Here is a 56030-nt window from a genome sequence, read left to right as displayed (position 1 = left end):
TTCCTGTGTCAGGACTCGCGGCGCGGCGAGGGGGTTGCGCCCGGCGTCCGGCGCTGCCGATCTTGCGGCCGTGGAGCACCCCGGCCGTATGAGGCACACTGGACGTTTGGCCGTCATGGAAAGGGTGTGCCGCGCGTGAATGGTCCGCTGATCGTCCAGTCCGACAAGACCCTGCTCCTGGAAGTCGACCACGAGCGGGCCGACGACTGCCGGCGGGCCATCGCGCCCTTCGCCGAGCTGGAGCGGGCACCCGAGCACATCCACACCTACCGGGTCACCCCGCTCGGGCTGTGGAACGCGCGCGCCGCCGGGCACGACGCCGAGCAGGTCGTGGACGCCCTGGTGCAGTACAGCCGCTACCCCGTGCCGCACGCGCTGCTCGTGGACATCGCCGAGACGATGGACCGCTACGGCCGCCTCACCCTGACCAAGCACCCCGCGCACGGGCTCGTCCTCACCACCACCGACCGGCCGGTGCTGGAGGAGGTGCTGAAGTCCAAGCGGATCGCCCCGCTGGTCGGCACCCGGATCGACCCGGACACCGTGGCGGTGCACCCCTCCGAGCGCGGGCAGATCAAGCAGACGCTGCTGAAGCTGGGCTGGCCGGCCGAGGACCTCGCCGGGTACGTCGACGGTGAGGCGCACCCGATCGAGCTGCTGGAGGACGGCTGGGCGCTCAGGCCGTACCAGAAGCAGGCCGTGGAGAACTTCTGGCACGGCGGCAGCGGCGTCGTCGTGCTGCCCTGCGGCGCCGGGAAGACGCTGGTCGGGGCCGGGTCCATGGCCCAGGCGAAGTCGACCACGCTGATCCTCGTCACCAACACCGTTTCCGCCCGGCAGTGGAAGCACGAGCTGGTGAAGCGGACCTCGCTGACCGAGGACGAGATCGGCGAGTACAGCGGGACCAGGAAGGAGATCCGGCCCGTCACCATCGCGACCTACCAGGTGCTGACGACCAAGCGGAAGGGCGTCTACCCGCACCTGGAGCTGTTCGACTCCCGGGACTGGGGCCTGATCGTCTACGACGAGGTGCACCTGCTGCCCGCGCCCGTCTTCAAGTTCACCGCCGATCTCCAGGCGCGGCGGCGGCTCGGGCTCACGGCCACCCTCGTGCGCGAGGACGGCCGCGAGTCGGACGTGTTCTCCCTCATCGGGCCCAAGCGGTTCGACGCGCCCTGGAAGGAGATCGAGGCGCAGGGCTACATCGCGCCCGCCGACTGCGTCGAGGTCCGGGTCAACCTGACCGACTCCGAGCGGCTCGCGTACGCGACGGCCGAGACGGAGGAGAAGTACCGGTTCTGCGCCACGACGGAGACCAAACGGAAGGTCACCGAGGCGATCGTCCGCCGGTTCGCCGGGCAGCAGATCCTCGTCATCGGGCAGTACATCGACCAGCTCGACGAGCTGGGCGAGCACCTGAACGCCCCCGTGATCAAGGGCGAGACCTCCAACGCGCAGCGCGAGAAGCTCTTCGACGCGTTCCGCGAGGGCGAGATCAGCGTGCTGGTGGTGTCGAAGGTCGCCAACTTCTCCATCGACCTGCCCGAGGCCACGGTCGCCATCCAGGTGTCCGGCACCTTCGGCTCCCGGCAGGAGGAGGCCCAGAGGCTCGGCCGGGTGCTGCGCCCCAAGGCCGACGGCCACCAGGCCCACTTCTACTCGGTCGTCGCCCGCGACACCATCGACCAGGACTTCGCCGCCCACCGGCAGCGCTTCCTGGCCGAGCAGGGGTACGCCTACCGGATCGTGGACGCGGACGAGATCCTGGCCGAGAGCTGATCCGTCAGGCCGTGTGGACCTCCAGGGCGGCGCGCACCGCTGATTCCAGCGCGCCCTCGATCCACGCCGGCTTGACGGAGGTGTGGTCGCCCGCGAAGTGCAGGGGACCCTCGGGCGCCGGGATGGACGGGAGCAGTTCCGTGTGCTGGCCGGGCAGGAGCACGGACGCCTCGCCGTAGGCGTAGGGGTCGCGCAGCCAGCTCTGGGTGCGGCCGGCGCCGGTGTAGAAGACCTCGATCCGCCGGCCGTAGACCTCCTGGAGGCCGCACAGGGCGTGCGGGTAGCGGGCGTCGTCGTCGAGGGAGTCCCAGCGCAGGGCGTCGTCCGCCCAACTGTAGGAGGCCAGGACCACCCCGCCCTTGCTGCCGGGGACCGGGTGGGACGGGTGGTACATGAAGCGGTTGGCGTTGTCCGACACCGAGCCGCCGCCGATGACGTGGGCCGCCTCCGGCTGGTCGCGGGTGGCGGCCCGGTTGGCGGCGTAGTGCACGCGCTGGCCGGGGGTGATGTGTCCGCGCGGCACGGAGGGGTGCGCGCCGAGCAGGCGGCCGTCGCCGGGAGTCCGTCCGGTGCGGTAGGCGTCGTAGAGGCCGGGGTCGATGCGGTTCAGCTCCCGCTTCCAGTCGGCCTCGTCGAACTCCCACCAGCGGCGGCTGAACTCCAGCAGCACCTTGGTCGCGCAGTCGTAGTGCAGTTCGGTGATCGCGCGGCGCTTGGTGTACGACATCAGCGGGCTGATCTGCACGTGCCGCAGGCCGGAGAAGGGCACGGTCACCACGGCCGCGTCCGCGGTGAACTGCTCCCGCACGACGCGGCCCCCGCGCCCCTCGGAGACGGTGTCCACCCACACGTGGGGGCCCTTGTCGTGGACGTGCGGCGCCGTGTCGCCGCCGGCGCGGCCGGGGTCGTAGTACTCGATCCGGGTGACCCGCCGGTCGAACCGCACGGTGTCGCGGACCTTGGCCAGCAGGGCGTCCGGCAGGACGGCCGTGCCGCCCTCCAGCTCCCAGAACGCCGTGTCCGGGCTGATCAGGGAGGAGCCGATGAAGCTGTGGACGAAGGACAGGGGCAGCCGTGAGGTGAGGTTCTCGACGGTGCCGATGAGGTCGACCGTCCGCTCGTCCAGGCCCGCGTGCTCGGTCAGGAAGCGGAACATCGACCAGTCGCCGAAGCGCTGGATCACCCTGGCCCAGCCCCGTACCCGTTCGGGCAGCGGCTTGTCGACGCGCTTGCCGTCCGGGCCGACCGTGCTGAACTCGTCGCGCACCGGGTCGAGGACCGAGCGCAGGATGGCGGCGGCCGGTGTGTCCCAGTGGGCGCGCGGGACACCGAAGGAGCGGTTGACGCGCCGGGGTGCGCGGGCGTAGTCGGCGCGCCGCACCCGGATGCCGTTGACGTGGATCCAGGTGTGGGAGGCGGGGCGTCCGTCCGCGTCGACGTCGACGTAGTAGAAGGGCCGCTTCTTCAGGCCCAGTTGGCCGATGAGGTCCATCACCAGCGGGTGGCTGCCGGGCAGCCGCATCGCGCCGGCCTCGGCGTACTGGCGGGGGTCGGCGAAGGGCTGTGCCGCCCGCTCGTGGCCGCCGCGGCGGAAGGTCTTGATGCGTCCGCCCGCCCGGTTGCCGTTGGCCTCCAGGACGGTCACGCGGTGTCCGGCCCGCTTCAGCAGCCAGGCCGTTACGAGGCCGGCCGGGCCCGCTCCGATGACGAGGACGCTCTTGGGCCCGCCCGCCCGCTGTCGGGGGAGGCCGTCCTTGAGGACCCGCTGGTAGCCGGGGACGAGGGGCCGGTCGCCGGAGTCCACGACGAGCAGGGCCCGTGCGGCGGCGAGGCAGCGGTCGAAGTCCGGGCCGCGCGCGTCGGCGGGGGCCGCCGGGGCGGCGGCCCGAGGGGGCGCCGGGGCGGGCAGGGCCGCCGCGGCGCCCGCGCCGCCCGCGCCGAGGACGGTGGCCGCGGCGGTCGCGCCGGCCGCGGTGGTGAGCGTACGCCTGGTCAGGCCGCCGTTGCCGGCGTCCACCTGCTGATCTTCGGTCATGGCGAACTTCTACTGGTCCGCCGGACCGGCGCGCCCCGGGTCGCGGTGAATTGCCACGGACGAGGGAAAGCCGCCGTTCAAACCGGGGGGACCGGGGTGCGCGGAGGCACGCCGAGGGGTCCCGCCGCACCCGATTACGGCGAAGGGATGAATCACGCCCCGTGCCGCGCGTCGCGGGGTGCCGGGTCAGGACACTGCCCCCTACAGGCCCTGTGGCGGAAGGGGAACAAGGTGGAACAGCGGCGTCCCGGGGTGGGTGCCCGAGCGCGGTACTGGTTCGACACGACCCTGGCGCGCGGGACCTCGGCCCTGGTCGGCTGGCTGGTGGTGGTCTGCCTGGCCCTCGTCGTCCCCGCGAGCGCGGTGCTGGTGTGGACGGCACCGCACGCCCCCGCCGGCCTGTCCGGGAAACTGGCGCAGGTCTGGCGCCTGACCGGGGAGACGCTGCGGCTGGGCGGCACCACCGGCGCCCCGTTACGGGTGCTGCTGTCGGTGCTGCTGGCCCTCGTCGCCCTGGTGTACGTCTCGACCCTCGTCGGGCTCATCACGACCGGGCTGACCGAACGGCTCATCGCCCTGCGGCGCGGGCGCTCCACGCTGGTGGAGCACGGCCATGTGGTGGTCCTGGGCTGGTCCGAGCAGGTGTTCACGGTGGTGGGCGAACTGGTCGCGGCGGGCGCCAACCAGCGGGGTTCGGCCGTGGCCGTCCTGGCCGACCGGGACAAGACGGCCATGGAGGAGGCCCTGTACAGCAAGGTGGGTCCCACCGGCCGGACCCGGCTGATCTGCCGCAGCGGCCCGCCGGCCGATCCGGCCGTGCTGGCCCTGACCAGCCCGGCCACGGCCGACTCGGTGCTCGTGCTGCCGCCCGACGACGCGCGCGGCGACGCGGAGGTGGTCAAGACCCTGCTGGCCCTGCGGGCGACGGCGTCCGGGGGCGACGCCACCGCGCCCGTCGTGGCCGCGGTCCGGGACAGCGGCTACCTGCTGGCGGCCCGGCTGGCCGCCGGCGAGCGCGGCATCGTCGTGGAGAGCGACACCGTCACCGCCCGGCTCATCGCCCAGGCCGCGCGCCGCCCGGGGCTGTCCCTCGTCCACCGCGAGCTCCTGGACTTCGCCGGGGACGAGTTCTACCCGGCCTCCCACCCGTCGCTGGTCGGCCGGGACTTCGGGGACGTGCTGCTCTCCTACGGCAACGCGTGCGCGGTCGGGCTGATCCGCGACGGTGTGCCGTGGCTGAACCCTCCGGCGCGGACGGTGATCACGCCGGAGGACCGGATCATCGTCATCGCCGCCGACGACGACACCGCCGAACTCGCCGACTGCGCGCGGTTCGTCGAGGAGCGGCTCATGGCGGACCCCCGGCCGCGGGACACACGGCCGGAGCGGGTACTGGTGCTGGGCTGGAACCGCCGGGCGCCGCTCATCCTCCGGGAGTGGGGCCGCAACGCGCCGCCCGGCTCCGTCGCCGACGTGGTGGCGGACGAGGACGGGGCGACCGTGCGGACGGCGTGCGACACCGGCGACGCCGACTGGAGGTGTGTGCACCGCAGGGGCGACACCACCCGGCCGGAGACGCTGTACGGCCTGGACATCGCCTCCTACGACAGCGTCATCGTGCTCGGCCGGGACGCGCGGCCCGGCGAGCCCCCGGAGGAGCCGGACAACCGCACGCTCGTCACCCTGCTCGTGCTGCGCCACCTCGAACAGCGCATCGGCCGGGAACTGCCGGTGGTCACCGAACTGGCCGACGACGGCAACCGGCCGCTCGCACCGCTCGGCCCCGGAGCGGATGTGATCATCAGCGGCAAGCTCGTCGGACTGCTGATGGCGCAGATCTCCCAGAACCGCCACCTGGCGGCGGTGTTCGACGAGTTGTTCTCGGCCGGTGGTACCCAGATCCATCTGCGGCCCGCCGCCGACTACGTACTGCCGGGCCAGGAGGCGGCCTTCGCCACGGTCGTCGCGGCGGCGCGCGACCGGGGCGAGTGCGCCATCGGTTACCGCGGCCACGCCGACGCCGGCCGCGCCCCCGGCTACGGGCTGCGCGTCAACCCGCCCAAGGCCGAACGCCGGCAGTGGACCACCGGTGACGAGGTCGTCGTCATCGCCGGCGACGACGACGGCGACGGCGACGGCGACGGCGACGGTCACGCGAGCGGGCGCGGGCACGGGCGTGTTCCGCGGAGCCGCGACGCGCGGGACGAACGGCACGGCGGTGACGGCGCCGGCCGCTTCGGAGGGGACGCCCGCGCCGGGGAGAGCGCGGACCCGCCGACGGGGTGACACCGGCCGGTGTCCGGCCTCCTCACCGGGGACTTGAGGCCGGGGCCGGTGCACAGCGGCGGCCGGTCGCGCTGTCGTACGCGATGAGCAGCCCCAGGGCCAGAAGGGGGTACGCGGCCGCCAACGGCTGCTGCCACCAGGCCAGTTCCAGGTCGCGGGTGCCCTCGTGGGGCACCAGCCACATCGTGCGGGCGGTGAAGACCAGGGCCACCGGTACGGCCGTGCGGGTGCGGCCCTCCGCCAGCAGCACGACGAGCAGCGGTACGCACCACACCCAGTGGTGGGTCCAGCTGATCGGGCAGACCAGCAGGACCGTGCACGCGGCCAGCAGGACGCCGTGGCTCTCCCGGCGGGCCCGTGCGGCCAGCCCCAGGCCCGCCACGGCGACCACCGCCGCCGGGAGCGCCCAGGCCAGGCCCGGCGCGGGGTCGCCCAGCGCCCGGGCGACCAGCCCGCGCAGGGACTGGTTGTCCACGATCCACGCCTTGCCCACCCGCCCGGTCTCGTACAGCCGCCGGGTCCAGAAGTCCGCGCTCGCCGCGGGCAGCAGGGCGGCACCGAGCGCGACCGTCCCCGCGAAGGCCGTCCCCGCCGTCGCGGCCTCCCGCACCCGGCCGCGCAGGAGCAGGTACGCCATGAACACGGCCGGGGTGAGCTTGACACCGGCCGCCATCCCGAGGGCCAGGCCCTTGGCACGGGCGCCGGCCGGGCGGGTCAGGTCCCACAGGACGAGGCAGGCGAGGGCCAGGTTGATCTGCCCGAACAGGAGCGTCTGGAAGACCGGTTCCAGCCACAGGGCGAGGGCCGTGGCCGTGCAGAGCGGGGTCGGGGGCAGGGGCCGGGAGGCCAGGCGGGCGGAGAGGGCGACCAGGGTGGCGAGCAGGAGCGCGTTGCCCGCGAGGAAGAGCGCCTTCAGGACCGGGACCGGGAGCCAGACCGCGGGGACGAACAGGATCGCCGCGAAGGGGGGATAGGTCGCCGGGAGGTGCCACTCGGTGACCGTGAAGCCGTACAGGTCGGTGCCGTGGACCACGGCCGCGCCCTCGGCCCGGTAGACGAGGAGATCGGCCATGGGTGCGCCGCGCAGGACGCACAGCGTGAGGAAGGCGGCGAGGGAGAGGGCGAGGAGGAGCAGGGCAGGGCAGGAGGGCGTCAACGTCCGTTTCCGCACGGACGCGACCCTATGCCGTCACTTGTGGTGTATGCCCGCTTCCTCGCCGTACTCGCCGAGGATGACGACGCTGAAGGCCGCCTCCAGGAACACCTTCACGGCCCGCAGGGCGTTGCCGAGCAGGTGGTGGTGGGGGCCGTCGACTGCCGTGGCTCCGGACGGGGGGCGGACGGGGGCCGGTGTGATGCTTGCTGCGCTCATGTCTCCATGGTGGAACTCGGGACCCCTCACCCGCATCGGTCCGCGGGTCCAATTCGGGACGCCCCCGCGTAGACCCCCGGGTGGACACCGCCCCTGGACCTGAGTCCCCCTGCCCCCTAGGGGACGGGGCCCGCAGGGGACGCACCACCGACGAGCTCCGGCGGAACCGGGCCGGAAAATCCATTGGCCCCCGCCCCGCCCCCTCCCCTAAAATCTCCGCTCTTGCCCGCCTCCCCACGGAGTGCCGTCGCCCGGCCGGAAACCGGGCGGCATCGTCGTAGCCCACGCAGCAGGCCCACCGGAGGCACCCCCTTGTCCACGCCCGCCCACGACCCGCTCGACGACCCCCTCGCCCGAGAGCGCTCCCACCTCGCCGCGTCCCGTGCCGCCCTGCGCGCCATGCGGGAGGACGTGGAGGCACTCGACATCAGCGACGTCACCGCCAACTGGGTCAACGCCGCGGTGCTCTCCCGCCAGATCGACGAGCGCATCAAGGCACTGGCCGACCTCAGCGACACCCCGCTGTTCTTCGGCCGGCTCGACTACCTGCACGCACCTGGCGCGGAGCGGGCCGAGGGCGCCGAGGGAGAGCGGTTCTACATCGGGCGGCGGCACGTCCACGACGCCGACGGCGACCCGATGGTCATCGACTGGCGCGCGCCGGTCTCGCAGCCGTTCTACCGGGCGTCCAAGAAGGACCCCATGGACATCGGGCTGCGCCGCCGCTTCGGGTACACCGGCGGCGACCTGACCGCCTACGAGGACGAGCACCTCTCCGACCCGGCAGAGACCGCCACGACCAGCAAGCTGCTCCAGCAGGAGATCGAGCGGCCCCGCGTCGGCCCGATGCGGGACATCGTCGCCACCATCCAGCCGGAGCAGGACGAGATCGTCCGCAGCGGGCTCGGCGGCACGGTCTGCGTGCAGGGGGGTCCGGGCACCGGGAAGACCGCCGTCGGCCTGCACCGGGTCGCGTACCTGCTCTACGCCCACCGGGAGCGGCTGGCCCGCACCGGCACGCTGGTCATCGGGCCGAACCGGTCCTTCCTGCACTACATCGAGCAGGTCCTGCCGGCGCTGGGAGAGCTGAGCGTGCGGCAGGCGACCGTGGACGACCTGGTCGCGCAGGTGGAGGTGCGCGGCACGGACGACGCCGCCGCCGCGATCGTCAAGGGCGACGCCCGGATGGCCGAGGTCCTCAGGCGCGCCCTGTACTCCCACGTGACCATGCCCACCGAGCCGGTCGTGGTCGTGCGCGGCTCGCGGCGCTGGCGGGTGCCGGCGTACGAACTGGAGGAGATCGTCCGGGAGTTGCTGGACCGGGACATCCGCTACGGTGCCGCCCGCGAGGCCCTGCCGCAGCGCGTCGCGCACGCGGTACTGGTGCAGATGGAGCGGGCCGGGGAGGCCCCGGACGACCGGGTGCAGGACGCGGTCGCCCGCAACAGCGCGGTGAAGGCGGCCGTGAAGGCCCTCTGGCCGGCCGTCGACCCGGCCAAGCTGGTGCTGCGGCTGCTCACGGACGCCGAGTTCCTCGCCGAGCACGCGGCCGGGCTCCTGGACGAGGACGAACAGAAGACGATCCTGTGGGCCAGGCCGGTGCGCAGCGTGAAGTCGGCCAAGTGGTCGCCGGCGGACGCCGTGCTGATCGACGAGGCGACCGACCTCATCCAGCGCACGCACTCGCTCGGCCATGTCGTCCTGGACGAGGCGCAGGACCTCTCCCCCATGCAGTACCGGGCCGTCGGCCGCCGCTGCACCACCGGCAGCGCGACCGTGCTGGGCGACCTCGCGCAGGGGACGACCCCGTGGGCGACCCGGAACTGGGCGGAGGCACTGGCCCATCTCGGCAAGCCGGAAGGGGCCGTCGAGGAGCTGACGGCCGGTTTCCGCGTGCCGACGGACGTCATCGCGTACGCCTCCCGGCTGCTGCCGCACATCGCGCCCGGCCTCACCCCGGTCGCCTCCGTCCGGGAGAACCCCGGGTTCTTCGAGGTCCGTACGGCCACGGGGACGGCGGACGTCGTCGCCGCGTGCGCGGAGCTGCTGCGCAACGAGGGCTCGACCGGCCTGATCGCCGCCGACGCCCGTGTTCCGGCGCTGGCCGAGGCCCTGACGGCGGCCGGCGTCTCGTACCTGGCCCCCGGTGAGGAGACCACCCGCGAGACGCGGCTGACCCTGGTCCCGGCCTCGCTCGCCAAGGGTCTGGAGTACGACTACGTGGTCCTGGACGAGCCGCAGGCCGTGGTGGACGGCGAGCCGGACGAACGCACGGGCCTGCGGCGCCTGTACGTGGCGCTGACCCGTGCGGTGTCGGGCCTGATCGTGACGCACACGGCACCACTGCCGCCGCAGCTCGCCGGGTAGGGCGCCGCACCCGCTCCGGGCGCACCCCGTACGGGCCTAGGCGGCGTCGCCGTCCAGGGCCGTGCGCCACTGGGCGACCGCGTCCGCCGAGACCTGGCCCCGCCAGCCGTCGGGGCGGGCCGCGCCGCCGATGTGGAACGCCTCGATCCCGCCCGCGCGCAGCCGCGCGACATGGTCGAGGCGCAGTCCGCCGCCGACCATGATCTGCTGCTCGTACCCGGGCTCGCCGTCGTGCGCCGCCTCGGCGAGCAGCGTGGGCATGCCGTCGTCCACGCCCGTGGCGGAGCCGGCGGTGAGGTAGGTGTCCAGACCCGGCAGGTCGGCGAGCTGCTTGCGCAGGGCGTCCCGGTCGGCGGCCCGGTCGATGGCCCGGTGGAAGGTCCAGCGGCAGCCGCCGAGCGCGTCGACGACCCGCTCCACCGCGCCCAGGTCGACACCGCCGTCCGAGGCGAGGAACCCGAGCACGAACTGGTCGGCGCCGGCCTGCCGCAGCGCGTCGGCCACGCCGATCAGCCGGTCCAGGTCACCGGCCGCGAAGCCGTCCGCGAGACGGAGCATCACGCGCAGATCGATGTCGACGGCGGCGCGGATCGCGGCGACGGTGGCGGGCGCGGGGGTGAGCCCGTCGGCCGCCATCTCGGTGACCAGCTCCAGCCGGTCCGCGCCTCCGGCCTGGGCGGCGACCGCGTCCTCGACATCGAGAGCGATCACCTCCAGGACTGCACGCTTGCTCATGGCACCCCATTCATCGGCGCTACAGGTCTAGTCCAATCCAAGACTACGCCTGCCCGGGGACGCCACTCATCCGAAGATGTTCAGCTCCCCCTCCCGGGCCCCGGCCAGCTCGTAGGACGCCCCGTTCAGCGGCCGCCCGGCGTACAGCCGTACGAGCGTGGCCGCGTCGCCGATGTACCGGGCGGGCGGGCCGCCCGCGGCCATCGCACCGAGCCGCAGCGGCTCGTCCAGGTCGTCGAGGTCGGCGTGGAGCGGCACGTGCTCCTTCTCGCGGGTGATCCGCGCCAGCAGCGTCAGCGCGTCGGGCAGCCCCGCTCCGGCGTACGCCCCCGGTGCCCCCAGTACCTCCCGCACGTCGCCGGCGTGCACCCACTCACCCAGCGCGATCATGTCCAGTGAGCCGTCCGTCCCGGCGATCACCGGTCCGGCCTCCGTCATCCCGCGCTCCAGCTCGTCCACGACGCGCGCGTTCGTCCAGCCGGCCCGCTCGGCGATGTCCCGCTCGTTCGACTCCGGTGAGAACACGCCCTTCTCGAACCGGTTCTCCACCACCCGCATCAGCGCGGCGGAACAGTGCGCCAGCACGTCCCGCACCGTCCAGCCCGGGCACCCGGCCGACGGCAGCGCGAAGTCGGCGTCGGGCCGGGACCGCAGCAGCGGGACGAGGGCGTCACGCTCGACGGCCAGCAGCCGCCCGGGGAGCTCGGGATCGCGTACTTCCTGCGTCTCGGTCATGGGGGTCACGCTAGGGGCGCCGACGGACGGCCGTCACGCGGGAAACGGATGGGCAGCCGGGCCGGGGCGCCCCCACGGGACGACTCGGGCCGCCCCGGCGGCAAGGGCCGCCAGGAAGACGGCACCGGACAGCACGGGCCACCACGAAGACGGCCACCAGGAAGACGGCACCGGAGAGCACGGGCAGCCACGGACACGGCACCGGAGAGCACGGGCCGACACCCGGTCGGCACGGGGCCGGCACCCGGTCGGCACGGGGCCGGCACCCGACACAATGGGGGACATGGCCGACCTCGACGCCCTGCGCCTCCGTTTCGCCCGCGCCCTGGAAGCAGTCCGCGCCCCCGGCGGCGGCCCCGACCCCGTCCCCTACGCCGACAACCTGCTCGCCCGCTGGCAGGAACCGCAGCGCCGCTACCACACGGTGGCCCACCTCACCGCCGTGCTCGACCACGTCGACGTGCTGGAGGAGTACGCGGCCGACCCGGACGTGGTCCGCCTCGCCGCCTGGTTCCACGACGCCGTCTACCTCCCCGAACGGTCCGAGAACGAGGAGCGGTCCGCACGGCTGGCCGAGCGCGCCCTGCCCGAGGCCGGTGTGCCGGAGGCGAAGACGGCCGAGGTGGCCCGGCTGGTCCGGCTCACCGTCACCCACGACCCGGCGGGCGACGACCGCGACGGGCAGGTGCTGTGCGACGCCGACCTCGCGATCCTGGCCGCACCCCCCTCGGCGTACGCCGTCTACACCGCCGAGGTCCGCGAGGAGTACCACTTCGTACCGGGCGACGCCTTCCGGGAGGGCCGTTCGGCGATCCTGCGCCAACTCCTCGCCCTCCCGCGGCTGTACCGCACCCCGTACGGGCAGGAGCACTGGGAGGCCACCGCCCGCTACAACCTCACGTCCGAGCTGGAAATGCTGTCGACCTGAGGACGCCCCCGCCGTACTGTGCGCGCATGCGGACGATGAGCGGGGATCAGGTGGAGGCGGCCGTCGCGAGCTGCGCGGCGGCACTGCGCGAGGCGCTGGACCGGGACTGGGACGCGGTGAACGCGGCCGGCCTGGAATGGAGTTGCCGCACCACGGCCTTCCACATCGCCGAGGACTTCGCCGCGTACGCGAGCCGCCTCGCCGGCCGCGCCCAGGACCGCCTCCCGCTGCGGATCACCCTCCCCGAGGGCACCGACAACGCCGGCCTGCTCCAGGTGATCGAGGCCACCGGCGCCCTGTTGGCCGCCGCCGTACGCACCACCCCGCCCGGCGTCCGCGCCTTCCACCCCGTCCACTTCGGCAGCGCCGACCGGGAGGGCTTCGCCGCGATGGGCGTCGCCGAGGCCCTGTTGCACACCCACGACATCGCCCGGGGCCTGGGCCTGCCCTACGAACCGCCCGCCGAGCTCGCCGAATCCGTCCTGGCCTGGCTCTTCCCGCACGTCCAGCCCGGCCCCGCGCCCTGGCCGACGCTGCTGTGGGCGACCGGCCGCGGCGAGCTGCCCGGCCGCGCCCCGGTCACCGACTGGACCTGGTACAACAACCTCGTCCTGCCGGCCGGACGCGTCACCCTCACCGGCATCCGCCCGGCCGCCGCCCGCGATCTGGCCCTCGGCGGCGACGGCGGCTTCCAGTGGCTGGACGACGGCCCGTACGAGGGCACCCGGGAGGCCTGCTCCCACCTGCTGAAGGCGTACGAAGCCGGCGTGCACCGTCCGGAGTTCGGGGTCTTCGCCCTCGTGCGCGCCGAGGACGGCCGGGCGGTGGGCGGCATGGGCTTCCACGGCGCCCCGGACGACGAGCGCCGGGTGGAGATCGGCTACGACCTGGTCGAGAGCGCCCGCGGCCACGGCTACGCCACCGAGGCGCTGCGCGCGCTGACCGAGTGGGCGCTGGCCCGGGACGACGTCGACACGGTCGTCGCCACGATCGAACCGGCCAACCTGCCCTCCCAACGGGTGGTGGCCCGGGCGGGGTTCACCCGCGCGACCGTGGAGGAGGAGCGCACCGCCCACGACGAGGACGCCATGGAGACGGGACTGCGGCTCTACGTCCGCCGGGCCTGACGCCCCTTGCGCCTGCGCAGACCGGCGCAGTGCAGCAGGCGGACCACTTCACGGCTGCTGACCTGCACCGCGCCCGCCGCCACCGCGTCCGCGTAGCGGTGGGAGGGGACGTCGTAGTGGTCGCTGTCGAAGGCCCGGCGGGGCATGCCCAGGCCCTCGGCGAACAGGTGCAGTTCGTCGTACGACACATCGCTGACCAGGTGCGACCACATGCGCCCGTGGCCGGGCCAGGTCGGCGGGTCGATGTAGAGGGTCACCGGCGCCTCATGAGGACGTCGTCCCGCGCAGGGCCGGCCCCAGCGAGCCCACCGACGCGACCTTCACGCCGGCCTTGTGGCACACCCAGTGCGGATCGGGACCCAGTTCCGGCTCCACGTCCAGCGCGTGCGGGTCGCCGGAGCCGCAGGCCGGGCACAGCGGCCAGCGGCCGTACCGCTCCAGCAGCGCGTCCTGCACGTCCTGGGCGACCAGCCCGGCCACGAAGGCCGCGCCGTCCGGCCACTGCTCGACCCACCAGCGCCGCTGGGCGATGGAGTCCTCCACCAGCGAGACGACGTCGGCCTCCGCGACCTCTCCCGCGACGAGATCCGCGAGCACGCGGGCGCGGGCCGCGTGCAATGACTGCTCCAGGGGGCTGATGGGGTCCATGCACCCCATTGTGCGCACTCTTGACCGCGACACCGAACCGAAAATATCTTTCACATGTGACCCAGGACGTGAAGGAAATTTTCGGCAGCCCGGGCGGATCGCTCGCCGCCAAGGTGCGCACGCTCGCCCCGTCCATGACCCGGTCCATGCAGCGCGTCGCCGAGGCCGTCGCCGGTGACCCGGCCGGCTGCGCCGCCCTCACGGTCACGGGCCTCGCCGAACTCACCGGCACCAGCGAGGCGACGGTCGTCCGCACCGCCCGGCTGCTCGGCTATCCGGGCTACCGCGACCTGCGGCTCGCCCTCGCCGGGCTCGCCGCCCAGCAGCAGTCCGGGCGCGCACCCGCGATCACGACGGACATCGCGGTGGACGATCCCATCGCCGACGTCGTCACCAAGCTCGCCTACGAGGAGCAGCAGACCCTCGCCGACACCGCCGCCGGACTCGACACCGGCCAGCTCGGCGCGGCCGTCACCGCGCTGGCCGCCGCCCGCCGCACCGACGTGTACGGCATAGGGGCGTCCGGGCTCGTCGCCCAGGACCTCACCCAGAAGCTGCTGCGGATAGGGCTCATAGCCCACGCGCACAGCGACCCGCATCTCGCGGTGACCAACGCGGTGCAGCTCCGTTCGGGTGACGTGGCCCTGGCGATCACGCACTCCGGGTCGACCGGGGACGTCATCGAACCGCTCCGGACGGCCTTCGAACGCGGGGCGACGACGGTGGCCATCACCGGGCGGCCGAACTCGCCGGTCACGCAGTACGCCGACCTCGTGCTGACGACGTCGACGTCACGGGAGACGGAGCTGCGGCCCGCCGCGATGTCCTCCCGGACGAGTCAGCTGCTGGTCGTGGACTGTCTGTTCGTGGGAGTGGCGCAGCGGACGTACGAGACGGCGGCACCCGCGCTGGCCGCCTCCTACGAGGCGTTGGCGCACCGGCACCGGAGCGGTTCGCGATAGAGGGTAGGAAGGAGCCGCAGGAAGGTTCACCACCCCCGTCACACGTCACCGGAGAGAGCCACCCCCCTATGACCTCTCACGACCTGCGCGACCAGCTGGCCTCGTTGACCACCGAGGCCTTCCGTCCGGAACTCGCCGAGATCGACCGGTTGCCCACCCTCGACATCGCCCGGCTGATGAACGGCGAGGACGCGGGCGTGCCCGCCGCCGTGGCGACGCAGCTGCCGCGGATCGCCGCCGCCGTCGACGCGGTCGCCGCGCGCATGAGCCGGGGCGGACGGCTCGTCTACGCCGGCGCCGGGACCGCCGGCCGGCTGGGCGTGCTGGACGCCTCCGAGTGCCCGCCCACCTTCAACACCGACCCCGAGCAGGTCGTCGGCCTGATCGCGGGCGGTCCCGCGGCCATGGTCACCTCGGTCGAAGGCGCGGAGGACTCCGAGGAGTTGGCCCGCCGGGACCTGGACGCGCTGAAGCTCACCCCGGACGACACCGTGGTCGGCGTCTCCGCCTCCGGCCGCACCCCGTACGCGGTCGGCGCCGTCGAGCACGCCCGGGCGCTCGGCGCGCTGACCGTCGGCCTCGCCTGCAACGAGGGCAGCGCGCTGGCCGCCGCCGCCGAGCACGGCATCGAGGTCGTCGTCGGCCCGGAGCTGATCACCGGCTCCACCCGGCTGAAGGCGGGCACGGCCCAGAAGCTGGTGCTGAACATGCTCTCGACGATCACGATGATCCGGCTCGGCAAGACGTACGGGAACCTGATGGTCGACGTGCGCGCCTCCAACGACAAGCTCCGGGCCCGCTCCCACCGGATCGTCTCCCTGGCCACGGGCGCGAGCGACGCCGACATCGCCAGGGCTCTCACGGAGACCGGCGGCGAGGTGAAGCACGCGATCCTGGCCCTCCTCGCCGGCGTCGACGGCCCGACGGCGGCCCGCCTCCTGGAGGAGTCCGGCGGTCATCTGCGCACGGCGCTGGGCCACGCGGCAGGCTGACGGACCGTGCGGTCAGGGCACCATGGAGGGGAGGAGGCACCCACCGACATGAATCACGCCCAGCTCACCGCCCTAGGACGGGCTCTCCGGCTGCTCGGGGAGCACGGGGAGGCCCTGACCGCCGACACGCCGGACGCCCGGCTGCACGAGATCAAGGACGACCTGCGGCGCGCCCTCGACCTGCTGGACGACACCGTGACCACCGCCGCGCCCACCACCCGCTGCCCCGAGCACCCGCAGGGACCGGTGGACGAGAGCGCGCCCGACCTGTGCCTGCTGTGCGAGACCCGGCGCCGGGCCGCCCGCCGGTCGGAGTTCCAGGGCGGCCGGCCCCGGCCGGGCGAGCCGGCCCCCTCCGCCCCCTCCCGGTACGGCGTCCGCGGTGACCGGCCGCAGGCGCAGCAGCGGTGGCTGCCGGAGCTGTGGAACGGCCAGGAGTGGCAGCTGTGCGGGACGCCGCGGCGGGACCGGCGCGAGGCGGAGGCGTATCTCGCCGCCCAGCGGCGCGGCTCCCGGCCCGCCATGGCGTACCGGCTGGTGCACGAGTTCACCGACTACGAGGTGCTGCGGGTGTGGGGGACGCCGGTACGGGTCGACATCGAGCCGATGGGCAACCTCTAGCGGCCGGCGGCCCCCGGGGGTGACGCCGGTCAGCTCAGGGTCTTCGCGGCCGCCGCGTCGTACGGCTTGAGCTCGTCGAAGCGGCCGGAGAGCACCTTGGCCGCCCACTCGGGGTCCTGGAGCAGCGCGCGGCCGATGGCCACCAGGTCGAACTCGTCGGCCTCCAGGCGGTCCAGCAGGTTGTCGATGCCCTTGACCGGGGAGCCCTCGCCCTGGAAGGCGTTGATGAAGTCGCCGTCGAGGCCGACCGAGCCGACGGTGATGACGGGCCTGCCGGTGAGCTTCTTCGTCCAGCCGGCCAGGTTCAGCTCGGAGCCGTCGAACTCGGGCAGCCAGTAGCGGCGGGTGGAGGCGTGGAAGACGTCGACACCGGCCGCCGCGAGCGGGGTGAGGATGGCCTCCAGCTCCTCGGGGGTCTCGGCGAGCCGGGCGGTGTAGTCCTGCTGCTTCCACTGCGAGTAGCGGAAGATGACCGGGAAGTCCGGTGACACCGCCGCACGCACCGCGGCGACGATCTCCGCGGAGAACCTGGTGCGGGCCACCGGGTCGCCGCCGTACGCGTCGGTACGGCGGTTGGTGCCCGCCCACAGGAACTGGTCTAGGAGGTAGCCGTGGGCGCCGTGGAGCTCCACGCCGTCGAAGCCGATGCGCTCGGCGGCGGCAGCGGCCTCGGCGAACGCGGCGATGACGTCGTCCACGTCCGTCTGCGTCATCGCCTTGCCGGTGGGCTCGGCGCCGGCGGTCTCCAGGCCGGAGGGGCCGACGGCGGGCGCGTCCGGGAAGGGGGCGTCGCCCTGCTTGCGGACCATGCCGATGTGCCAGAGCTGCGGGACGATGGTGCCGCCGGCCGCGTGCACGTCCTCGGCGACCTTCGCCCAGCCCGCGAGCTGCTCCTCGCCGTGGAAGCGCGGGACGCGGTCGCTCTGGCCGGCCGACGGGTGGCCCACGTAGGTGCCCTCGGTGACGATGAGGCCGACCCCGGCGGCCGCCCGGCGGGCGTAGTACGAGCGCACGTCCTCGCCCGGGACGCCGCCCGGCGAGAACATGCGGGTCATGGGCGCCATCACGATCCGGTTCGGAACGGTGAGGCCGTTCAGCGTGAGCGGGCGGGACAGGACGCGGGCCGCGCGGGAGGCGGGGGGCGTGGTGACGGTCACGTGGGGGGCTCCTCGTGAGTGGACGGGATGAACCGGCTGGTATGTGCGCACGCATTGTTGCAGCGTCTTAAGTAAACACCGCGCACCGGCCCGCGTTCCGGTCCGGTCCGGAGCCCCTCACGTGATTCCGGACACCCTCGTCCCACCCCGGGAACGCCCGAGGGCGGCACCCCCAGCCGGAAGCTGGGGGTGCCGCCCTCGGTCCGTAGGACAGGCGATCAACCGTCAGGTCGATCAGAAGTCCATGTCACCGCCCGGCATGCCGCCGCCGGCCGGGGCCGCGGCCTTCTCCGGCTTGTCGGCGATGACGGCCTCGGTGGTGAGGAACAGCGCGGCGATGGAGGCGGCGTTCTGCAGCGCGGAACGGGTCACCTTCGCCGGGTCGATGATGCCCTCGGCGACCAGGTCGACGTACTCGCCGGTCGCGGCGTTCAGGCCGTGACCCGGGGTCAGGTTGCGCACCTTCTCCACCACGACGCCGCCCTCAAGGCCGGCGTTGACGGCGATCTGCTTCAGCGGGGCCTCCAGGGCGATGCGCACGGCGTTGGCGCCGGTCGCCTCGTCACCCTCCAGCTCCAGCTTCTCGAAGACCTGGGAGGCCTGGAGCAGGGCCACGCCACCACCGGCGACGATGCCCTCCTCGACGGCCGCCTTCGCGTTGCGGACGGCGTCCTCGATGCGGTGCTTGCGCTCCTTGAGCTCCACCTCGGTGGCGGCACCGGCCTTGATGACCGCGACACCGCCGGCGAGCTTCGCCAGGCGCTCCTGCAGCTTCTCGCGGTCGTAGTCCGAGTCGCTGTTCTCGATCTCGGCGCGGATCTGGTTCACACGGCCGTTGACCTGCTCGGAGGAGCCGGCACCGTCGACGATGGTGGTCTCGTCCTTGGTGATGACGACCTTGCGGGCGCGGCCCAGGAGGTCCAGGGTCGCGTTCTCCAGCTTGAGGCCGACCTCCTCGGAGATGACCTCGCCGCCCGTGAGGATGGCGATGTCGCCGAGCATGGCCTTGCGGCGGTCACCGAAGCCCGGGGCCTTGACGGCGACGGACTTGAAGGTGCCGCGGATCTTGTTGACGACCAGGGTCGACAGGGCCTCGCCCTCGACGTCCTCGGCGATGATCAGCAGCGGCTTGCCCGACTGCATGACCTTCTCCAGCAGCGGGAGCAGGTCCTTGACCGAGGAGATCTTGGAGTTGGCGATGAGGATGTACGGGTCCTCCAGCACCGCCTCCATGCGCTCCATGTCGGTCGCGAAGTAGGCGGAGATGTAGCCCTTGTCGAAGCGCATGCCCTCGGTGAGCTCGAGCTCAAGACCGAAGGTGTTGGACTCCTCGACGGTGATGACGCCTTCCTTGCCGACCTTGTCCATCGCCTCGGCGATCAGCTCGCCGATCTGGGTGTCGGCGGCGGAGATGGACGCGGTGGAGGCGATCTGCTCCTTGGTCTCGACGTCCTTCGCCTGCTCCAGCAGGGCGGCGGAGACGGCCTCGACGGCCTTCTCGATACCGCGCTTCAGAGCCATCGGGTTGGCACCGGCGGCGACGTTGCGCAGGCCCTCCTTGACCAGGGCCTGGGCGAGCACGGTCGCGGTGGTCGTACCGTCACCGGCGACGTCGTCCGTCTTCTTGGCGACTTCCTTGACCAGCTCGGCGCCGATCTTCTCGTACGGGTCCTCGAGCTCGATCTCCTTGGCGATGGAGACACCATCGTTGGTGATCGTGGGGGCGCCCCACTTCTTCTCGAGGACGACGTTGCGGCCCTTGGGGCCCAGCGTCACCTTCACGGCGTCCGCGAGCTGGTTCATGCCGCGCTCGAGGCCGCGCCGCGCCTCCTCGTCGAACGCGATGATCTTGGCCATGTGAAGTGGTCCCTCCAGGACTGGGGGTGATTCCTTCGGACCGCGCCCGCGCCCGCGACGGACGGCTCGCGCGCCTCGTGGTTCCTTGCCCCACCCGGCCCGCGGGCCTCACCGACCCGGTCCTTCGCTGTCACTCTCACCTTCAGAGTGCTAACGCCAATGATTAGCACTCGGCATGGTCGAGTGCAAGCGCCTGGTCGGGTGGGAGGCCCCCGTCAGCCGCACGCGAACAGCGGAACCGGGGCACGGCGAAGGGCCCGCACCCTCTGCGAGGTGCGGGCCCTTCGGACAAGAAACGTTCAGGCGGTGACGCGAACCATGTCGGCCTGCGGACCCTTCTGGCCCTGCGAGATCTCGAACTCGACCCGCTGGCCCTCTTCCAGGGTGCGGTAGCCGTCCATCTGAATCGCGCTGTAGTGGACGAAGACGTCCGCACCACCGTCGACCGCGATGAAGCCGTACCCCTTCTCCGCGTTGAACCACTTGACGGTGCCCTGAGCCATGCCTAACTCCCCTATTACTGGCCCTTGCACAGATCCACACTTCGCGGACCCGGGTCAGACCTCACCCCCCAACTGGTCGGGGGCGTGCGCCGGAACGCGTCGACCGCGGCTGAATGTATCTGTCCAACTGCCGTCTGCAACAGGTCAATCGGACGAGAATTCTGGACGCGAACGGTCCGGAATCTGGCGAGAATTCATACGAATTCAGGGCAAGTCGGGCCCCACAAAGGCCACAAAAGCCGCAGACAACCCACACACTTTGGCTACTTCTTGTCGGGCGGGCGGCAGGAAATCCAGGGCCCCCGACCCGGAGGCCGGGGCCGTGTTCCCCAACTCTACCGCGCTCAATCACACAGAATTGCCCCCTCCGTTTCTCTCACGGAGGGGGCAATCGGACGAACAGTCGGTAACCGCGGTTACCGAAGGTAATGAGCGCGCCGGTCCGCGGCTCAGCCGCCGGCGACCGCCGGGATGATCGAGACGCCGGCCCCGTCGGGGGTCGCGGTGTCCAGGCCCTGCTCGAAACGGACGTCGTCGTCGTTGACGTACACGTTGACGAACCGGCGCAGCTTGCCCTGGTCGTCCAGCACGCGCGCGGCGATGCCCGTGTGGTTCTTCTCCAGGTCGGCGATGACCTCGCCGAGCGTCGTGCCCTCGGCGGCGACCTCGGCCTGCCCGCCGGTGTAGGTGCGCAGGATGGTGGGGATGCGAACGGTCACGCTCATGCGGTGAGACCTCCGGTCGGGTTCTCGGGTACGGCGGGGCGGCGCCCCAGGGACGCGGGGCCGTGGTGCGGGTGCGGCAGCCGCCGCGTGGGCGCGATCGGCCGCCACCGGCCCGCGGATCGCGTTCGGCGTCCCGGCGGCACGCCTGTCATGCCAGGCCGGCCTCTCGGAAGGAGTCCAGGGTCGGGCGGATGGTGGCGGTGAGGCCGGTCCCGGCCACCGCGTCCAGGGTCTTCAAACCGTCGCCGGTGTTGAGGACGACCGTGGTCTTCGCCGGGTCCAGCACGCCCGCCTCCAGCAGCTTGCGGGTGACGCCGACGGTCACACCGCCTGCGGTCTCCGCGAAGATGCCCTCGGTCCGCGCGAGCAGCTTGATCGCGTCCACGACCTCCTCGTCCGTCACGTCCTCCACGGCACCGCCGGTGCGGCGCGCGATGTCCAGGACGTACGGCCCGTCGGCCGGGTTGCCGATGGCCAGGGACTTGGCGATGGTGTTCGGCTTCTGGGGCCGTACGACGTCGTGGCCGGCCTTGAAGGCGGTGGAGACCGGGGAGCAGCCCTCGGCCTGCGCGCCGAAGATCTTGTACGGCCTGTCCTCGACCAGACCGAGCTTGATCAGCTCCTGGAGCCCCTTGTCGATCTTCGTGAGCTGGGAGCCGGAGGCGATCGGGACCACGATCTGGTCCGGCAGCCGCCAGCCGAGCTGCTCGCAGATCTCGTACGCCAGGGTCTTGGACCCCTCCGCGTAGTACGGCCGCAGGTTGACGTTGACGAAGCCCCAGCCCTCGCCGGCCGGGTCGCCGATCAACTCGGAGCAGAAGCGGTTCACGTCGTCGTAGTTGCCCTCGATGCCGACGAGTTCACCGCCGTAGACCGCCGCCATGACGATCTTGCCCTGCTCCAGGTCGTGCGGGATGAACACGCAGGAGCGGAAGCCGGCGCGGGCGGCGGCGGCGCCGACGGCGCCGGCCAGGTTGCCGGTGGAGGAGCAGGACAGGGTGGTGAAGCCGAAGGCGCGGGCGGCCTCCAGGGCCTGGGCGACGACCCGGTCCTTGAAGGAGTGGGTCGGGTTGCCGGAGTCGTCCTTCACGTACAGACCGCCGGTCACGCCCAGCTCGCGGGCCAGGTTGTCGGCCTTGACGAGCTTGGTCCAGCCGGGGTTGATGTTCGGCTTGTCGGCGACGTCCGCCGGCACCGGCAGCAGGGGCGCGTAGCGCCAGATGTTCGCGGGACCCGCCTCGATGCGGCGGCGCAGTTCCTCGGTGTCGTAGGCGGAGAAGTCGTAGGCGATCTCCAGCGGGCCGAAGCACTCCTCGCAGGCGAAGACCGGGCCGAGCGGCACCCGGTGACCGCACTCGCGACAGCTCAGGGCCGCGGCGGGGCCGAGGTCGACGGTGGATTCGCTGGTGGTGGCAACTGTCTGCACAGCCATGGAGGCGAGGCCCTTTCTCCTCATCTTCCTCACGACGCATCTCGCCGTGAGACGGAATTGGCACCTTCCCTGGCCGTGAGCCTCGCGCGAACGAGTCCGGTCAGGGGGGTTGCCGGGGCTTCACCGGGCCGTGTCCCTCTGCCCCTCTGGATGAGCGGTATGCGGTTGTGGAACGCACCCGACCCCCGACATGCGATGGTCATCGGCGTTGTTCAAGACTGTAACCGACGGCCGGGACAGTTGAGATAGTCGTCCGAACCGCGAGACACGAGTGAGGAGCCACAGACTGTGCTGGAAGAAGTCGAGCGCTGGCTGACCACCCGGTCCTGGTCCGTGGCCGACCGACAGCTGCACCAGATCCTCGCCGCCAAGCAGCGCACGGGCCAGACCATCAGCGTCGTCCTGCCCGCGCTCAACGAGGAGGAGACCGTCGGCGACATCGTCGCGGTCATCCGGCACGACCTCGTGGAACAGGTGCCGCTCGTCGACGAGATCGTGGTCGTCGACTCCGGCTCCACCGACCGCACCTCCCAGGTCGCCGCGCGCGCCGGCGCCCGGGTCGTCCACCGCGACGCCATCCTGCCGCGCATCCCGGCCGTCCCCGGCAAGGGCGAGGTGCTGTGGCGGTCGCTGCTGGTCACCGGCGGGGACATCGTCTGCTTCATCGACGCGGACCTCAAGGAGTTCTCCTCCGACTTCGTCTCCGGGATCGTCGGCCCGCTGCTCACCGACCCGGACATCGACCTGGTCAAGGCGATGTACGACCGCCCGCTCGGCGGCAGTGCCGGGCAGGGCGGCCGGGTCACCGAACTCATGGCCCGCCCGCTGCTGAACATGCACTGGCCGCAGCTCGCCGGGTTCGTGCAGCCGCTGGGCGGCGAGTACGCGGCCCGCCGCACGCTGCTGGAACAGCTGCCGTTCCCGGTCGGCTACGGCGTGGAACTGGGCATGCTGGTGGACGCGCTGCACCTGGTGGGCCTGGACGCGCTGGCCCAGGTCGACGTGGGCGTGCGCAGGCACCGGCACCAGGACGGGCAGGCGCTCGGCCGGATGGCCGCCGCGATCTACCGCACCGCCCAGCTCCGGCTGGCCCGCGGCCATCTGATCCGGCCCGCGCTGACCCAGTTCGAGCGGGGGGAGGAAGGGTTCGAGCCGCGCACCTACTCGGTGGACACCGAGGAGCGGCCGCCCATGGTGGAGATCGCGGAGTACGCCGAACGGAAGGTGGCCTGAACGGGCCGTATACGGTCGGCGCGCCGGGCGGGCCGTACGTTTGAGCGGTTCGGGGCCGGGCTAGGTTGAGGCGTATGGCTTCCACGCTCGATGCTGCGCAAAAGGCTCAGGTGCTGGTCGCGTCGAACCGCGGCCCGGTCTCCTACCAGGTGGGCGAGGACGGCTCGCTGCACGCCCGACGGGGCGGCGGCGGGCTGGTCTCGGGACTGTCCGCCATCGGATCCGACGCGGACTCGGTGTGGGTGTGCGCGGCGCTCGACGACGGCGACCGGGCGGCCGTCCGGCGCGCGGACGGCGGGCTGCTGCCGGCCGAGGAGACCGGCGGGCAGCGGGTGCGGATGCTCGACATCGACGCGACCGTGCACGCCGAGGCGTACAACGGCATCGCCAACTCGGTGCTCTGGTTCGTCCACCACATGCTGTACCAGACGCCGCTGGAGCCGGTCTTCGACGCCGGCTTCCGACGGCAGTGGGCGTCGTACGAGGCCTACAACCGAGCGTTCGCCGAGGCGCTGGCCGAGGAGGCGGCCGAGGGCGCGGCCGTGCTGATCCAGGACTACCACCTGGCCCTGGCCCCGCGGATGCTCCGGCAGCTCCGGCCCGACCTGCGCATCGGCCACTTCTCGCACACCCCGTGGGCGCCGCCGGACTACTTCCGGCTCCTTCCCGACGACATCGCGGCCGAGCTGCTCAGCGGCATCCTGGGCGCGGACCGGGCGGCGTTCCTCACCCGGCGGTGGGCGGACGCGTTCACGGACTGCTGCCACGCGGTGCTCGGGCCCGGCATCCCCTCCGGCACCCGGATCGGGGTGCACGGGCTGGGCGCGGACGCGGACTTCCTGCGCGAGCGGGCGCACGAGCCGGACGTGGACGAGCGGATGGCGGCGCTGCGGGCGGAGATCGGAGCGGGCCGGAAGACGATCGTCCGGGTGGACCGGACGGAGCTCTCCAAGAACATCGTGCGCGGGCTGCTGGCGTACGAGCAGCTCCTGGAGGACCACCCGGAGTGGCGGGAGAAGGTCGTCCACGTGGCCTTCGCCTACCCGTCCCGGCAGGACCTCGCCGTGTACCGCGAGTACACCGCCGAGGTGCGGCGGGTCGCGGACGAGATCAACGAGCGGTACGGCACACCGGGCTGGACCCCGGTCGTGCTGCACGTGAAGGACGACTTCGCCCGCTCCCTGGCCGCGTACCGGCTGGCCGACGTGGCCCTGGTGAACCCCATCCGGGACGGCATGAACCTGGTCGCCAAGGAGGTCCCCGTCGTCTCCGACGAGGGCTGCGCGCTGGTGCTGTCGCGGGAGGCGGGGGCGTACGAGGAGCTGGGCGAGGACGCCTTCGTGGTGAACCCGTACGACATCGCGGGGACGGCACGGGCCCTGCACGAGGCGCTGAACCTGCCGGCGGACGCGCGGGCGGAGCGCTCGAAGCGACTGGCCGCCGCCGCGACCGCGCTGCCGCCGGCCCGGTGGTTCCTCGATCAGCTCGCGGCGCTGGACCCCCGGCCGAGCTGAGCGGCCAGCGCCCGGAGCAGGCCCACGACCCCCTCCGGGCCGTCGACCACCAGGTCGGCCCGGTCCGCCAGTTCCGTGACCTCCGTGCTGCCGCTGCACACCAGCAGGCCGGGGACGCCGTTGGTGCGGAGCTTCTCGACCGCGGCGAAGGCGGGGAGGTCGCCCAGGTCGTCACCGGCGTAGACGACGCAGCCGGCCTTGACGGCGCGGGCGTGGTCGAGGAGGGCCACGCCCTTGTCCATGCCCGGTGGGCGCAGCTCCAGGACCATGCGGCCGGGCTCGACGATCAGTCCGTGCCGGGTGGCGAGGTCGGCGAGGGGGGCGCGCAGGGCCTCGAAGGCGGCCTGCGGATCGGGGGCGCGGCGGGTGTGCACCGCCAGCGCCCGGCCCTTCTCCTCGATCCACGTGCCCTCCCCCGCTCCGGCGCGCTCCAGCAGGCCCGGCAGTTCGGCGCGGACGGCGGCCACGCCGGGGTGCGGGGGCGGGGCCGTGAGCTCGCCGGTGGCCGCCTCCCAGCGCTCGGCGCCGTAGTGGCCGAGGACGGTGAGGTGCGCCAGGCCGGGGACGTCGGCGAAGCCGCCGTAGCGGACCGCGACCTCGGGCGGCCGGCCGGTGATCACGGCGACGGAGGCGATCTCGGGGGCGAGGGCGGCGAGGGCGGGTACGGCCCCGGGGTGGGCGCGGGCCTGCTCGGGGTCGGCGACGATCGGGGCCAGCGTGCCGTCGAAGTCCAGACCGATCAGGGCGGTGCGGGGCTGCGCGAGCAGGGCGGCGAGGCCGTCCTGTCCGGCTTGGGTGCGCGGGGTCGGCAGAGCGTCCATGGCGTCCATACCGCGACACTATCCAGCCCGGGGGGTCTCACGCCTGGGGTTCGGCCGCCGCACGCCCGGGGCTCCGCCCCTGGACCCCGGCCCCGCCCACCCATCCGGGGCTCAGCGTTCCGCGCGTCTCGTTTCCCGGACGCGGCGCAGGCGGTTGACCGTCACCGGGTCGTGGGCCAGGGCCCGCGCGTCGTCCAGGAGGGCGTTGAGAAGCTGGTAGTAGCGGACGGGGGACAGGTCCAGCTCCTCCCGTATCGCGCGTTCCTTCGCGCCGGGGCCGGGGAAGGCCCGGCGCTCCAGCGCGAGGATCGCCTTCTCGCGGGTGCCCAGTTCCATGCCTGCCACGGTAGCGCGGGCACTGACAGCGGGCTCAGTTGACGCTGCTGCTGTCGGCCGCCATGGCCGTCGACTGCAGGCGGGTCAGGACGCCGGCGGGGCTGCCGCCGGGGGCGACCGCCTGGCCGATGTTCTGCTTCACGGCCGCGCTGACCGCCGCCCAGGAGGTCTTGCCGACGGGGTACAGCTCCGAGGTCGGCAGCTGCTCCAGGAAGGGGCGCAGGGCCTTGTCGGCGGAGGCGTCCGACGCCGCCATGGTGTTGGACGCGGAGCCGGTGACCGGCAGCAGCCCGTACTTCCGGGAGAAGTCGAGGACGTTCTTCTCGCTGTAGGCGAAGTCGAGGAAGTCGCCGATCTGCTGGGCGTGCCCGTTCTGCTTGAAGCCCATCATCCAGTCGGCGACGCCCATGGAGGCCCTGGCCCTGCCGGTGCGGCCCGGCATCGGCACCATGCCGAACTTCACGCCCTTCTTGGCCGCCTGCTGGATGAGCGTGGGATGCCCGTTGACCATGCCGACCTGGCCGTCGGCGAACGCGGCGAACGCGTCGGCGCGGTTCAGCTTGCCGGGGGCGACCGGGCCGGTCAGGCCCTTGCCGACCAGCTCGTCCTTGAGCCAGGTGAAGGTCTCGACGTTCGTGGCGGAGTCGATGGTGTAGGTGCCGACGTCGTCGGTGTAGCCGCTGCCGCCGTTGCCGCCGCTGAGCAGCCACTGCATGGTCTCGGCCTGGGCCTCCTCGGGACCGAGGGGCAGCGCGTACGGGTACTTCACGCCCTCCGCCTTGAGCGCCTTCGCGTCGGCGGCCAGCTCGTCCCAGGTGGTGGGTGCCGTGAGGTTCGCCTTGGTGAAGAGGTCCTTGTTGTAGAAGAGCACGCGCGTGGAGGCGGCGAACGGGATGCCGTACTGCGTGTGCTTCCACTGGCCGGCGTCGGAGAGCTGGGAGAGGAGGTCCGCCTGGGTGCGTATGGAGAGCAGGTCGGAGACCGGGTAGAGCTTGCCGGCGGCGGCGTAGTCGGCGTAGGCGCCGATCTGGGCCATGTCCGGGGCGTGGCCGGCGTCGACCATCTCCTTGACCTTGCGGTCGACGTCGTTCCAGGAGTAGACGCTGACCTCGACCTTCACGCCGGAGTGCTGCTTCTCGTACTCCTTGACCAGGGCGTCCCAGTACTTCTTGGAGCTGTTGGCGGCGGAGTCGCCGTAGTCGGCGGCGACGAGTCTGAGGGTCACGTCGGAGGAGCCCGTACTCCCGCAGCCGCCGAGGACCGCCGTCATGCCCAGTGCGGACACCACCGCGATCGTTCCTGCCGTACGCCGACGCACGCTCAAATCCCCAACCCTGCTGTCTGACGGTTCAATATGTGGACACATAAGGTCTACACCACGTGAGTGGACTAGACCTCTCCCGGGTGGGAGGGTCACACTAGGCCCGTGGTGAGACATGTCATCGCCCTCGACGTGGGCGGTACCGGGATGAAGGCCGCCCTGGTCGGTGACGACGGCGCGCTGCTCCACCGCGCCCGCCGCGCCACCGGCCGCGAGCGCGGCCCCGAGGCGGTGCTCGCGGGCATCCTCGACTTCGCCGCCGAGCTGCGCGCGTACGGCGTCGAGCACTACGGCGAACCCGCCGGCGCGGCCGGCATCGCCGTCCCCGGCATCGTCGACGAGACGACCGGCACCGCCGTCTACGCCGCCAACCTGGGCTGGCGGGACGTACCCCTGCGGGCCCTGCTCACCGACCGGCTCGGGGTGCCCGTCGCCCTCGGCCACGACGTCCGCACCGGCGGCCTCGCGGAGGGCCGGATCGGCGCGGGCCGGGGCGCCGACCGGTTCCTGTTCGTGCCGCTGGGCACCGGTATCGCCGGCGCCATCGGCATCGACGGCCGGGTGGAGGCCGGCGCGCACGGCTTCGCGGGCGAGATCGGCCACATCGTCGTACGCCCCTCGGGCACGGTCTGCCCCTGCGGGCAGCGCGGCTGCCTGGAGCGGTACGCCTCCGCGTCCGCCGTCAGCGCGGCCTGGGCGGCGGCCTGCGGCGACCCCCGGGCGGACGCGTCGGACTGCGCGAAGGCCGTCGCGTCCGGCGACCCGAACGCCGTCCGGGTCTGGCAGGAGGCGGTGGACGCGCTCGCCGACGGGCTGGTCACCGCCCTCACCCTGCTGGACCCCCGCACGCTGATCATCGGTGGCGGGCTGGCCGAGGCGGGGGAAGTGTTGTTCCAGCCCCTGCGGGACGCCGTCCGGCACCGGGTCACCTTCCAGAAACTGCCGACGATCGTCCCGGCCGCGCTGGGCGACACGGCCGGCTGCCTGGGCGCGGGGCTGCTCGCGCAGGACCTGCTGACAGCCACATCCACGACTCCGGAGGTAAGCACCTGATGGCAACCGAGCGGGAAACTCCGGGCACGTACGGCGCCCCGTCAGGGGCGCGGGACGGAGCCGATCTGCGGCTTCGCCGCGGGGCGCGATCAGCCCCCACCGGCCCGCAGGTGCTCACCGGCGCGAACGTGGTGCTCCCCACCGGCACGGTGAAGGGCGGGCGGCTGGCCGTAGCGGGCAAGCGCATCACCAGCACCCCTCCGGCCGACGCCCAGCTGATCGACGTCACCGGCCACTGGCTGGTCCCCGGCTTCGTGGACATCCACAACCACGGCGGAGGCGGAGCCTCCTTCTCCGGCACCGCCGAGCAGATCCTCACCGCCGTCCACACGCACCGCCTCCACGGCACCACCACCCTCGTCGCCTCCACCGTCACCGACGAGATGGACCTGCTGGTGCGTCAGGCCGGCCTGCTGAGCGAGCTGGCCGAGCAGGGCGACATCGCGGGCATCCACTTCGAGGGGCCGTTCATCTCGCCGTGCCGCAAGGGCGCGCACTCCGAGAAGCTGCTGCGCGACCCGGACCCGGCCGAGGTCCGCAAGCTGATCGACGCGGCGCGCGGCAAGGCGAAGATGGTCACCCTCGCGACCGAGCTGCCGGGCGGCATCGACTCCGTACGGCTGCTCGCCGACCACGGCGTGATCGCGGCGATCGGGCACACCGACGCCGGCTACGAGCAGACGGTCGAGGCGATCGACGCGGGCGCCACCGTCGCCACCCACCTCTTCAACGCCATGCCCGCCCTGAACCACCGCGCGCCCGGCCCGATCGCCGCCCTGCTGGAGGACGAGCGGGTCACGGTCGAGCTGATCAACGACGGCGTCCATCTGCACCCCGCCGCGCTGGAGCTGGCGTTCCATCACGCGGGCGCGCACCGGGTGGCGTTCATCACCGACGCGATGGACGCGGCCGGCACCGGCGACGGGCGCTACATGCTCGGCCCGCTGGAGGTCGAGGTCAGCGAGGGCGTGGCACGGCTGGTGGAGGGCGGTTCGATCGCGGGCTCCACGCTGACGCTGGACCGCGCGTTCCAGCGGGCGGTGACCGTCGACAAGCTGTCGGTGGAGGACGCCGTGACCGCTCTGTCGGCCAACCCGGCCCGGCTGCTCGGCCTCTTCGACCGCGTCGGCTCGCTGGAGCCCGGCAAGGACGCCGACCTGGTCCTGCTGGATGCGGACTTCGAGCTGAAGGGCGTGATGCGGCAGGGCGAATGGGTGGTAGCGCCCCAACTGCCCTGATCCGTACCGGCGTCGAGGAGACGGCGGCCGACCCGCGCACTGGGCCGGCCGCCGTCTCTTTGACATGATCGAGGCCCCGGAAAACCGAGACAGCCGCACGGACTTCGAGGGAGGTCGGCCCGGGTGATCCTCACGGTCACGCTGAACACCGCTCTCGACATCACCTACCGCGTACGGTCGTTGCGGCCGCACGCCTCGCACCGCGTCTCCGAGGTGGTGGAGCGGCCCGGCGGGAAGGGCGTGAACGTGGCCCGGGTGCTGGCCGCGCTCGGCCACGAGGTGACGGTCACCGGCTTCGCGGGCGGCGGGACCGGCCGGGCGATACGCGACCGGCTGACCGGCACGCCCGGCCTGACGGACGCGCTGGTGCCGGTCGCCGGGGCGACCCGGCGCACGATAGCCGTGGTCGACGAACTGTCGGGGGACACGACCCAGCTGAACGAGCCCGGCCCGCAGATCGAGCCGGCCGAGTGGGGGGCCTTCCTCGACCGTTACGAGGAACTGCTGGGCGGCGCCTCGGCGGTGGCCCTGTGCGGGAGCCTGCCCCCGGGGGTCCCGGTCGGCGCGTACGCGAACCTGGTCCGGCTGGCCCGTGCGCAGGGTGTCCCCGTCCTGCTGGACACCAGCGGTGAGCCCCTGCGCCGCGGGGTGGCGGCCCGCCCGGACATCATCAAGCCCAACGCCGACGAACTGGCCGAACTCACCGGCTCCCACGACCCGCTGCGCGCCACCCAGGACGCCCGACGCCGCGGCGCCCACGCGGTGGTCGCCTCCCTCGGCACGGACGGCCTCCTCGCCGTCACCCCGGAGGGCCGCTGGCGCGCCGCCCCGCCGGCCCGCATCCCGGGCAACCCGACCGGCGCGGGCGACTCGGCGGTGGCGGGCCTGCTGTCCGGCCTGGTGGAACACGTCCCCTGGCCGGACCGCCTCACCCGCGCGGTCGCCTTGTCGACGGCGACGGTACGGTCCCCCGTGGCGGGCGAGTTCGACCGGGCGGCGTACGAGGAGCTGCGGGGGCAGGTGACGGTGACCGGGGTGGTCAGCGCGGCCTAGCTGTCCTTCTTGACCCGCCCCGGCTTCAGCTTGACGTTGCTGATCAGGACGTTGCACTTGTCGCCGGAGCCGCAGGAGATGGAGATCGTGTTGGAGCCCTGCTTCAGGATCGGCCACACGTAGGAGCGAGTCCAGCCGTTGGCGAAGTCGCCGTCCTTGGCGTGCCGCCAGTTGTCCAGGCCGAGCTTGCCGCCGAACGGGGTGCCGTTGACGGTGACCGACATCTCCTGGTCGTCACCGGTCGCGCTGTAGTACACGAACAGGGTGTACGGGCCGTCCGACGGGGCGTTGACGTTCCAGGTGACCGAGGCGCCGGGCTGGTTCAGCCCCGTCACATAGCTGCCGTCGGAGGAGGTCGCTCCCTTGACGTCCGAAGCCGTCGACGCGCCGCCGGCCGGCGTGAGCGCCGAGGCGTCGGACTGCATCGAGTCGCTCGCCGCCGAACTGCTCCCCGAAGGGCTCGGGCTGCTGGTCTGCGACTGGGTCGGGGTGGAGCCGGCCTCGTTGCCGGACTTGTCGTCGTCCGTGTTGCCGTTGATCATCGCGACGCCGATGCCGATGACGACCGCGGCGACCACCGCGATGGCGCCGATCAGCAGGCCCTTGGTGTTGGGGCCGCGGCGGCCGGACGCGGGGGGCGCGGGGCGGTGGGAGGCCGGGGCGCCGCCGGGGAGCGTCTCCGGGGCCTGGTAGTGGGCGTTCGGCTGGCCGTAGGCGCCCTGCTGGGGAACGCCCTGGCCGTAGGTCGCCTGCGGCGGCTGACCGTGCGGGGCCTGCTGCGCGCCGTAGCTGCGCTCGCCGACCGTGCGCACCCTGCTGACCGAGTTCGGGTAGCCGTAACCGCCGGACGGCGGCTGGGCTCCCCGGGCCTGGCCGTCTGCGTACAGGTAGCCGAACGGGTCGTCGTCCTCGGGCGTGCTCGCGCCGTTGTCGCCGGGCGTCATCCCTTGGTACTCCTCAACAGGTGCGGGCGGATGCGGTACGGGTGTGGAATGGCGAGCCTACCCGCTCTCGCTGGCCCAAACGGGTGACTCGGACCGCATCAACTCGCTGACCTGCGCATCATCCAGCGCGGCGGTGCTGTTTGGGACGAGATCGTTTCTCTACGTACATCCGCTCGTCGGCGGACTTCAGCACCTCGTCCGCCGTCATGCCGCAGTGGGCCCAGCCGATGCCGAAACTCGCGCCCACCCGGACGGCCCGGCCCTCGGCGCGGATCGGCTGGATGATCTCGTTGCGCAGCCGTACGGCGAGATCCTGGGCGTCGGCCCGGCCGAGGCCGTCGGCGAGGATCACGAACTCGTCGCCGCCGAGCCGGGCGACCGTGTCGCCGTCCCGGACGCCGTTGCTCAGCCGCCGGGCGACCTCGATGAGCACCGCGTCGCCCGCGTTGTGCCCGAACCGGTCGTTGATCGACTTGAAGCCGTCGAGGTCGCAGAAGAGGACCGCGAGGCCCTTGGTGCCGTCGTCGCGGCCGTCCTCGGGGGCGACGGTGTGCACATGGTGGTCGTAGGCGTCGAAGCCCTCCGTGCCCGGCGTGAAGTCGAAGCCGTGGCCCGCGGGGGCGTCGAAGGCGGGGTGGCCGTAGGCAGCGTCCAGGGACTCCACGGCGCCGGCGTGGGCGGGGCGCCGGCAGAGCCGGGCGGACAGGCGCGAGCGCAGTTCGGCGGAGTTGGGCAGGCCGGTCAGCGAGTCGTGGGAGGCGCGGTGGGCGAGCTGGAGCTCGCGCCGCTTGCGCTCCTCTATGTCCTCGACGTGGGTGAGGAGGAAGCGGGGGCCGTCGGCGGCGTCGGCGACGACGCTGTTGCGCAGGGACACCCAGACGTAGGTGCCGTCGCGGCGGCCCAGGCGCAGTTCCGCACGGCCGCCTTCCGCGGAGGTCCGCAGCAGGGTGCCGACGTCCTCGGGGTGGACCAGGTCGGCGAAGGAGTAGCGGCGCATCGCGGAGGCGGGCCGGCCGAGCAGCCGGCACAGGGCGTCGTTGGTGCGCAGGATGCGGCCGTGCTGGTCGCCGCCCATCTCGGCGATGGCCATGCCGGAGGGGGCGTACTCGAAGGCCTGCCGGAAGGATTCCTCGCTGGCGCGCAGGGCCTGCTGCTCGCGTTCCAGGCGGACCAGGGCGCGCTGCATGTTGGCGCGCAGGCGCGCGTTGCTGATCGCGATGGCGGCCTGGAAGGCGTACATCTGGAGGGCCTCACGGCCCCAGGCGCCGGGGCGGCGGCCGTTGCGCGGCCGGTCGACGGATATGACGCCGAGCAGTTCGCCGCAGGTGCCGCCCTGCACGCCGGGGGTGTACATGGGCGCGAAGAGCCGGTCGGAGGGGTGCCACTCGTCCTCGAAGCGCGGCGCGGGCCCGTCGGTGTACCACTGGGGGACGTCGTCGTCGTCGAGGACCCAGCCCTCGGTGTGCGGTATGAAGACGAGGTCGCCCCAGCGTTCGCCCATGCTCAGCCGCCGGTCCCAGGACTCGCGTGAGCCGGCCCGGCCGGTGATCAGGGCCTCGGCGGCGGAGTTGCCGGAGAAGGCGGCGACCACGAGATCGCCGTCCTGACGGACCAGGTTGACGGCCGCCATCTCGTAGCCGAGGGCGGACACGGCGCCGTCGGCGACGGTCTGCAGTGTGTCCGCCAGGCTGCGCGCCGTGTTCATGTCGGCCATGACCTGGTGCAGCTGTCGCAGGGACGCAAGACGGACATACGGCTCCGACTCGGTCTCCATGCTCACCCTCCCCCCGAGACCTCGCAGCGAATCAAGGGTTGTGTCTGAACCTCTTCGTGGCTTCCCCGCCACTGAATCACAGCGCGAAGCCCACTCGGTACACAGGGTCAACAATTCCCGTCTCTTGTGACTCAAGTCACAGGAGAACGTGAACAATTGAGTGGAGTTTATGCGTTTGCCCTGTGCGTTTCCTGAACGCACAGCGTGCGCCCGTGCTCACATGATGCACGTATCTGGCCGTTCGCCGCCTGTGTGCGCCGCTGGTCCTAGGACCCGGTTCGGACGGAGGGCCGATGCGGGTCGCGCGGGGCGGGGGCTAGCGTTTCCGGCGTGCTGAAGACTCCCTCCCCCACGACCCCCCTGCCTTCCGGGCATGCTGAGGGGGTGAGCAACGACGAGTTCCGGGCCGCGATGTCCCGGCTGGCCGCGGGCGTGGTCCTGGTGACCGCGCAGGAACCGCCGCTGGACCCGGACGACCCCGAGGCGCCGGGCGTGGAGGACGTCGGCATGACCGCCACCGCCTTCATGTCCGTCTCCCTCGACCCGCCACTGGTCCTGGTCAGCCTGCGCACGGGCGCCCGCATGGACGACCTGCTCGACGAGCAGCCGCTGTGGGCGGTGTCGGTCCTCACCGAGAGCCAGCGGCACATCGCCGGCCGCTTCGCCATGAAGGGCCGCATCAGCGACCGGCTGCTCTTCGAGGACATCCCCTACGTCCGGGGCGAGGTCACCGGCGCCCCGCTGGTCGGCGGCGCGCTGGCCACCCTGGAGTGCCGGACCGAGCAGCGGGTGACCGCCGGGGACCACACCCTGGTCATCGGCCGTGTCCTCACCGCCCGGGTGCCGAGCGCCGAGGGGGGCCCGCTGCTGTACTTCCGGGGCCGGTACCGGCAGTTGGGCTGAGCGGCGGGAATCACGTGGCGGACGGAGGGGCCGCGTGCCTACCGTGCGCGGATGACACCGCGTCTGGAAGAGGTCACCCCGGCCACCTTCGACACCGCCGTCGCCGTCCGAGTCCGCCCCGACCAGGAACACGCCGTCTCGCCGGTCGTGCAGTCCCTGGCCGAGGCCTACGTCCATCCCCCCGGTGTCGCCTGGCCCCGCCTGATCGTCGACCAGGACCACGTGGTCGGCTTCCTGATGGCCTTCCTCGACATCGACTGGCACGGCGACGGCAGCGTGCACCGCTCCGGATTGTGGCGGCTGAACATCGCCGCGGGCGAACAGGGCCTGGGCTACGGCCGTTTCGCCGTGGACGCCGTGGCCGGTGAGATCCGCCGCCGGGGCGGCACGGAGCTGTACGTCAGCTGGCACCCCGGCCCGGACGGCCCCGAGGAGTTCTACCTCCGCCTGGGCTTCCGGAAGAACGGGGAGACGAGCGGAGGCCAGACGGTGGGGGTGCTGGACCTGTCCTGAGCGGCCCGTTCCGGGCTAGACCTCCTCGACGGTGAGGTCCGCCAGCCGGGCGGGCTCGGTGATGATGTCGATCACCGCGATGCGGTCGGCGGCGAAGGTGAAGGCCAGGACCCGCTCCGGGCGGCCGTCGGCGAACACGGCCAGGCCGGTGGTGGTGCCGCCGACCAGCACCGGACGCGCGACGCGCGCCAGATGGGCGAAGCTCGCCGCGCCGGCGGCGACCCGGGCCGCACCGCTCTTAACACCGGCCTCGGAACGGGCCTCCACCTCGGGGTCGAGCACCTCAAGCAGCCCGTCGAAGTCGCCGTTGCGCGCGGCGGCGAGGAAGGCGTCCACCACCTCCCGCTGCCGGGCCAGGTCGGCCTCCGGCGCCTGCCCGCCCCGCACCCGGCGCCGGGCCCGGCTGGCGAGCTGCCGCGCCGCGGCCGGACTGCGGCCGAGGATGCCGCCGATCTCCTCGAAGGGCACCCCGAACAGGTCGTGCAGCACGAAGGCGAGCCGCTCGGCCGGGGAGAGCGTGTCCAGGACGACGAGGAGGGCCGGCCCGACCGAGTCGGCGAGCAGGGCGTCCTGCGCGGGATCCGGCTCGGCGGAGGGCGCCGGCCGCCAGGTCTCCAGCGGCTGCTCGCCCCGGGAGCGGCGGGAGCGGAGCATGTCGAGGCAGACCCGGCCGACGACGGTCGTCAGCCAGCCGCCGAGGTTCTCCACCTCACCGGTGTCGGACCGGATCAGCCGGAACCACGCCTCCTGGACGGCGTCCTCGGCCTCGGCGGCGGAGCCGAGCATCCGGTGGGCGACGGCCCGCAGATGCCCCCGGTGGGCCTCGAAGCGCTGGGCGAGGAAGTCGTTGTCGGTCATGGGTGGCTGCGGCCTCTCCGTCGGCGTCCTCGGCGGTCCCGAGTGCTCCTGCACCACCCTGACGACAGGGAACCGGGAGATGTGACAGGGCGCAGCTAGCCCCAGTCCCGGCCCGAGCGGCCCCGCTTGGTCTCCGCGCGCTGTTTCTTCTGCCGCAGCCGGCGTTCGTTGATGCCGCGCGGGATGCGGGTCGGCTTGCGGGGCTTGGGCGGCGGCGCGGTGGCCTCCGCGAGGAGCGCGGCGAGGCGTACGGCGGCGGCCTCCCGGTTGCGCCACTGGGAGCGGTGCTCCGAGGCCCGTACGGACACCACCCCGTCGACGAGGCGGCCGGCCAGCCGTCGCAGCGCCCGCTCCTTCCACACCGGAGGGAGCGCCTCCGTGCGGGCGAGGTCGAAGCGCAGCTCGACCTGCGAGTCGCTGGTGTTGACGTGCTGGCCACCGGGCCCGGAGGACCTGGAGAAACGCCACATCAGCTCGGCCTCGGGAAGCGAGACCGAGCCACGGATGAGGTAGGGCCCGGACATGTCTTTCATGTTCCCGGCCCGGCCCGCCTCACGTCACCTGGATTTCCGGTTCGGTAAAAAAGGTAAAGGGATCCGGAACCACAGGGACCCCCCTCGACGTTGTCCCCGGTGACGGTAGCTTCGTCGGCACAGAGTGCACGGATACGCACGGGATATCTAAGGAAGGGACTCCCAACATGGCTGTAAGCCTGTCCAAGGGTGGCAACGTCTCGCTCACCAAGGAGGCTCCGGGCCTGACCGCCGTCACCGTGGGCCTCGGCTGGGACGTCCGCACCACGACCGGCACCGACTTCGACCTGGACGCCTCCGCCATCGCGGTGAACACCCAGGGCAAGGTCTACTCGGACGCCCACTTCGTCTTCTTCAACAACAAGCAGACCCCGGACAACTCGATCGTCCACACGGGCGACAACCGCACGGGCGAGGGCTCCGGCGACGACGAGGCGATCAACGTCAACCTGGCCGCGCTCCCGGCGGACATCGAGAAGGTCGTCTTCCCGGTCTCCATCTACGACGCCGAGAACCGCGGCCAGAACTTCGGCCAGGTCCGCAACGCCTACATCCGCATCGTCAACCAGGCGGGCGGCGCCGAGATCGCGCGCTACGACCTGTCCGAGGACGCGGCCACCGAGACGGCCATGATCTTCGGCGAGCTGTACCGCAACGGCGCGGAGTGGAAGTTCCGTGCGGTGGGCCAGGGCTACGCCTCGGGCCTGGTGGGCATCGCCCAGGACTTCGGCGTCAACGTCTGACGGCCGGGCCGTGCGAGCAGGCCCCCGGCTCACGGCCGGGGGTCCTCGTCAGCGCACCCGGGGGAAGCGGGCCTGAAGGGTCCAGATCGCCGGGTTCTCCGCCAGGTCCTCGTGGAGGTCGATGAGGTCGGCGAGCAGGTCGTGCAGGAAGTCGCGGGCCTCGCGGCGGAGTTCGGCGTGGGAGAAGGTCAGCGGGGACTCCTCGGCCGGCATCCAGTCGGCGGCGATGTCGACCCAGCCGAAGCGGCGCTCGAACAGCATGCGGTCGGTGGACTCGGTGAAGTCCAGTTCCGCCCGCTGCGGGCGGGCGGCGCGGGAGCCCATCGGGTCCCGGTCCAGCCGTTCCACGATGTCGCACAGCGCCCACGCGAAGTCCAGCACCGGCACCCATCCCCAGGCTGTGGACAGCTCCCGGTCGGACTCGGTGTCCGCGAGATAGACGTCCCCGCAGAACAGGTCGTACCGCAGCGCGTGGACGTCCGCGCGGCGGTAGTCGGTCTGCGGGGGGTCCGGGAACCGGTTGGAGAGGGCGTAGCCGATGTCGAGCACGCAGAAGATGGTGTCACGCCGACCGGCCCGGCCTCGCCCACGGTCCACCGGGCCCCGCCGGCCCGGACCGCCTCGCCCACGGTCCACCGGACGCTGCCGGCCCGGCCCCACCTCCGGAACGCCGGACCCTGCCGGGCTGGGCCCCCGCGCCTAAGATCGCTGACATGTCCAGATCCGTACGCCTTGTCCCGGCCCTCTGCGCGCTCCTCGCCCTCGCCCTCACCGGCACCGCGTGCGACGGCGGCGTGCGGGGCACCCCGGGCGGCTCCGGGGTGCGCGACCCGTACTTCCCGAAGGCCGGCAACGGTGGCTACGACGTCGGCCACTACGCCCTCACCCTGGACTACACCCCGGCCACCCGCCGGCTCACCGGCACGGCCGTCATCACCGCCCGGGCCAACCGGGACCTGTCCGCCTTCGACCTCGACCTCGCCGGACTGCGCGTCGACTCGGTCACCGTCGAGGGCGAGGACGCCCGCTGGAACCGCGCCGGACAGGAACTCACCGTCCGCCCGCACGACGACCTCAGCAAGGGCGAGACCTTCCGCACGACCGTCCGCTACTCGGGCACCCCGCGCACCCTCAGCGACCCCGACGGCTCCGAGGAGGGCTGGCTGCCCACCGCCGACGGCGCCCTCGCCCTCGGTGAACCCGTCGGCTCCATGGCCTGGTTCCCGGGCAACCACCACCCCTCCGACAAGGCGACGTACGACATCTCGGTCACCGTCCCGAAGGGGCTCCAGGCGATCTCCAACGGCGAGCTGACGGACCAGAGCACGCAGGGCGGCCGTACCGCCTACCACTGGCACACCGCCCGGCCCATGGCGAGCTATGTCGCCACCGTCGCCATCGGCCACTACGACATCACCCGCGGCACCGGCCCGCACGGCCTGCCCCTCCTCACCGCCGTCGACCCCACCCAGGCCGAGGCGAGCGCCAAGGTGCTCGCGAGGATCCCGGAGATCCTGGACTGGCAGGAGTACAACTTCGGGCCGTACCCCTTCTCCTCGGCCGGCGCGATCGTCGACCGCCCGCAGGACGCCGGATACGCCCTGGAGACCCAGAACCGGCCCGTCTTCCCCGCCGACCAGCTGAACACCTCGGTCCTCGTGCACGAACTCGCCCACCAGTGGTACGGCGACTCGGTCACCCCCCGGTCCTGGCGGGACATGTGGCTCAACGAGGGCTTCGCGACGTACGCGGAGTGGCTGTACGACGAGGACCACGGCGGTCCCACCGCCCAGCAGACGTTCACCCGCCTGTACGAGAGCGACCGCGAGGACATCTGGGCGTTCCCGCCGGCGAAGCAGTCCGATGCCGGGCACATCTCCGGCAGCCCGGTCTACGAGCGCGGCGCGATGGTCCTGCAGAAGATCCGGCAGAAGGTCGGCGACGACACCTTCTACGACATCGTCCAGGGCTGGGCCGCCGACCACCGCGACGCCACCGTGAGCACCGCCGACTTCACCGCGTACGTCGAGAAGAAGGCCCCGGACCAGGATTTCGGCGGTATCTGGAAGGACTGGCTGTACGGCGACGGCAAGCCGGACCACCCGTGAGGACGGGCGGCCCGGCCACCGTGGAGCCGTACCCGCGCGGCTACTTGACGTTCACGGCCGCCCAGGCCGCCGCCACCGCGTTGTACTCCGCGCTGCCCGGGCCGTACAGGTCGGCCGCGGCCTGGAGGGTGCCGGCGCGGGCGCCCGCGTAGTCCGTGGACGAGGTGAAGTACGTGGTCAGGGCCTTGTACCAGATCTGGACCGCCTTGTCCCGGCCGATGCCGGTGACGGTGGAGCCGTCGTACGTCGGCGAGTTGTAGGACACCCCGTTGACCGTCTTGGCGCCGCTGCCCTCGGACAGCAGGTAGAAGAAGTGGTTGGCGACACCGGACGAGTAGTGCACGTCCAGGCGGCCGACGGTACGCGACCAGTAGTCGGCGGAGGCACCGTCCTTGCTGGGCTTGTCCATGTAGCGCAGCGGGGTGCCGTCGCCGTTGATGTCGATCTTCTCGCCGATGAGGTAGTCACCGGCGTCGGCGGAGTTGTTCGCGAAGAACTCCACCGAGGTGCCGAAGATGTCGGAGGTGGCCTCGTTCAGGCCGCCCGACTCGCGGCTGTACTTCAGTCCGGCGGTGGCCGCGGTCAGGCCGTGGCTCATCTCGTGCCCGGCGACGTCGAGCGAGGTCAGCGGGTCGGCGTTGTTGGCGCCGTCGCCGTACGTCATGCAGAAGCAGCTGTCGTTCCAGAACGCGTTGACGTAGGCGTTGCCGTAGTGGACGCGGGAGTAGGCGGCCCTGCCGTCGCCCGCGATGCCGTTGCGGTTGAACGCGGACTTGTAGAAGTCCCAGGTGACGGCGGCGCCGTAGGCGGCGTCCACGGCCGCGGTCTGGCGGTTGTTCACGGTGCCGTCGCCCCAGAGGTCGTCGGCGTCGTGGAAGAGGGTGCCGGTGCCGGTGGTGCCGCCGTTCAGGTCGTACGTCTTGTGGCCGCCGCGCCCGCCGTCGGTCAGGTCGTAGCCTCCGGAGGCGGCGGCGGTGGTGCCGAGCGGGACGGTGCCGCTGTACTGGCTGGTGCCCGTGCCGGTGTCGACGGCCTCGAAGGAGTACAGCCGCTCACCGGTGCGCGCGTCCGTGATGACGTGCAGCTCGCTCGGGGTGCCGTCGTGCCGGCGGCCCTTGACGACGGACTCGTAGGCGAGGACCGGCTTGCCGGCCGCGGCCCACACGACCTTGCGGGCGGTGGCCGCGGTGGCCTTCGCGGTACCGGCGGCCTTGAGCGCGGTCTGCTTCGCGGCGGCCGGGGACACGGCCGCGGTGGTGCTCGGCACGGATATCCGGGCCTTGGTCGCCTTGCTGACGCCCTTCAGCGCGCCGTTCCCGGCCGCGTGGACGACCAGGTCGCCGCCGAGCACCGGCAGACCGGCGTACGTGCGCTCGTAGCGGGTGTGGACGGTGCCGTCCGCGTCCTTGACGACATCCCGGACGACCAGCTTCTCCTGGGCGCCGAGCCCGAGTTCACGGGCCGCCGCACCGGCGTGCTGCTGGGCGGACTTCAGCGCGGCGGCACGGGCCGGGGCGCTGAGCGCGACGGCCTTGGCGCCGGAGGGGTGCGGCGCGGGCGCGGCGGTCGCGGCGCCGTTCTGCAGGGCGAGGACGACCATCGCCGCGGAGCCGGCCAGGGCGGCGGCGCGCACGGCGGTCTTGCGGGGAGTACGGGAGGCGCCGGTGTCGTGGGACTGCTGTCTCACTCGATCTCCTTCTGTCCGGTCTCGTGGGGTGGAGACACAGAGGGGCCACAGGGGATGCACAGACTTGCGGCGGGCGAGGAGAGAGTGACACCCGAACCCGTCTGTTTGACAGAGCGCCGTCAAGACTTTACGTGTTCGTATCCGAATGCCGTGCTACGGAATCCGTTATACGGACACGGGGTTCAGCCTCAACCTCTGTCTGCTTCAGCGCACTTGAGGCGTGGAACGTCACACCCGGCGCGCCTCCCACTCGTCGAGCAGCCGCGCGAGGCCGGGCGGCCACATCGGCTCCGCCTCCTGGGCCAGTTCCTGTCTGCTCCACCAGCGCCAGGTGAGGATGCCGTCGGCGGCGTGCGCGGCGGCGAGTCCGGGGCCGGAGGGTTCACGGTGCGGGCCGCCGGTGACGTACACGTGCTCGTGCTGGCGGACGGGAGTGCCCGTGTGGGTGAAGTCGTGTTCCCAGGTGCACAGGAGGGGGCCCGGCTCCAGGTCGTCCCAGCCGGTCTCCTCGCGCAGCTCCCGCAGCGCGGCCTCGCGCGGGCCCTCGCCCGCCTCCAGGCCGCCGCCGGGCAGGGCCCAGTGGATGCCGACCTCGACGTTGTCGTACCGGAAGAGGAGCACCGCGCCGTCGGGGTCCACGACGGCGACCCGGGCCGCCCGCCGGGGTGTCCGCCGGGGTGTCCGCAGCACCTTGCGCAGTACGGCGCAGGGCCGGCCGAGAGCACGGTCCCGACGGCGGTCGACGACCTCGTAGCCGAGGGCCGTCCAGAAGGACAGCCCCTTGGGGTTTGCGTCGAGCACGGCAAGCCGTACCGCCTGCCGCCCGGCGGCCCGGAAACGCTCCTCGACCAGCGTGGCGGCACGCCGGCCGTACCCCTTGCCGTGCTCGCGGGCGTCGACCATGAGCAGCCCGATCCACGGATCGGGGTCGGCGGGGTCGGGATGGCGGTCCAGCGTGATCACCACCGCCACCAGCCGCCCTTCGACGCGGGCCAGCAGCACCTCGCTGCCCGCCCCGGCCAGCCCGGCCGCCACCTGCTCGGGCCGGATGTCGTCCGGGTCGGGGAAGTCACCGCTCAGCGCGTGGAACTCCCGGTTGGAGGCGTACAGCGCGGTCAGCTCGGTGAGCAACGGGGCCGGGATGCCGCCGTGGGACGGCAGGGGTTCGAGCATCACGCGCCGCGCACCCCGCCGGGGGCCGTCGGGGCGTCGGTGAAGGGCACGCAGCCCGGGGGCGGGAAGGTGGTCACGGCGGTTCTCACAGCTCCTTGGCCACGGTGCGGACGAAGCGGAGTCTATGCCGCGCGTCACATGATCCGGATGCCCATCGCCGCCGCCAGCACCGGGGCCAGGTCCAGCAGTTGGCCCGTGCTGATCACCGAACCGGAGAGCCGGTCCAGGCCCCGGGTGATCTCCAGCGGAGCGGCCCCGCGCAGGTCGACGTCCGTCAGGGTCGCCCCGCCGAAGTCGGCCCCCTTCAGGGCGCAGTCGGTGAACTCCACCCGCTCCAGGCGCGCGCCCGCGAAGTCCGGCTCGACCAGGACGCAGGACTCGAAGACGACGTCCTTGAGTCGGGCCTCGCGCAGGTTCAGGTAGTCGATCTTGCCGCCCCGGATCACGACTCTCTCCAGCACGGCACCGTGCAGCTGCGTGCCGCCCAGTCGGGCGTCGACCAGCTCGACGTCCCTGAGCGTGGCCTCGGCCAGTCGCGTTCCCACCCCGCGCAGCCCGGTCAGCACCGAGTCCAGCACCCGGGCCCGGCCCAGCGCGGTCTCGTCCACCGCGCAGTCCGTCAGCGCGCAGTCCATGAACCGGGCGCCCGCGCCGTCCTGCCCGGCCAGGTCGCGCTCCCGGAACTCCAGCCCGTCGTAGTCACCGTCCGGCTCCAGTTCCCCCTCGGTCCACGGCTCCAGGGACGGCAGCCGCACCTCCGGCCGCCGCGCGCCCTTCACCCCTGCCGCACCCGCACCCGCCGCTCGTCGCACCATGCCCCCATGCTGCACCCCGCCACTGACACTCCGCCCTGAGCTGGGCAGACGCCCGGCATGTCACATGCGGCGGGGCGCCGGCCGTCGTACTCGCGAGCAGGCGCACCGACCTCAGGGAGAACCATGCACAAGCCCGCGCACCACATCACCGTCGTCGGCGGCGGCTTCGCCGGACTCACCGCCGCGATCACGGCCGCCGAGGCCGGCGCCCGGGTCACCGTGTACGAGGCCCACGGCACCCTGGGCGGGCGGGCCCGGACGACGGAGGGGCCGTACCGGGCCAACGAGGGCCCGCACGCGCTCTACGCCGGCGGCCCGCACTGGGCCTGGCTCAGGCAGCGGGACCTGATCGGCCCGCTCGCCACGCTGCCGCCCCTGGAGGCCACCCGGCTGCGGCTGCGCCACCACGGCGTGCTGCGCCGCACCCCGCCCTTCGCCATGCTCAAGCTGCTGCGGCGCCGGGTCGGCCCGGCCCCCGTCGACGCCGACTTCCTCGGCTGGGCGACCGGGATCGCCGGGGAGGAGGGAGCCCGCGCGGCGGCGCACTACGCGGCGGTGGCGCTGTTCCACCACGACCCGGGCGGCCTGTCCGCCGCCTTCGTGCAGGAGCGGCTGCGCCGGGCCGCCAAGCTGCCGCCGGAGGCGCACTATCCGCGCGGCGGGTGGGGCGGGGTCGTCGACCGGATGGCCGCGCGCGCCTGGAACATGGGCGTGCGGATCGAGACCGGAGCCCGGGTGGAGGAACTGCCCGAGGACACCCCGGTGGTCGTCGCCACCGGCCTGCCCGCCGCCCGGCGGCTGCTCCGCGACGACTCGCTGGAGTGGCCGAGCGGCCGTACCGTCCTGCTCGACCTCGCCGTGCGCACCCGGCGCGGGGACGCCTTCGCCGTCTCCGACCTGGACGCGCCGGGCTGGATCGAGCGCTTCACCGCGCAGGACCCGTCCCTCGCGCCGGCCGGGGAGCAGCTGGTCCAGGGGCAGTTCCCGATCGGGCCCGGCCAGGCCCGGGCCGACGGCGTGGCCCGCGCCGAGCACCTGCTCGACCTGGGGTTCCGGGGGTGGCGGGAGCGGGTGACCTGGCGGCGGGAGGCCGTGGCGGACGGCCGCACGGGAGCCGTGGACCCGCCGGGCCGGACCTGGCGGGACCGGCCCGCCGTGGACCGCGGCGACGGGGTCTACCTCGTGGGCGACCAGGTGGCGGCCCCGGGCGTGCTCGCGGAGGTGTCCTTCAACAGCGCGGTCACGGCGGTGTCCCTGATCCTCGGCCGGCCCGCCCTTGACCTCAAGCGCGCTTGAGGTCCGAGGGTGGGGACCACACCGAGCCACGTCTCCCTGGGGGTCCCATGCACGCCGTCCGCCTGTACGCCTTCGGTCCGGCCGAGAACCTCACCTACGAGGAGCTCCCGGATCCCGTCCCGGGCCCCGGCCAGGTGCGGATCGCGGTCGCCGCGGCCGGTGTGCACCTGCTCGACGCGGCCCTGCGGGAGGGCCACCAGGGCCCGTTGCCCGAACCGCCCCGCCTGCCGACCGTCCCCGGCCGGGAGGTCGCCGGGGTCGTGGACGCGCTCGGCGACGGCGTGGACGGCCTGTGGCTCGGCCGACGGGTGGTGGCCCACCTGGGCTTCGCGCCCGGCGGGTACGCCGAACTCGCCGTCACCGAGGTCGAGCGGGTGCACGACGTCCCGGAGAACCTGGACCCCGCCGCCGCCGTCGCCATGATCGGCACGGGCCGTACGGCGCTGGGCATCGCGCAGTTCGCCGAGCCGGGACCGGACGACGTGGTGGTCGTACCGGCCGCGGCCGGCGGCATCGGCACGCTGCTCGTGCAGCACGCCAGGAACGCCGGGGCGACCGTGATCGGGCTCGCCGGCGGCCCGGAGAAGACCGCCCGGGTGCGCGCGAACGGCGCCGACCTCGCCGTCGACTACACCGATCCCGACTGGCCCGCCAAGGTCCGCGCGCATCTGGGCGGCCGGCCCGCCTCCCTCGTCTACGACGGCGTGGGCGGCCGGGTCGCCCGGGAGGCCGTCGCCCTGCTCGGCCCCGGCGGCCGGCACCTGGTGTTCGGCTGGTCGGCGGAGGGCATCGGGCAGGGGCAGGGGTACCACGTCGAGGGCGTCTCGGAGTCGGTGCTCGGCCCGAAGATGCTGGAGCGCGCCGGCGGCCTGCGCGCACTGGAACTGCGCGCGCTCGCCGAGGCCGCCCGGGGCCGCCTGCGCCCGGCCGTCACCCGCTTCCCCCTCGCGCAGGCCGCCGCCGCGCACCGGGCGCTGGAGCAGCGGGACACGATCGGCAAGGTCGTACTGGAACCCTGACGGACGGCGCCGGGCTCCTTGAACAAGCCCCGCTGCCGGTGTCAGCCGCCCGAGCCCAGCGCGGTCAGGGACTCGTCCGTGAGCCGGTACACCGTCCACTCGTCCTGGGGCCGGGCGCCCAGCGCCTCGTAGAAGCCGATCGCCGGCCGGTTCCAGTTCAGCACGGACCACTCCAGCCGCTCGTACCCGCGCTCCACGCAGATCCGCGCCAGCTCGGCCAGCAGCGCCCGCCCGTGGCCGCCGCCGCGTGCCTCCGGGCGGACGTACAGGTCCTCCAGGTAGATGCCGTGCACCCCGCGCCAGGTGGAGAAGTTGAGGAACCACAGCGCGAACCCGACCGGCTCCCCGCTCGCCTCGTCCACCGCCATGTGCGCGAACGCGGCCGGCCGCTCCCCGAACAGGGCCTCCCGCAGCTGGTCCTCGCTCGCCCGGGCCTCCTCGGGCGCCTTCTCGTACTCGGCCAGCTCACGGACCATGGTGTGGATGACGGGGACGTCGTCGGGGGTCGCGGTACGAATCATGCCGCGAGGGTAACCGGCCCGCGCACCGGGCCTCAGTGCCGTCCCGCCACCCGGTCGGCCACCTTCGCCAGGCGCGAGGACTCCGTGCCCGGGTGGAGGCGTTCGCGCTGGTCGGCGGCGCGGTAGGTGGCGTACATGCCCTGGACGCCCAGCCAGCGGAAGGGTTCCGGCTCCCACTTGCGGACCTTGTGGCCGACCCAGGGCAGGTCGGTCAGCTCGGTCCGCCCGCCCTGTCCGGAGTCCCGCTGCACCAGGTCGCGCAGGGTGCGGGCGGCCAGGTTGGTGGTGGCGACGCCGGAGCCGACGTAACCGCCCGCCCAGCCGAGGCCGGTGGAGCGGTCGAGCGTCACCGTGGCGCACCAGTCGCGCGGCACTCCGAGCACGCCCGACCAGGCGTGCTCGATCCGCACCCCGGCCAGGGACGGGAAGAAGCGGGTCAGGATCTCCCGCAGGGCCTCGACGGTCTCCGCCTGCGTCCGGCCGTCGTTGTCGGTGCGGGAGCCGAAGCGGTACGGCACCCCGCGCCCGCCGAGCGCGATCCGCCCGTCCGCCGTGCGCTGGGCGTACATGTAGGCGTGCGCCATGTCGCCGAGGGTCTCCCGGCCCGCCCAGCCGATCGCCGCCCACTGCTCCTCGGTCAGCGGCTCGGTCGCGATCATCGCGGAGTTCATCGGCAGCCAGGTCCGCCGCTGCCCCCTGAGGGAGGCGGTGAAGCCCTCGGTGCAGCGCAGGACGTAGGGCGCGCGGACGGTGCCGTACGGAGTGACCGCGTGCTTGGGGCGGATCTCCGTCACCGGCGTCGACTCGTGGATGGTCACACCGAGCGCCTCCACGGCCGCCGCGAGCCCCTTGACCAGCTTCACCGGGTGCAGCCGCGCCCCGTGCGGGGTCCAGGTGGAGCCGACCGCGTCCGCGATCCGGATCCGCTCGGCGGTCTCCCGGGCGCCGTACAGCTCCCGGTCCTTCTCGCCGTACGACAGCTCGTGCTGGTGGAACGCCTTCAGCCGGGCCAGCTGCGCCGGGGTGGTCGCCACCTCCAGGACGCCGCCCCGGTGCATGTCGGCGTCGATGCCCTCCGCCTCGGCGACCGCGATCACCTCGGCCACGGTGTCGTTCATCGCCCGCTGGAGCCGTACGGCGGCCTCGTGGCCGTGCAGCTTCGCGTACCGGTCCCGGCCCGCGATCCCGTTGTACAGCCAGCCGCCGTTGCGGCCGGAGGCACCGTACCCGCAGAACTTCTGCTCCAGGACGGTGATGCGCAGGAAGGGCGCGGCCTTCTTCAGGTAGTACGCGGTCCACAGGCCCGTGTAGCCGCCGCCCACGATCACGACGTCGGCGGACGCGTCCCCGGGCAGCGGCTCCCGCACCACCGGAAGGCCGTCGTCCGCGTACCAGAAGGAGATGCCACCGTTCACGACACTGCTCGCCGAGCTGCTCATGGCCGGGACGTTAACCCCTGAGCCCGGCCAGTGTCTCCTTCGGATTCCATGCTTTTCCGCGGCCCCTGGCCAGCGGACAGCAGGCCAGACCGATCAGTACGGCGACGAGGTGACCGAAGTCGGTGAAGGTCGGCCCGGCGGCAAGCGGCAGCCCGAACACGGCCAGCACCGCCAAGAGGTACGCGTACCGCCACGGCGCCGCGATCCGGTAGGTGAGCACCGCCATCACCCCGGCCAGCGCGTAACTCACCCCGATGTCCAGGGTGTTCACCGCCGAGTGCGGGGCCATGCCCCGGCGGATGGCCTCCAGCAGCACCCCCTCGCTGATCAGCGAGGCCAGCACGTGCGCCAGCGCGCACACCGCCAGCCAGCGGGCCGTACCCAGCCAGCGCTCGGCCGGCGCGTGGAACACCGTGTACAGCAGGGCGTACGGCACCCAGTACCCGCTCTCGATCCACATAGCGCTGGCCACCAGCACCCGCACCGGATTGCGGGACAGCTCATGGATGTTCGTCGACCGCCGCCGCAGGAAGTGCTCCTCGAACTCCGGCGACATGTGGTGCAGCGCGACCGTCGTCACGAACAGGATGCCCAGCCACACGTACGTGCCGGGAGCACTGCGGACGTACGCCCACACCCCGCTCAGGCCCCGGAAAACTCGCATGAGCCGATTCACGCACGCCAGTATCGTCCGCTTCGTGATTGACATCCCCGGCGAGCTGGCCAAGGCACAGGAGACGTACAACGGCGCGGCGGGGCGGGCGTTCATCGCCGCGCTGCCGGACCTCGCGGCCGAGTTCCTGCACCGCTGGCGGCTCACGCTCGACGGGCCGTCGATGAACGGCGTCAGCGCCCTGGTCCTGCCGGTCGTCCGCGCCGACGGCCTCCGCGCGGTCCTCAAGCTCCAGTTGACGGACGAGGAGAGCGTGGGCGAACCGGTCGCGCTGCGCGTGTGGGACGGCGACGGGGCGGTGCGGCTCCTGGACCACGACCCGGCCACCGGCACCATGCTCCTGGAGCGCCTGGACGAGTCCCGGATGCTGTCGGGCCTCGGTGACACCCGCGAGGCCGTCCTGGTCATCGCCCGGCTGCTGGCCCACCTCACGTCCTTCCCGGCCCCGCCCGGACTGCGCCGCCTCGGCGACATCGCCGAGGCCATGCTGGAACGGACCCCGCGGGCGCTGAAGCGCGTCCCGGACCCCGGGACCCGCCGGATCGTCGCCGACTGCGCCGCCGCCGTGCGCGAGGTCGTCCACGAGCCCGGCGACCGGCTGCTCCACTGGGACCTGCACGACGAGAACGTCCTCGCCGCCGACCGCGCCGACTGGCTCGCCATCGACCCCAAGCCGCTGGCCGGCGACCCCGGCTTCGAGCTGTGGCCCGCCCTGGACAACCGCTTCGACGCGGCCGAGGTCCGCTGGCGCTTCGACGCGATGACCGACGTCCTCGGCCTGGACCGCGCCCGGGCCCGCGCCTGGACCCTCGGCCGCCTGCTCCAGAACACCTTGTGGGACGTGGAGGACGGCCGCCCGGTCGAGGACCGGCAACTGGAGATCGCCCGCCTGCTGACCTGACGGGGACCCGGCTCCGACGGGTCGCGGACGCGGGGAAGGAGACGTGGTCCGTGGCTATCCGGGGAAGCCGAGGTCGTAGAGGTAGGCGAGCCGCGCGTTGATGGCCGCGGAGAAGTGGCGCCAGTCGAGCCTGGCGACGGGCTCGTGCGGCTTCGGGTCCGTGGCCGAGGAGGTGATGTAGCAGGCGGCATCGTAGAGCCGCTCGGACAGAAGCCTCTGACAGAAGACGCCGAAGCGCTCCTGATAGGACATTCCCGGCCAGATGTCCTCCACGGGCAGCGCACCCTCGGCCGGCCTGACCGGCCTCCGGGACCCTGCCTCGTCCTGCATGATGAAGAAGTACCCGAGCCAGGGTTCCTCTCCCGGATACATCCCGGCCAGGGCCGCATGGCGCAGGTCGATGGCGCTGCCGAGCGCTTCCTCGACCCGGTTGTTGTAGTTGTTGCCGAACGACGGCCCGCCGAGGGCCTTCAGCTCGAAGGCGGCCACGAGGGTGTTCCGGTGGACGACGACCAGGTCCCACTGCTTCTGCGGCCGGTAGTAGCCGGGCAGTTCCAGCCCCTGCGACTTGCTGACGCGGATGCTCTCCGGCGGATAACCGGCGTCGAGGAAGAACTTCGACAGCAGGACGGCGATGGCGTCGAAATGCTTGCCGCCCCGTACGGAGCCGGCCGTGCCGGCTCCCACGGCGGCCCTGATCGCCGACTGCTCCCTCTGGAGCTCCTTGGCGCCCCAGTACGCCGCCACCGCGTCCTCGAAGTCTTGGCGGGTGACCGTCAAGATTCGTTCCTCCTAGTCAGGCAGCCCGGCGAGGCCGTAGACACGCAGAGCGGCCTCGGTGGCAGCCTCCACATCCCGCTTGTCGAACGCTTCGGCGAGAGCGACCCGGTCGCTCTCGCTGATCGCCGCCGGGTCCGGTACGCGGATCTTCCGGAGGTACTGCGCCTGGAAGCGGAGAGTCCCCCCTCGCATCTTGACCGCGTACGCCTCCACGAATGCCTCCGCGACCTTGGACAGCAGCAGGCCACCGAGTACGCGCATGTCCCAGACGTCCGAGACGATGAAGTACAGGTTGTGGTGAGGGTACAGGCCACCTTCGTCGAGGACCGGATGGATCCTCAGCTTCATGTCCGGGAACAGCAGCTTCTGACGACGGGTGAGGTGGTGGTCGACCTTGTCGATGGTCTTGTACCAGCGATGAGGCTGCCTGACCGCGACGTAGCGTTTGCGCAGGGTCTCAGCGTGCTTCTCGAAGTAGGCGGCGAGACGCGGAAACGCCTCGAGGTCGACCAGGTCGCCGGCGGCCGTCCAGGGGTTCACCAGGTACGTGCCGTCCCAGTCGATCGTGCCGCTGGTGGTGTCGCGCACCATGGCCATGGGCAGCAGGCGATCCTCCTCCACCAGATCCCTGTCCCTGGTGAGGAAGACCTTGTCCGCGCCGGTGGCGATGCCGATCCCCACCCTGGTCCCGGTCTCGGCGTCCTCCAGGAGCCGGAAGCGCTCGGTGAGGTCCTCCAGGACCGCGAGCCTCGCCGGCGAGGCGGCCGGCCAGGAATCCTCCTCCGGGAACCAGTGGGGCATGCGAGCGGCCTGGTACGAAGCCGTGGCGACCGTCGGCGGCTCGCCCTTCAGGTACCAGTCGGCGAACTCCCGCGCCTGTTCCGCTCCGAAGGACCGGTTCGTGTCCGCGGCGACCGCCTCGCCCTGCGGCCTGTTCGAGAGAAGGGTGACCGCGGGGTAGGCCGCGACCTGGTCGTCGAAGGCGTCGACATCGTGCATCACGAGGGCGAGGTCCATGCTGAAGTGCCGGGTCACCAGTTGCCGCAGCCGTCGTCCGTACTGGTTGCGCATCCAGCGGTCGGCGCAGATGAAGCCCAGCCGGCCGTCTCGGTTCAGGCTGCGCAGGGCCACCTCGTAGAAGCCGACGTAGACGTCGGCCCGGCCGCCCATCGTGGAGCAGGCCCGGCGGTAGGCGGCCATCCGGTCGTCGGGCACGTCCTCGAGCCGGATGTACGGGGGGTTGCCGACGACGTAGTCGGCGCGGTGCCCGGCGTCGGGCTGAAGCAGGTAGTCGCCCTGCTCCACCCACGCCGTGGCGACCTTCCGCGCGTCCTCGGGGTCCCAGCCCTGTTCCCGCAGCGTTTCCGTGACCAGCGCCCGGCTCCGCTCCACGTTCCGGCCCAGCAGGTCGAAGGCGCGGACGGCGTCGACCGCGTCGACGACAGGGCGCCCGTGCGCACGGCACGACGCGCTGATACGGGACGAGATCACGGTCAGGAACGCGCCGCCACCGCAGGCCGGCTCCACGAGCCTCAGATCGCAGAGGTCCTTGTCCGCGGTGTACCCGAGAAGGTCCAGGATCAGCTCGACCACCCAGGCACGCGTGAACACCTCACCGTGCTCCACGGCCTCCTGCAGAGACGCGGGGAGGGAGAGGTCGTCGGTGCCGGACAGCGCGATGGATCCCACGCCAGGACAGTACCGCCGGACCTTTTCCCTCCGCGGCGCCGGGGGGAACCCCAGGTCAGCCTGGTGGTGGAAGAGCCCCCTGTCGGATTCGAACCGACGACCTTCGCTTTACAAGAGCGGCGCTCTGACCAGCTGAGCTAAGGAGGCGTGCACCTGGGTGCCCGTGCAGTGTACCCAGGTCTCGGGGCCGCCCCGTCGAAAATTTCCGCGAAGTTCACACGGGTCGGGCTACTGACAGATCGAGTGAACGCCAGGTACCGTCCTGACCCAGTTCACTCGCGTGGACTACACCAACCACCTTCCTACAACGGATCGTCCGGCACGTTCCTGCCGGTAGAAGGGGGCCCATTCACCATGGCCACAGTCACGTTCGACAAGGCGACCCGGATCTACCCGGGTTCCACCAAGCCCGCCGTCGACGCACTCGACATCGCGATCGAGGACGGCGAGTTCCTCGTCCTGGTCGGCCCGTCCGGTTGCGGAAAGTCCACCTCCCTGCGGATGCTCGCGGGCCTGGAGGACGTCAACGGCGGCGCCATCCGCATCGGTGACCGCGACGTCACGCACCTGCCGCCCAAGGACCGGGACATCGCCATGGTGTTCCAGAACTACGCCCTCTACCCGCACATGACGGTCGCCGACAACATGGGCTTCGCGCTCAAGATCGCCGGCGTGAACAAGGCGGAGATCCGGCAGAAGGTCGAGGAGGCCGCGAAGATCCTCGACCTCACCGAGTACCTGGACCGCAAGCCGAAGGCGCTCTCCGGCGGTCAGCGCCAGCGTGTCGCCATGGGCCGCGCGATCGTCCGCGAGCCGCAGGTCTTCCTCATGGACGAGCCGCTGTCCAACCTGGACGCCAAGCTCCGCGTCTCGACCCGTACGCAGATCGCGTCCCTCCAGCGCCGCCTCGGCATCACCACCGTCTACGTCACCCACGACCAGGTCGAGGCCATGACGATGGGCGACCGGGTCGCCGTGCTCAAGGACGGCATCCTCCAGCAGGTCGACTCGCCGCGGAACATGTACGACAAGCCCGCGAACCTCTTCGTCGCCGGCTTCATCGGCTCCCCCGCCATGAACCTGATCGAGGTCCCGATCGCCGATGGCGGCGTGAAGTTCGGCAACAGCGTCGTCCCGGTCAACCGGGAGGCCCTGAAGGCCGCCGCCGACAAGGGCGACCGCACGGTGACCGTGGGCGTGCGTCCCGAGCACTTCGACGTGGTCGAGCACAACGGCTCGGTCGCCGCCTCCCTGTCCAAGGACGCCTCCGACGCCCCGGCCGGCCTCGCCGTGTCCGTGAACGTCGTGGAGGAGACCGGCGCCGACGGCTACGTCTACGGCACCGTCGAGGTCGGCGGCGAGACGAAGGACCTCGTGGTCCGCGTCAGCAGCCGCTCCGTGCCGGAGAAGGGCTCCACGCTGCACGTCGTGCCGCGGCCGGGCGAGACCCACGTGTTCTCCACGTCCACCGGCGAGCGGCTGTCCGACTGACGGCCGACGGCATCGGAAGGGCCCCGCGCGCTCGGCGTGCGGGGCCCTTCGCGTCGGGGTCGGGTCACCCGGCCCCGTCGTGGATCTTGTCGTGGGGTGCTTCGTCAACGCCTTACCCAGAAATCAGCGCCTTCTCATCCCCCATAAGAGTGACCGAATGTCTCCAAATCATCACTGGGCGCTACCCTCACACGCGTGAAGCACTCCACCACCCCACAGACACGACGCGGCCACCGGGGCGGCCCTGCCCGCCGGATCGGCCGCACTCTCGCCCTCGTCCTGCCCGTCGTCCTGGTGCTCTCCGGGACCCTTGCGGTCACCCGGGTCAACTGGACGGGGAGCCCCTCCAGCTCGGTGCTGGCCGCCTCCGACGTGTCGTCGGCGGAGGTCTCCGCCAAGAAGGTCACCCGCGCCCCGCAGGACGTGCTCCGCGACCAGCTGATGGCCGAGCTGCAGCACAAGAACCCGGGCGTGGTCCTCACCCACCTCCAGCAGGCCGTCAACGGCCGCCCCTCGCTGGCCCGGCACTGCTCCTCCATCGCCCGCGCCCTCGGCAGGGCCGCGGTGCACATCTACGGCGCCCCGCGCGCCCAGTCCTACGCCCGCCCGGTGTGCGACACGGCCTTCGCCTCGGGCGTCCTGGCCGCGCACAGCTGAGCACCGCCGGCAGCCGGCTCCCGGTGTGAACCGGGTAACGGCTCCCCAAGGAGCGCGTTGCCCCCGGTGGACAGCGGTGGGGCGCCACGTACAGTGCGGTCATGACCCATCCGAACGCCGCGTCGCGCCCCACTCAAGCCGTGGTCCTGGCCGGTGGCCAGGGCTCCCGGCTGCGTCCGTACACCGACGACCGGCCCAAGCCGATGGTCGAGATCCCCGGCACGGGCACTCCGATCATCGGCCACCAGCTGACCTGGCTGGCCGAGGAAGGTGTGACGGACGTCGTGGTCTCCTGCGGCCACCTCGCCGACGTCCTGGAGAAGTGGCTGGACTCGGCCGACCTTCCCGTCTCCGTCACCACCGTCGTGGAGAGCGAGCCCCTCGGCCGCGGCGGCGGCCTGCGGTACGCCGCGGCCCGTCTGCCCCACCCCGACCGGTCCTGGTACGCCACGAACGGTGACATCTGGACGCGGTTCTCCCTGCGGGACATGGCCGACTTCCACACCGAGCGGGACGCCGTGGCCACGCTGGCGCTCGCCCGGCCGCGGATCCCGTGGGGCGCCGTGAAGACCGACGGCTTCGGGCACATCACCGACTTCATCGAGGCACCGCCGTCGACGTTCGAGATCAACGCGGGTGTCTATGTGTTCTCGCCGGAGTTCGCCTCCCTGCTGCCCGAGCGCGGGGACCACGAGCGGACCACGTTCCCCCGGCTGGCCCGGGAGAGGAAGCTGGCCGGGTTCCCCATTCCGCAGGGGGCGTACTGGCGGGCCATCGACACCGCGAAGGACCTGACGGAGGCGGCCAAGGAACTGGCGGCGCTCGGCCGCTGACAGCTCCGCGGGCCGCCGCGCGGGCCCACAGGCCCCGAGTCACCGAGATCGAGAAGGGCCCCGTACCTCTCCCGGTACGGGGCCCTCTCCTGTTGCGTCCCGTCAGCCCAGCAGGCCGCCCACCAGGCCCGGCTGGCCGCCCGTGGACGTGCTGCCGCCGCCCGAGGACGTGCCGCCGCCCGTCGTCGTCGAGCCACCGGTGCTCGTGCCGCCGCCGCCCGTGCTCGTCGGGCCCGCCGTCGTGCTGGGGGCGCCACCCGTCGTCGGGGACGTCCGGCGGGGCGGGACCTGGCCCGTGGTGCCCTGGGTCTGGGTCTGGGTCGGGGTGGTGCCGCCGGAGGTGGCCCGGCTCGTGCCCGGGGTCGTCGCCGTCCCCGAGGGGCTCGCGCCGGCCGTGGCGCCGCCCGTCGGGGAGCTGGACGCCGCCGGGCTCTTCTTGTGCCGTGTGCCGGGCTCCTCCGGGAGCGGGGAGCCGGGGAGCTGGTTGCGGGGCGCCTCGCCGGGGCCGGGGACGACCACGCGGCTGGAGTCGCGGACCGCACCGCCCAGCAGGGAGCCGATGAACAGGGTCAGACCGACCGTCACGGCCGTGATCAGCGCACCGCGGCGCAGGACGTGGCGCCGCAGCTCCCAGATGTCGGCGCGGGGGCCGAGGCGTCGCCAGGCACCCCCCGCGAGACGGCCGTCCACCGAGTAGACGGGGGCGCCGGCGATGATCAGCGGGGACCAGGCGGCGAGGTAGATGATGTCCGGGGCGTCGTAGACCGGGACGGTCTTCCAGCTCACGGTGACGATCAGCGCGGCGGAGAGCATCGCGCCGACGACCGCGGCGACGCGCTGCCAGCAGCCCAGGATCGTCAGGACGCCGACGACGACCTGGAGGAAGGCGATGACCAGGCCGGAGCCGACCGGGTGGTGCAGGGCGAACTGGCGCAGCGGCTCGGCGACGTCCCAGGGGTGCAGCGTGTTGAGCCACGTGACCATGGAGCCGCGCTTGCCGCCGTCGAAGTAGACGGGGTCGCACAGCTTGCCCATGCCGGCGTAGATGGAGATGAAGCCGAGGAAGATGCGCAGTGGGAGGAGGACGACGCCCAGGTTGAGCCGGCGGCCGGGGTAGTAGGCGTGCCGGGCCGGGTCGTCGCCCTGGCGCTTGCCGCGGCGCGGGGCGTCGGCGTCGGGGTCGGTGTCGGCCGGGTAGGTGTCGTACGGCTCGTGGTCGTCGGGGTAGGCGGGGTCGTCGTAGGCGCCGGTGACCGTGCGCATGTGCGGCAGGAGGCGGGTGCCGCCGGCGTCGGGGGCGGTGCGCTGGTGGCCGACGACGGGGGTCTCGACGGTCAGGTCGCGTTCGTCGTAGGTGTCGGCGTAGCCCGTCTGGACGCGCGGGATGACCTGGGTGGCGCCGGCCTCGGGCTCGTCGGCGTGGCGGACGCTGCTGCCCCGCACGGCCTGGAGGAGCCGGTGGGCGCCGGTGTCGTCGGGGGCGGACCTGCCGCTCCACACGACGGGGCGGCGGCGGCCGGTGGCGCCGGCCCGGCCCGCCGTGCCCACGACGGGCATCCGGGCGGTGTCCTGGGCGGCGCTCAGATGCCGGGCGATCCGCGGGGATTGGGTGCGCCTGGCCGCCGCGCCCAGCTGCACGCGGAAGCTGGCGTGATTGACGATGACCTGCGCCGGATCGCTCGGCACCTTCACCATGCTCAGCGCGGGAGCGTCGTCGAATCCCGACGAACGGTCCCCCGTGGGTGTGCGGGGTGTTCTGGTGTCCACACTCATCTAACCGAGTGACGTGGCGTTAGGACACTGCTTTGACCGCCCGGATGTGTCCGGACCCCGTCAAAGCGGCCCCGAGC

Annotated in this window: 52 protein-coding genes, 1 tRNA gene and 1 riboswitch; of the genes, 23 read left to right on the top strand and 30 right to left on the bottom strand. The window is 72.6% G+C overall.

From position 1 onward, the window contains the following. Window positions 1–135 precede the first annotated feature (135 nt). Entirely contained in the window at window positions 136–1779 is a 1644-nt protein-coding gene (locus C3492_RS00865; RefSeq protein ID WP_103810023.1) for a DNA repair helicase XPB, read from the top strand. Window positions 1780–1783: 4 nt separating this feature from the next. Here the strand turns inward: C3492_RS00865 and C3492_RS00860 are convergent, their stop codons facing one another. Next, complete coding sequence (locus C3492_RS00860; protein ID WP_103809765.1) at window positions 1784–3814, bottom strand: NAD(P)/FAD-dependent oxidoreductase; 2031 nt, start codon at window positions 3812–3814, stop codon at window positions 1784–1786. A 231-nt stretch (window positions 3815–4045) separates the two neighbouring features. Between C3492_RS00860 and C3492_RS00855 the strand changes: the two genes are divergently transcribed. Continuing rightward, the gene (locus C3492_RS00855) at window positions 4046–6100 is read left to right on the top strand and encodes an NAD-binding lipoprotein (protein ID WP_103809764.1); all 2055 of its coding nucleotides are present in this window, start codon (window positions 4046–4048) and stop codon (window positions 6098–6100) included. Between the two features lie 22 nt (window positions 6101–6122). Here the strand turns inward: C3492_RS00855 and C3492_RS00850 are convergent, their stop codons facing one another. Both C3492_RS00850 and C3492_RS00845 read right to left on the bottom strand, forming a co-directional pair. Continuing rightward, complete coding sequence (locus C3492_RS00850; RefSeq protein WP_103809763.1) at window positions 6123–7256, bottom strand: glycosyltransferase 87 family protein; 1134 nt, start codon at window positions 7254–7256, stop codon at window positions 6123–6125. Between the two features lie 33 nt (window positions 7257–7289). Continuing rightward, window positions 7290–7472 (bottom strand): hypothetical protein, encoded by a 183-nt coding sequence (locus tag C3492_RS00845; RefSeq protein ID WP_103809762.1) that lies wholly within the window; start codon window positions 7470–7472, stop codon window positions 7290–7292. 312 nt (window positions 7473–7784) lie between these two features. Between C3492_RS00845 and C3492_RS00840 the strand changes: the two genes are divergently transcribed. Then, complete coding sequence (locus C3492_RS00840; protein ID WP_103809761.1) at window positions 7785–9839, top strand: UvrD-helicase domain-containing protein; 2055 nt, start codon at window positions 7785–7787, stop codon at window positions 9837–9839. 36 nt (window positions 9840–9875) lie between these two features. On the opposite strand, the gene C3492_RS00835 is transcribed toward C3492_RS00840, so the two are convergent. Together C3492_RS00835 and C3492_RS00830 are read right to left on the bottom strand one after the other, a co-directional pair. After that, window positions 9876–10574 carry a copper homeostasis protein CutC gene (locus tag C3492_RS00835; RefSeq protein WP_103809760.1) on the bottom strand — a complete coding sequence of 233 codons (699 nt, stop codon included), beginning with the start codon at window positions 10572–10574 and terminating at the stop codon, window positions 9876–9878. A 66-nt stretch (window positions 10575–10640) separates the two neighbouring features. After that, entirely contained in the window at window positions 10641–11309 is a 669-nt protein-coding gene (locus C3492_RS00830) for a maleylpyruvate isomerase family mycothiol-dependent enzyme (protein ID WP_181140126.1), read from the bottom strand. 283 nt (window positions 11310–11592) lie between these two features. On the opposite strand from C3492_RS00830, the gene C3492_RS00825 reads away from it, so the two are divergent. Next, window positions 11593–12237 (top strand): hypothetical protein, encoded by a 645-nt coding sequence (locus tag C3492_RS00825; RefSeq protein ID WP_103809758.1) that lies wholly within the window; start codon window positions 11593–11595, stop codon window positions 12235–12237. 35 nt (window positions 12238–12272) lie between these two features. Continuing rightward, the gene (locus C3492_RS00820) at window positions 12273–13364 is read left to right on the top strand and encodes a GNAT family N-acetyltransferase (protein ID WP_181140151.1); all 1092 of its coding nucleotides are present in this window, start codon (window positions 12273–12275) and stop codon (window positions 13362–13364) included. Here C3492_RS00820 and C3492_RS00815 read toward each other — a convergent pair. Both C3492_RS00815 and C3492_RS00810 read right to left on the bottom strand, forming a co-directional pair. Then, window positions 13346–13621: a DUF4031 domain-containing protein gene (locus C3492_RS00815; RefSeq protein WP_103809756.1), complete on the bottom strand. Its 276-nt coding sequence runs from the start codon at window positions 13619–13621 to the stop codon at window positions 13346–13348. The two genes, C3492_RS00820 and C3492_RS00815, sit on opposite strands and share 19 nt — an antisense overlap. 7 nt (window positions 13622–13628) lie before the next feature. Then, window positions 13629–14012, bottom strand: a complete 384-nt coding sequence (locus C3492_RS00810) for a hypothetical protein (RefSeq protein WP_103809755.1) — start codon at window positions 14010–14012, stop codon at window positions 13629–13631. 56 nt (window positions 14013–14068) lie between these two features. On the opposite strand from C3492_RS00810, the gene C3492_RS00805 reads away from it, so the two are divergent. The 3 genes from C3492_RS00805 (at window position 14069) to C3492_RS00795 (ending at window position 16587) form a co-directional block, all read left to right on the top strand. Continuing rightward, a complete protein-coding gene (locus C3492_RS00805) occupies window positions 14069–14974 on the top strand; it encodes a MurR/RpiR family transcriptional regulator (protein ID WP_103809754.1) in 906 nt (301 codons plus the stop codon). A gap of 68 nt (window positions 14975–15042) precedes the next feature. Continuing rightward, window positions 15043–15966, top strand: a complete 924-nt coding sequence (murQ, locus tag C3492_RS00800) for an N-acetylmuramic acid 6-phosphate etherase (protein ID WP_103809753.1) — start codon at window positions 15043–15045, stop codon at window positions 15964–15966. Window positions 15967–16014: 48 nt separating this feature from the next. After that, window positions 16015–16587, top strand: coding sequence for a hypothetical protein (locus tag C3492_RS00795; RefSeq protein WP_103809752.1), 573 nt, complete (start codon window positions 16015–16017; stop codon window positions 16585–16587). Window positions 16588–16616: 29 nt separating this feature from the next. Here the strand turns inward: C3492_RS00795 and C3492_RS00790 are convergent, their stop codons facing one another. From C3492_RS00790 to thrC, 5 genes are all read right to left on the bottom strand, one after another. Beyond that, window positions 16617–17744, bottom strand: coding sequence for an NADH:flavin oxidoreductase (locus C3492_RS00790; RefSeq protein ID WP_103809751.1), 1128 nt, complete (start codon window positions 17742–17744; stop codon window positions 16617–16619). Between the two features lie 234 nt (window positions 17745–17978). After that, window positions 17979–19601, bottom strand: a complete 1623-nt coding sequence (gene groL, locus C3492_RS00785) for a chaperonin GroEL (protein WP_014673417.1) — start codon at window positions 19599–19601, stop codon at window positions 17979–17981. Between the two features lie 299 nt (window positions 19602–19900). Next, window positions 19901–20104 (bottom strand): cold-shock protein, encoded by a 204-nt coding sequence (locus C3492_RS00780; RefSeq protein WP_004986573.1) that lies wholly within the window; start codon window positions 20102–20104, stop codon window positions 19901–19903. Between the two features lie 449 nt (window positions 20105–20553). Next, a complete protein-coding gene (locus C3492_RS00775) occupies window positions 20554–20829 on the bottom strand; it encodes a MoaD/ThiS family protein (protein ID WP_103809750.1) in 276 nt (91 codons plus the stop codon). A gap of 148 nt (window positions 20830–20977) precedes the next feature. Then, a complete protein-coding gene (gene thrC / locus C3492_RS00770; protein ID WP_103809749.1) occupies window positions 20978–22261 on the bottom strand; it encodes a threonine synthase in 1284 nt (427 codons plus the stop codon). A gap of 17 nt (window positions 22262–22278) precedes the next feature. Beyond that, window positions 22279–22418, bottom strand: a riboswitch (SAM riboswitch). A 131-nt stretch (window positions 22419–22549) separates the two neighbouring features. Between thrC and C3492_RS00765 the strand changes: the two genes are divergently transcribed. Together C3492_RS00765 and C3492_RS00760 are read left to right on the top strand one after the other, a co-directional pair. Then, complete coding sequence (locus C3492_RS00765; RefSeq protein WP_103809748.1) at window positions 22550–23494, top strand: glucosyl-3-phosphoglycerate synthase; 945 nt, start codon at window positions 22550–22552, stop codon at window positions 23492–23494. 74 nt (window positions 23495–23568) lie between these two features. Then, window positions 23569–25008: a trehalose-6-phosphate synthase gene (locus C3492_RS00760; protein WP_103809747.1), complete on the top strand. Its 1440-nt coding sequence runs from the start codon at window positions 23569–23571 to the stop codon at window positions 25006–25008. On the opposite strand, the gene otsB is transcribed toward C3492_RS00760, so the two are convergent. The 3 genes from otsB to C3492_RS00745 form a co-directional block, all read right to left on the bottom strand. Next, complete coding sequence (gene otsB, locus C3492_RS00755; RefSeq protein ID WP_103809746.1) at window positions 24975–25838, bottom strand: trehalose-phosphatase; 864 nt, start codon at window positions 25836–25838, stop codon at window positions 24975–24977. The genes C3492_RS00760 and otsB overlap by 34 nt on opposite strands. Before the next feature lie 102 nt (window positions 25839–25940). Next, the gene (locus tag C3492_RS00750) at window positions 25941–26165 is read right to left on the bottom strand and encodes a DUF3263 domain-containing protein (RefSeq protein ID WP_103809745.1); all 225 of its coding nucleotides are present in this window, start codon (window positions 26163–26165) and stop codon (window positions 25941–25943) included. Window positions 26166–26199: 34 nt separating this feature from the next. Further along, window positions 26200–27453, bottom strand: coding sequence for an ABC transporter substrate-binding protein (locus C3492_RS00745; protein ID WP_103809744.1), 1254 nt, complete (start codon window positions 27451–27453; stop codon window positions 26200–26202). 141 nt (window positions 27454–27594) lie between these two features. Between C3492_RS00745 and C3492_RS00740 the strand changes: the two genes are divergently transcribed. The 3 genes from C3492_RS00740 to C3492_RS00730 all read left to right on the top strand — a co-directional run bounded on the left by C3492_RS00740 (window position 27595) and on the right by C3492_RS00730 (window position 30830). Further along, window positions 27595–28539, top strand: coding sequence for an ROK family protein (locus C3492_RS00740; protein WP_181140150.1), 945 nt, complete (start codon window positions 27595–27597; stop codon window positions 28537–28539). Window positions 28540–28649: 110 nt separating this feature from the next. Then, a complete protein-coding gene (gene nagA, locus C3492_RS00735; RefSeq protein WP_103809742.1) occupies window positions 28650–29777 on the top strand; it encodes an N-acetylglucosamine-6-phosphate deacetylase in 1128 nt (375 codons plus the stop codon). A gap of 123 nt (window positions 29778–29900) precedes the next feature. After that, on the top strand, window positions 29901–30830 hold the full coding sequence (locus tag C3492_RS00730; RefSeq protein ID WP_103809741.1) for a 1-phosphofructokinase family hexose kinase: 930 nt from the start codon (window positions 29901–29903) through the stop codon (window positions 30828–30830). Here C3492_RS00730 and C3492_RS00725 read toward each other — a convergent pair. Next, on the bottom strand, window positions 30827–31774 hold the full coding sequence (locus C3492_RS00725) for a CBM35 domain-containing protein (RefSeq protein WP_103809740.1): 948 nt from the start codon (window positions 31772–31774) through the stop codon (window positions 30827–30829). The two genes, C3492_RS00730 and C3492_RS00725, sit on opposite strands and share 4 nt — an antisense overlap. A gap of 118 nt (window positions 31775–31892) precedes the next feature. Then, entirely contained in the window at window positions 31893–33548 is a 1656-nt protein-coding gene (gene cdgB, locus C3492_RS00720; protein WP_103809739.1) for a diguanylate cyclase CdgB, read from the bottom strand. A gap of 330 nt (window positions 33549–33878) precedes the next feature. On the opposite strand from cdgB, the gene C3492_RS00715 reads away from it, so the two are divergent. Both C3492_RS00715 and C3492_RS00710 read left to right on the top strand, forming a co-directional pair. After that, on the top strand, window positions 33879–34451 hold the full coding sequence (locus tag C3492_RS00715) for a flavin reductase family protein (protein WP_103809738.1): 573 nt from the start codon (window positions 33879–33881) through the stop codon (window positions 34449–34451). A 51-nt stretch (window positions 34452–34502) separates the two neighbouring features. Then, a complete protein-coding gene (locus tag C3492_RS00710; RefSeq protein ID WP_103809737.1) occupies window positions 34503–34964 on the top strand; it encodes a GNAT family N-acetyltransferase in 462 nt (153 codons plus the stop codon). Window positions 34965–34979: 15 nt separating this feature from the next. Here C3492_RS00710 and C3492_RS00705 read toward each other — a convergent pair whose 3' ends face one another. Both C3492_RS00705 and arfB read right to left on the bottom strand, forming a co-directional pair. Then, window positions 34980–35822: a sigma-70 family RNA polymerase sigma factor gene (locus C3492_RS00705; protein WP_103809736.1), complete on the bottom strand. Its 843-nt coding sequence runs from the start codon at window positions 35820–35822 to the stop codon at window positions 34980–34982. A 95-nt stretch (window positions 35823–35917) separates the two neighbouring features. Further along, window positions 35918–36355 (bottom strand): alternative ribosome rescue aminoacyl-tRNA hydrolase ArfB, encoded by a 438-nt coding sequence (gene arfB, locus C3492_RS00700; protein ID WP_103809735.1) that lies wholly within the window; start codon window positions 36353–36355, stop codon window positions 35918–35920. Window positions 36356–36522: 167 nt separating this feature from the next. On the opposite strand from arfB, the gene C3492_RS00695 reads away from it, so the two are divergent. Further along, the gene (locus C3492_RS00695; RefSeq protein ID WP_103809734.1) at window positions 36523–37098 is read left to right on the top strand and encodes a TerD family protein; all 576 of its coding nucleotides are present in this window, start codon (window positions 36523–36525) and stop codon (window positions 37096–37098) included. A gap of 48 nt (window positions 37099–37146) precedes the next feature. Here C3492_RS00695 and C3492_RS00690 read toward each other — a convergent pair whose 3' ends face one another. Next, complete coding sequence (locus C3492_RS00690) at window positions 37147–37647, bottom strand: hypothetical protein (protein WP_103810022.1); 501 nt, start codon at window positions 37645–37647, stop codon at window positions 37147–37149. Between the two features lie 164 nt (window positions 37648–37811). On the opposite strand from C3492_RS00690, the gene C3492_RS00685 reads away from it, so the two are divergent. Next, on the top strand, window positions 37812–39206 hold the full coding sequence (locus C3492_RS00685) for a M1 family metallopeptidase (protein WP_181140125.1): 1395 nt from the start codon (window positions 37812–37814) through the stop codon (window positions 39204–39206). A 40-nt stretch (window positions 39207–39246) separates the two neighbouring features. Here the strand turns inward: C3492_RS00685 and C3492_RS00680 are convergent, their stop codons facing one another. From C3492_RS00680 to C3492_RS00670, 3 genes are all read right to left on the bottom strand, one after another. Then, the gene (locus C3492_RS00680; protein WP_103810020.1) at window positions 39247–40806 is read right to left on the bottom strand and encodes a M4 family metallopeptidase; all 1560 of its coding nucleotides are present in this window, start codon (window positions 40804–40806) and stop codon (window positions 39247–39249) included. 315 nt (window positions 40807–41121) lie between these two features. After that, entirely contained in the window at window positions 41122–42069 is a 948-nt protein-coding gene (locus C3492_RS00675; protein ID WP_103809733.1) for a bifunctional GNAT family N-acetyltransferase/NUDIX hydrolase, read from the bottom strand. 131 nt (window positions 42070–42200) lie between these two features. Next, on the bottom strand, window positions 42201–42881 hold the full coding sequence (locus tag C3492_RS00670; protein WP_181140124.1) for a pentapeptide repeat-containing protein: 681 nt from the start codon (window positions 42879–42881) through the stop codon (window positions 42201–42203). Window positions 42882–43004: 123 nt separating this feature from the next. Here C3492_RS00670 and C3492_RS00665 point away from each other — a divergent pair, with 123 nt between their 5' ends. Both C3492_RS00665 and C3492_RS00660 read left to right on the top strand, forming a co-directional pair. Further along, window positions 43005–44177: an FAD-dependent oxidoreductase gene (locus C3492_RS00665; RefSeq protein ID WP_103809731.1), complete on the top strand. Its 1173-nt coding sequence runs from the start codon at window positions 43005–43007 to the stop codon at window positions 44175–44177. A 47-nt stretch (window positions 44178–44224) separates the two neighbouring features. Next, a complete protein-coding gene (locus C3492_RS00660) occupies window positions 44225–45196 on the top strand; it encodes a zinc-binding dehydrogenase (RefSeq protein ID WP_103809730.1) in 972 nt (323 codons plus the stop codon). A gap of 41 nt (window positions 45197–45237) precedes the next feature. Here C3492_RS00660 and C3492_RS00655 read toward each other — a convergent pair whose 3' ends face one another. Genes C3492_RS00655 through C3492_RS00645 form a run of 3 tightly spaced genes read right to left on the bottom strand, consistent with a single transcriptional unit; the run spans window position 45238 to window position 47820 of the window. After that, window positions 45238–45717: a GNAT family N-acetyltransferase gene (locus C3492_RS00655; RefSeq protein WP_103809729.1), complete on the bottom strand. Its 480-nt coding sequence runs from the start codon at window positions 45715–45717 to the stop codon at window positions 45238–45240. 32 nt (window positions 45718–45749) lie between these two features. After that, window positions 45750–47156 (bottom strand): FAD-binding oxidoreductase, encoded by a 1407-nt coding sequence (locus tag C3492_RS00650; RefSeq protein ID WP_181140123.1) that lies wholly within the window; start codon window positions 47154–47156, stop codon window positions 45750–45752. Window positions 47157–47166: 10 nt separating this feature from the next. Continuing rightward, entirely contained in the window at window positions 47167–47820 is a 654-nt protein-coding gene (locus C3492_RS00645; protein ID WP_181140122.1) for a rhomboid-like protein, read from the bottom strand. Here C3492_RS00645 and C3492_RS00640 point away from each other — a divergent pair. Further along, window positions 47819–48730 carry an aminoglycoside phosphotransferase family protein gene (locus C3492_RS00640; protein WP_103809728.1) on the top strand — a complete coding sequence of 304 codons (912 nt, stop codon included), beginning with the start codon at window positions 47819–47821 and terminating at the stop codon, window positions 48728–48730. The genes C3492_RS00645 and C3492_RS00640 overlap by 2 nt on opposite strands. Window positions 48731–48784: 54 nt before the next feature. Here C3492_RS00640 and C3492_RS00635 read toward each other — a convergent pair whose 3' ends face one another. The 3 genes from C3492_RS00635 to C3492_RS00625 form a co-directional block, all read right to left on the bottom strand. Next, a complete protein-coding gene (locus C3492_RS00635; protein WP_103809727.1) occupies window positions 48785–49510 on the bottom strand; it encodes a PaeR7I family type II restriction endonuclease in 726 nt (241 codons plus the stop codon). Between the two features lie 12 nt (window positions 49511–49522). Then, complete coding sequence (locus tag C3492_RS00630) at window positions 49523–51199, bottom strand: Eco57I restriction-modification methylase domain-containing protein (RefSeq protein ID WP_103809726.1); 1677 nt, start codon at window positions 51197–51199, stop codon at window positions 49523–49525. A 73-nt stretch (window positions 51200–51272) separates the two neighbouring features. Then, window positions 51273–51346 (bottom strand) — tRNA-Thr (locus tag C3492_RS00625). A 207-nt stretch (window positions 51347–51553) separates the two neighbouring features. Here C3492_RS00625 and C3492_RS00620 point away from each other — a divergent pair. The 3 genes from C3492_RS00620 to C3492_RS00610 all read left to right on the top strand — a co-directional run bounded on the left by C3492_RS00620 (window position 51554) and on the right by C3492_RS00610 (window position 54180). Further along, window positions 51554–52690 (top strand): ABC transporter ATP-binding protein, encoded by a 1137-nt coding sequence (locus C3492_RS00620; protein WP_103809725.1) that lies wholly within the window; start codon window positions 51554–51556, stop codon window positions 52688–52690. A 195-nt stretch (window positions 52691–52885) separates the two neighbouring features. Then, on the top strand, window positions 52886–53347 hold the full coding sequence (locus C3492_RS00615; protein WP_103809724.1) for a hypothetical protein: 462 nt from the start codon (window positions 52886–52888) through the stop codon (window positions 53345–53347). A gap of 101 nt (window positions 53348–53448) precedes the next feature. Beyond that, window positions 53449–54180 (top strand): nucleotidyltransferase family protein, encoded by a 732-nt coding sequence (locus tag C3492_RS00610; protein WP_103809723.1) that lies wholly within the window; start codon window positions 53449–53451, stop codon window positions 54178–54180. 102 nt (window positions 54181–54282) lie between these two features. On the opposite strand, the gene C3492_RS00605 is transcribed toward C3492_RS00610, so the two are convergent. Then, on the bottom strand, window positions 54283–55953 hold the full coding sequence (locus C3492_RS00605; RefSeq protein WP_181140121.1) for a DoxX family protein: 1671 nt from the start codon (window positions 55951–55953) through the stop codon (window positions 54283–54285). Between the last annotated feature and the right edge of the window lie 77 nt (window positions 55954–56030).

Source organism: Streptomyces sp. Ru62 (assembly GCF_002920615.1).
Lineage (GTDB): Bacteria > Actinomycetota > Actinomycetes > Streptomycetales > Streptomycetaceae > Streptomyces.
This window is presented reverse-complemented; position numbering and strand designations above follow the sequence as displayed.

Coding starts and splice junctions, on each gene's coding strand:
- C3492_RS00860 (WP_103809765.1), bottom strand. CDS start 3,814: ATGACCGAAGATCAGCAGGTGGACGCCGGCAACGGCGGCCTGACCAGG.
- C3492_RS00845 (WP_103809762.1), bottom strand. CDS start 7,472: ATGAGCGCAGCAAGCATCACACCGGCCCCCGTCCGCCCCCCGTCCGGA.
- C3492_RS00835 (WP_103809760.1), bottom strand. CDS start 10,574: ATGAGCAAGCGTGCAGTCCTGGAGGTGATCGCTCTCGATGTCGAGGAC.
- C3492_RS00830 (WP_181140126.1), bottom strand. CDS start 11,309: ATGACCGAGACGCAGGAAGTACGCGATCCCGAGCTCCCCGGGCGGCTG.
- C3492_RS00825 (WP_103809758.1), top strand. CDS start 11,593: ATGGCCGACCTCGACGCCCTGCGCCTCCGTTTCGCCCGCGCCCTGGAA.
- C3492_RS00820 (WP_181140151.1), top strand. CDS start 12,273: ATGAGCGGGGATCAGGTGGAGGCGGCCGTCGCGAGCTGCGCGGCGGCA.
- C3492_RS00810 (WP_103809755.1), bottom strand. CDS start 14,012: ATGGACCCCATCAGCCCCCTGGAGCAGTCATTGCACGCGGCCCGCGCC.
- murQ (WP_103809753.1), top strand. CDS start 15,043: ATGACCTCTCACGACCTGCGCGACCAGCTGGCCTCGTTGACCACCGAG.
- C3492_RS00795 (WP_103809752.1), top strand. CDS start 16,015: ATGAATCACGCCCAGCTCACCGCCCTAGGACGGGCTCTCCGGCTGCTC.
- groL (WP_014673417.1), bottom strand. CDS start 19,601: ATGGCCAAGATCATCGCGTTCGACGAGGAGGCGCGGCGCGGCCTCGAG.
- C3492_RS00780 (WP_004986573.1), bottom strand. CDS start 20,104: ATGGCTCAGGGCACCGTCAAGTGGTTCAACGCGGAGAAGGGGTACGGC.
- C3492_RS00775 (WP_103809750.1), bottom strand. CDS start 20,829: ATGAGCGTGACCGTTCGCATCCCCACCATCCTGCGCACCTACACCGGC.
- thrC (WP_103809749.1), bottom strand. CDS start 22,261: ATGGCTGTGCAGACAGTTGCCACCACCAGCGAATCCACCGTCGACCTC.
- C3492_RS00760 (WP_103809747.1), top strand. CDS start 23,569: ATGGCTTCCACGCTCGATGCTGCGCAAAAGGCTCAGGTGCTGGTCGCG.
- otsB (WP_103809746.1), bottom strand. CDS start 25,838: ATGGACGCCATGGACGCTCTGCCGACCCCGCGCACCCAAGCCGGACAG.
- C3492_RS00750 (WP_103809745.1), bottom strand. CDS start 26,165: ATGGAACTGGGCACCCGCGAGAAGGCGATCCTCGCGCTGGAGCGCCGG.
- C3492_RS00725 (WP_103809740.1), bottom strand. CDS start 31,774: ATGACGCCCGGCGACAACGGCGCGAGCACGCCCGAGGACGACGACCCG.
- cdgB (WP_103809739.1), bottom strand. CDS start 33,548: ATGGAGACCGAGTCGGAGCCGTATGTCCGTCTTGCGTCCCTGCGACAG.
- C3492_RS00710 (WP_103809737.1), top strand. CDS start 34,503: ATGACACCGCGTCTGGAAGAGGTCACCCCGGCCACCTTCGACACCGCC.
- C3492_RS00705 (WP_103809736.1), bottom strand. CDS start 35,822: ATGACCGACAACGACTTCCTCGCCCAGCGCTTCGAGGCCCACCGGGGG.
- arfB (WP_103809735.1), bottom strand. CDS start 36,355: ATGAAAGACATGTCCGGGCCCTACCTCATCCGTGGCTCGGTCTCGCTT.
- C3492_RS00695 (WP_103809734.1), top strand. CDS start 36,523: ATGGCTGTAAGCCTGTCCAAGGGTGGCAACGTCTCGCTCACCAAGGAG.
- C3492_RS00685 (WP_181140125.1), top strand. CDS start 37,812: ATGTCCAGATCCGTACGCCTTGTCCCGGCCCTCTGCGCGCTCCTCGCC.
- C3492_RS00680 (WP_103810020.1), bottom strand. CDS start 40,806: ATGGTCGTCCTCGCCCTGCAGAACGGCGCCGCGACCGCCGCGCCCGCG.
- C3492_RS00670 (WP_181140124.1), bottom strand. CDS start 42,881: ATGGTGCGACGAGCGGCGGGTGCGGGTGCGGCAGGGGTGAAGGGCGCG.
- C3492_RS00665 (WP_103809731.1), top strand. CDS start 43,005: ATGCACAAGCCCGCGCACCACATCACCGTCGTCGGCGGCGGCTTCGCC.
- C3492_RS00660 (WP_103809730.1), top strand. CDS start 44,225: ATGCACGCCGTCCGCCTGTACGCCTTCGGTCCGGCCGAGAACCTCACC.
- C3492_RS00655 (WP_103809729.1), bottom strand. CDS start 45,717: ATGATTCGTACCGCGACCCCCGACGACGTCCCCGTCATCCACACCATG.
- C3492_RS00650 (WP_181140123.1), bottom strand. CDS start 47,156: ATGAGCAGCTCGGCGAGCAGTGTCGTGAACGGTGGCATCTCCTTCTGG.
- C3492_RS00640 (WP_103809728.1), top strand. CDS start 47,819: ATGAGCCGATTCACGCACGCCAGTATCGTCCGCTTCGTGATTGACATC.
- C3492_RS00645 (WP_181140122.1), bottom strand. CDS start 47,820: ATGCGAGTTTTCCGGGGCCTGAGCGGGGTGTGGGCGTACGTCCGCAGT.
- C3492_RS00620 (WP_103809725.1), top strand. CDS start 51,554: ATGGCCACAGTCACGTTCGACAAGGCGACCCGGATCTACCCGGGTTCC.
- C3492_RS00610 (WP_103809723.1), top strand. CDS start 53,449: ATGACCCATCCGAACGCCGCGTCGCGCCCCACTCAAGCCGTGGTCCTG.
- C3492_RS00605 (WP_181140121.1), bottom strand. CDS start 55,953: ATGAGTGTGGACACCAGAACACCCCGCACACCCACGGGGGACCGTTCG.